The following is a 57,671-nucleotide window of genomic DNA, read 5'->3' on the forward strand; positions in this document are numbered from 1 at the left end:
GCCAGAAACCGGGTTTCTATGACAAATTTCGGTTAGTACCAAAAATTTAGGAAGAAACCCGGTTTCTCAAATTCCTTAATTCTTGGGCGAGCCAGAAACCGGGTTTCTATGACAAATTTCGGTTAGTACCAAAAATTTAGGAAGAAACCCGGTTTCTCAAATTCCTTGGGCGGCAAGACAATAGTAAAAAACCGGGTTTCTCAAATTCCTTTGGCAACCAGGAACCTAAATTTTTACGCTTTCGGCTCAACCCAAACCGTCATGCCTTCAACCCTCAAACCTTTGCCGCGAGTGCCGCAATATTGACCGTTAGAAGTAACAGGAGTATCGCCCAGATTTTGAATGTGAGCGGTGTAAGATACATCGTACTTATCGGCTTGCGGCCCAGTCAGCCGCGCGGCAAATCCTTCAATGCGCTTGGCTTTCCCCCGGAAACCGGCCAGTTCCCCTTCCGAGATCCAAGGAGTATCACCAACTCCTTCAACGTGAGCCATGTACTCCAAATTTAAACCGGGAACCGGAGGCTCTATTTTAATTTCAAAACCTTCGACGCGGCGGCCTTGAGCTTTGGTACCGGCGTATTCTTTACCGCTAAAAGTGCGATCGCCAATTCCTTGAATGTGCGCCAACACTTTTAAACCCACAGCCGCCACAACTTGAGAATTCGCAGATGGCGCGATCCAAACTTTGATGCCTTCTATTCTCAAAGCTTTGCCGCGAGTTCCGCAATAATCGCCGTTGGAAGACACATCGGTGTCGCCGATATTTTGGATGTGAGCGCTATAAAATACGTCATACTTATCAGCTTGCGGCCCGCTCAACCGCACGGCAAATCCTTCAATTCGTTTCGCTTGACCCCGAAAACCAGCCAATTCTCCTTCGCCTATCCAAGGAGTATCGCCAACACCTTCGACGTGAGCCATGTACTCGACTTTTAAGCCGGAAATTGGTGGCTCGATATTAATTTGAAATCCTTCGACGCGCAGCCCGCGCGCTTTAGTACCGGCGTATTCTCCAGCACCGAAAGTTCGATCGCCAATTCCTTGAATGTGCGCCAAAACTTTCAATCCCAAACCGCCCTCTACAGGCGCTGGTTGAATCTCGCGAGGTGCCCCAAAAACAATGTTCCCAGAGCCTGTTTTTGGGAGGGATTTAGGTACTTCCACGCTAGGAACGATAATCACTTCGTGCATGGGGGCCGTCGCGGCGGGGGATTCCAAAATTTGGATTTGCGGTGCAACTGTAACTTGTTTCGGCGCCACATTTCCCGACGGGATGATAATCACTTCGGGTAGAGGTTCGGCGCCCATTTTTGGTTCGGTTGCTGTTTTAAGTACGGATTGGATTTTTGCAGGTTCTGCTTTTACTATCTGGACAACGGTTAATTTGCCTCTGGAAATGGCGACGGCTATTTGTTTGCCAAAAGCGGCGCTGACTGTTTCTTCGAGGATTACCCACTCTTCGTCGTTTAATTTGTCTTGCTGTTCCACTAGGGCTAGCACTGCTGCAACGGGGTGTTTGCCACTTACTAGGGATTCTGCGTCGGAATGCAGTTGAGTTGCGGTTGATTCGGAAATGGCGCGCTGGAGTTCGCGGGCTTTGCCATGCACTGATTGTAAGGGGGCGAAGTCGCTTTGTTCGCGGTGGGCGATCGCCAATACTCGATCGAGCACTTTCAAAGCTGCGTCGCGAATTTCTGCTTTACCTTCAGAAGCAGCAGCAGTCTCGACTAAGTTTTGAATATCTTTGAGGGAAGTAATTTCCCCAGGGGCGAGGGCGGATTTGTTGACTTGGAGAGCTTGTTTTTGGACCTCTGCAAAGTTGCGGCTGTAGCTGGCAATTTCTTGCATTAAGCTGTTAGAGGGAGGAAGCCCGGAGTCTTGCAGTTGTCTGGCTGCTTGGGAGAGTCGATCGGCTAAATTACCATAAGTTTCCGATAGTTGGGCTATCTGTTGTAACAAATCTTTATGTGTTGCTTCCATAGGTCTTGCAGTAAATATTTAACTTGCTGATTATAGACGTTGAGCGTCTTCTGAAGGTAGAAGGCTTCTGAAGGAAGAAGGAAGAAGTCCTTAGTCCTTAGTCCTTAGTCCTTAGTCATCAGTGCTGTTGCCTCCGAGCTTTCCGTACAACGTCATCAGTCCGAGGGAAGAAGTCCTTAGTCCTTAGTCCTTAGTCCTTAGTCATCAGTCATCAGTGCTGTTGCCTCCGAGCTTTCCGTACAACGTCATCAGTCCGAGGGAAGAAGTCATTAGTCCTTAGTCCTTAGTCCTTAGTCATCAGTCATCAGTGCTGTTGCCTCCGAGCTTTCCGTACAACGTCATCAGTCCGAGGGAAGAAGTCATTAGTCCTTAGTCCTTAGTCCTTAGTCATCAGTCATCAGTGCTGTTGCCTCCGAGCTTTCCGTACAACGTCATCAGTCCGAGGGAAGAAGTCATTAGTCCTTAGTCCTTAGTCCTTAGTCATCAGTCATCAGTGCTGTTGCCTCCGAGCTTTCCGTACAACGTCATCAGTCCGAGGGAAGAGGTCCGAGGGAAGAGGGAATATTTTCCGATCTCCCACCCTCGGCATCTCCCACCCTCGGCATCTTCCACCCTCGGCATCTCCTCCTCGCCCGAGTGATCCTCGTCACATCCGTGCAAACACTGAGTCACACTCTGCGAGTCAGGCTGTCACAGGCCACCCCTAAAAATGTCACACAAACCGAGCAATAGCCGTCACTGCGGAGTCAGTTAAAACCGTCGATACTGAGGATATTCAAGTAATCAAACCCAAAAATATTATGGTACTTATTCGCGACCTCGCCCAACAAGCTCTGACCCTAGGTTATTTAACTCTAGAATCTGAAAATCAACTGCGGCAGATGTTAACTACCACCAACTATGACTTGGAAGACTTAAATGCTTTTATGACTTTGCAACTAGCAGCCATGTCCGGTTTGGTGAAACAAGAGTCTCGCCTTGTAAAAGAATTGGAAATTTTTGGCGAGACAGCCACGGAAATTCCCTATTAATAATTAGTAGGTTTTTAATTATTTCAAATTTAGTAAGGAAATTTAAATTATGGTTATTCGTGAAGTTGTAAATCAAGCTATTGCCACGGGATATCTGAGTTGGGAAGCCGAAAATCAAATGCAGGATATTTTTGCCTCGGCGAAGTGCGATTTGGAAGATTTAAATGCTTTTATGAGCTTGCAGTTAGCCGCGATGGCTGGTCGCGTAAGGCAAGAGTCTTTGGAATCGATAAATTCGCCGAATCTTTCGGAACAAAATTAATCATTTTGATTCGTTTCTGGGGCGATCTCAATATCTATTGGCGTTTAGGGAAACTTTAAATAATAATTCAATCTACCCGGATTATTGTCTAGTAATTCTAATATTATTGCTTGCTGTGAATTTAATCTGGATTAATTTATTAAACATTAATGATGTAAAACCTTGAGAGGTCGGGTGGGAACACCGCACCTTATCGTCATAAGTAGCACGTCTAATTTACCTCAATATTAATTATATAAAACCTTCGCGATCGACTATTTCCGACTCGGAGGCTCTAAATTTTTTATAACTCTCAGAACAAACAGCGACATAAAAGCACCAATTAATGCTAGTTGCCACAACCCACATCCTGCCGCACTTCCTAAAGCTGCTGATAACCAAATAGCGGCGGCAGACGTGAGCCCGTGAACTTTTGGTTTGCCGATTTCCTGCCGAGATTCGCGCAGGATTTCCCCGCCCCCCAAAAATCCTATCCCCGCAGCAATGCCTTGAATTACGCGCTCTACAGCATCTCGTCCGTTTTCATTTTTACCTATTGCCAGCGGTATTAAAACAAACATTGCAGCACCCATACTTACTAACATATGAGTCCTCAATCCCGCTGGTTTGTTTTTGAGTTGGCGCTCCCATCCAATCATTCCGCCCACGAACATGGCCAGACACAACCTCAACAGTATGCCCAGCCAATTATCGGGAGACCACAAGTTATCGATCGACAATGTTTTACTGCAAATAATTAATCGCGAGATTCCAATACTACCGCAGCACGATGTCCGATCGCAATCTCACTGCCAAATCTTGCTCCGGGCGAATCACGATCACGTCAACGCTGCGCCGCCCCAACAATACTCCGGCTAATGCACCGATTCCAGCACCGCCCAATACTTCTTCAGTGGCGATCGCCTTGTCGCCGGTAATGCCTGCTAGGGCTGCTGCTGCTGCTGCGCCCAATGCTGCACCTTGCGCGACTGAACCTGTTCCAGCACCTTTTTGAATTTTTTCGGTTCTGGTAATAATTCCCGAATAGCCATCAATCCGATAGCGTTGGCGGCGGCTGACAATTAACTCGCTCGCAACAAATTGACTACCCCTTTGATTGCCCCTTTTGACAGGTCGCAATTCCCCGACAATCTGGCTGCCTGCGGGGATTGATACTCTGCCTTGAGCCGTGCGGATATCTCGCGCTACTGTTAATGTTAAGGGTGAAGTTTCATCGGTGGTGACAACAATTTTGTTTTTTTCATAGCTAACTGGAATGACACTGCCCGCTGGAATTCGGATGCTATCAAATTGTGAAATTCGTTGTTGAGCTGAGGCGGGCGCTGCTACTACCAGCGGCGCGCTGGTTCCAAGTGTAATGCCCAGTGCGAGGATTGCTGCTGTTGCCGATCGCAATTTTTGAGAAGTAATCATATATTTTGTCTCCTTCTTTCGGTTTTGTTTTACTTAGGAACGCACTACTGCTAAATTTGTTTCTAGTTTTGCATTCATTTGATGTTTTCATTATGGCAGGCGAAAATTAGATAAGTTGGGAAGATAAGGTAGATAATCAAGAATTTTCACATTTTGCCAAATTGAGAAATCGACCGGACTGGGGCGATCGGGAAGATAAGGAAGATAAACAGTCTGCGATCGCAAAACCTCTACAGATAGGATGCGTCCTATAAATATTGCGTCAAGCCATTTTTTGCCTTAGTCATGAAGATGAAGTCCTAGCAGGAAGCACTCTCTCAACGATATTAATGGTTGAGTGAGTTTAAGGCTAACAACGCTGCACCGAAAGCTGGTTCGTATCGGGGCGAAATTAGCTGAGCTTTTGGCGCGATCGCACCTATGGCAGTTTCAAACCGACCCCGAAAATTTGCATCACCGCCCCACACACCTCCCACCGTCACAATTTCAAATTCTTCTGCGGGCTTAAATAGCGCTGAAATGGCTATTTTTGTTGAAAATGTTAATTTTGCCACAGCATTGTCAATAATGCCGTCAGCGACGCGATCGCCCTCTGCTGCGGCTCGATCGACAATCGGCGCTAAAGCCGCAATTTCTTTCACTCCCCAACCGCGCCGGTAAACAACTTCCACCAATTCTTCTAGGTTATTTAAGCCTAAATGCCCTTGAAATTTTTCCGCCAGCGCGGTAACGTCTCCTCGTCCGTCATAGAACTTCAAAGCAGCTTGCAAACCTCCAACAGCGATGTCATATCCGCTGCCTTCATCGCCTAAAATATATCCCCAACCGCCGACTCGTTTAGTTTCCCCTTGACGGTTTTGCCCGAAAACAATCGAACCAGTTCCTGCAATAACCGCGATACCAACTGGATGGCCAGTACCGCCAACCAGTGCGATCGCGCAATCGCTGCAAATTACGATATTTCGCGGCAAGAGCGATCGAGTTACGGGTAAAGTATTCGCCAACTCCAAATTTTGCACTACAAATTGCACTATTTCAATATCTTTGGCACGCCCCACGCCTGCTAGTCCCAGACAAATTGCTTCTATCTTCAGATTGATATTTGGATCGATGTTCGCGGAACAAACTGCTCGCTCGATCGCCAATTGAATCGATTCTTTTGCTTGCTCAATTCCCAGCGTTTGATAATTTGAAGGCCCTGCTTCCCCGCGTCCCAAAACAACGTTGTTTTCGTCCATTAAAACGCAAATAGTTTTAGTGCCGCCGCCGTCTATGCCGAATACGTAAGTCATGGCAAAATTTTTAATTTGTCTTGTATGTTGTCAACTAATATCTTGACGGATGGGACACAATGCGGATGTGCTGGCGTGCATCTAATTTGTACAGTAATTTTTATTTAAAGTATTGTGGTCTCGCCAGCCTAAAAATCTCGTGCAAGATGGGCGAAAGCTTATCGCCAAGCGAGCGGGGACGCTCCCCAGACGTTAAAATAATACTTTTTGCATTTTTTGAGATGCTCCCTACAATTCTTTCAAACAGACAGGGCAACGCTAATAATAATTAAACCAAATAAAGCCAACCAAATAAGATTGCGCTGACACCAATTTTTGATGGATTGCGGCAGGCCGCCGCTGATGTAACGGCTCGTCTGCGGCACTAGCGGCTCGGCTTTGTCGTGATAAAGCGTGCATTCTTTTGCCAAGGGACGCTGCGGGTAGTTGCAGGTGTCGTCTTCGTGGTAAATACAGGTTGTACACAGAAATTCTGCCGATGGCGATCGATAAAGGGGGATACCCGGATGACCGAAAGCTTTGAGAGGGATTTTGCACTGCGGACAGGCGATGGCTCGCGCGTCTACAGGTTTGTGACAGCGGGGGCAATCAGGCATTGAGGACTCGGTGATAGGGTAATGTTGTCGGTAAGCTCATTAGCGGGTTTTCCGAACGCCATCAGGCGGCTGAATGCTCCAAAATAGAAAGGTAGGTCAGCGCTGATGTAACTTAAATTGTACAGATGGTTTCGCAGCGACAGCAGGCGACCTGAGCCGATCGGCTATTTTGTGCCAAACAGTAGGAAAAATCTATGGATAACAATAGCAACTTACTCAAACAACTGGTGATGCTGGGCATTGGTACTACCTCCTTGGTGGCGGAGAAATTGCAGGAAGTCAGCGAGCAATGGGTTAAAGATGGCAAAATCAACCCCGAGCAAGCCAAAACTTTTGTCGATGACATGACAGAGCACCTGAAGTCGGAGCAGGGAAGTTGGGATGCTCAGTTCCAGCGCCAACTGCGGAATATTCTGCAAGATATGGGCGTTCCCCGACAGTCGGAAATGGATGAGTTGCGCGGCAGGCTCGATCGTCTCGAACGTCAGATGCGCGATTTAGAAAACCGTAACTGGCGCTGAGCGCGATCCTTTTCTGCAAGTTTCGCCCTCGCGGGCGATCGCGCGCTTGCTGCTATCTTGTGATAAAATTGTCACCCGAACGCAGAAGGCTCAATCAGGCACTTATGTAGAAAGCAGAAGCTAGAATTAAAAACATTCTGACTTCAAAGTTTCTTTTGCGTTTAAAATTAACTGGCATCCGCCATTTTTGGCGGAAAAGTTCAGATAAAATTTTGTAGTTCTTGTTGTACAAGATGTCTTAGATATCTGAGATATCGCGGTTACAAAAAGTATCAGGAGGATTAATTTTGCAAGGAATTCTGGTCAGCTTGGGGGTAATGCTGGTTTGCTTTGTGTTTTTGATAGTTGCTCAAATGAGCGGTTATGTGCCCAAAGCAGTTGCCTCCGAAGTGAATAATCCTTTAACCGATGCTGCGCTTGAGATCCTCTCAGCGAAGTCTTTTACTGAAGATAGCTTGCTCGTAGCTGATGCTAATTTACCGGAGGAACCAGCTACTATCGCTGGCAATAACATGACTGATAATACTGAGAAAACTGTCACCACAGCTTCAGGTTTGAAATATGTTGAATTGAAAGAAGGTGATGGGGCGACTCCAAAAACCGGGCAGACGGTTGTGGTACACTACACTGGAACTTTGGAGGATGGCACGAAGTTTGATAGTTCGCGCGATCGCAATTCTCCATTTCAGTTCAAAATTGGTGTAGGCCAAGTAATTAAGGGTTGGGATGAAGGTGTAGGTACAATGAAAGTTGGAGAACGCCGCAAGTTGATTATTCCCCCTGAATTAGGTTATGGTGCTCGCGGTGCGGGCGGGGTGATTCCTCCTAATGCTACGCTGATTTTTGATGTGGAATTATTAAAAATTGCTGGCTAGGTAGCTCAACCTAACTAAGTGTTAAACTTTTACGCTGTTTAGAAACCCGGTTTTTTTATTAAGAAACCGGGTTTCTGCGTAAGTCTTAGTTCATTTAAGTAAATCGACCTAATTAAACGTAAAATACGGATCGCGAAAAAGCTTGCTGTGTGTTCCTTCTTCCTTCTTCCTTCTTCCTGATGACGTTGGACGGAAAGCTCGGGGGACAGCACTAATGACTAATGACTAATGACTAATGACTAATGACTAATGACTTATGACTAATGACTAATGACTAATGACTTATGACTAATGACTTATGACTAATGACTAATGACTAATGACTAATGACTAATGACTTATGACTTATGACTTATGACTAATGACTAATGACTAATGACTTATGACTTATGACTTATGACTAATGACTAATGACTAATGACTTCTTGGCTTCTTAAGAGCGCTTTGGAGATGCTAGATTGCGGAATGAGGTAAATTGGGCATCGAATAAAAGTTTGATGATGCCTGTGGGGCCGTTTCGGTGTTTGGTGATGATGACTTCGGCAATTCCGCGATCGGGCGAATCGGGGTTGTAATATTCATCTCGGTAAAGCATAATGACTAAATCGGCGTCCTGCTCGATACTATTATGAGCGTACAATCCTTGTGTAGCAAAGTTTTTAACTTTATCTACCGTTAGATCGTAAACCATTTCTTCGCCGATGAAATCTATCTTTTTTATTTTATCCCAATAGATATCGCTAGCAGCAATTTTCAGAATTTCTTCAGATTCTAGAAGATTAGCTAACTGCATAGCTCGTTCTCTACTGATATCACATTGATAGGAACTGTCGCCACAATAGCGCACGCCCAAACCTGCTTTAATTTGTTTAGTTGTTAAACCCAAACGTTCTCTGGCAATATTAACTTGGGTTCGCCAAACTTGGTTGGGAATTAAATCTCGGTTGGTATTAGCCCGTCCAGAATTTTCTAGATATATTTTGAGGGCGAATAAACTTTCTTGTTTATAATTGCCAACCGCACCAATCCCATATACAAATTTTTCTAGACATTGCTTCCCGCCCACCCATACTTGATATTGAGTTCGTCCTTTGTTTCCTTGGGAAACGGATTTCAAAGATGCATTAATATTCAATTTTAATAATAACGATCGAACTCCCCGCGCTAGTCTTTCGCTACTAGATCCATAGTAAACACTGGGATAGTGGGAATTGTCTTTACTCGTGCGGATACAACCATCAGTTGCCCATAGGTGTCGAAGGAAAAGAGCGATCGATTCTTGCGGTTGGGTAAATACTAAACTGGGAATAAATTTTTCATGGGAACGTAAACCAAAGATTTCTAATTGTTCGAGCCATTTAGTAATCTGATTTTTAATATTGGGAGCTAGACGATAACTAGCGGGGAGATAAACTTGATACCAATCGCGTTCGCGTTTAATGCGGGGATTAATTTGATCGCCAAATACTTCTCTAGCCAAATGTGCAACTAATTCAGCTAAATCTAATTCTCGCGTCGTGTACTGAATGGTATGTCGGGGCAAAGTACAACCATCACCAATTAAATGTCCTAGTAAAGCTAATTCAGCATTACCCATCGTCTGCACTTCAGTACAAGGAATTGATCGAGGTGTAGCAATCCGATCGCCTATTTTTAATTCATCTAAACGCTTCCAACCATCTGATGTAAAGAACTTATGATTGCCGGTTGCTGTAATCGAATTTCCCAAGCAAGTTGTCATCTCCCAGACTGGCTTGACTCCCGTACAAAAAGCATTAGTCACAATCGCTTTTTCCTGTTTCAGGGTATCTGAATTTAATCCCCAAACAGCAAAGCCAGATTTGCCGACTAAATCGCGAATTGGGACTTCTAATCCACTATCCGCCAGCGTAACTAAACTATCACCTGTTAAGCAGCCACTTTCGCGTAAATCAGACATCATCGGCCGCTTATTTGTCCTTGCTTCTACACTGCGACTCAACTGAGACAAAGCAATAATCGGCACGTTGAGCTCGCGGGCTAAACCTTTGAGGCTTCTAGTAATTCGAGATAATTCTTGGACGCGGTTGTCGCTGCTACCTTCCATTAATTGCAGGTAATCTAGCAAAATCAATCCTAGAGCTCCGCCTTGTTCCGCTTGGAGGCGGCGGACTTTCGATCGAATCTCCATCACGGTAATATTGGGAGTATCGTCAATAAACAATGGCAGTTCTGATAAGTTGCCAATGGCTGTACTAATTGGTTCCCATTCGTTTTGACTGATTCTGCCCGATCGCAACCTGTTACTTTCTATTTTGGCTTCACTGGACAAGATACGCTGCACTAGCTGTTCTTTCGACATTTCTAAGCTAAAAACGGCAACCGGCAATTTTTGCTGTCCAGCAGCGATGTGGTGGGCGATGTTGGTACAGAAAGCCGTTTTGCCCATTGCTGGCCTAGCCGCAACGATGATTAAATCCGATCGCTGAAAGCCACCTGTCATGGCATCTAAATCATAAAAACCGCAGGGAATACCGGGAAGTGTCAGGCCTTCATTGCGATTTTCTAAGTCTTGAAATGTTTGGTTTAGGGTTTCGCCGATGGATACTAAATCCTGTTGCGGGCGGTCTTGAGTGATGCCAAAAACTTCTTGTTCGGCGCGGTCTAATACTGTTTCTAGCGGTGCTGCTGTCTCGTAACCTAATTGTACTATGTTGTTGCCAGCTTCGATCAATCGGCGGCGCTGATATTTGTCTTCAACTAGGGCTGCATATTGGTCGATGTTGACTGCTGAAACTGTGCGATCGACTAATTGTGCTAATTTAGTGAGTCCTCCGACTTGTTCTAACTGGTTGCGATCTGTCAACCAAGTTGTCACCGTCATTAAATCTGTCGGTTGGCCTTGCAAAAATAGCCCTAATGCCGATCGATAAATGACTTGATGAGCGGTGATGGCAAAAAACTCCGGTCGCAGAAGTTCGGCAATTCGAGAAATCGCTTCGGGGTCAATTAAAATCCCGCCTAAAATTGCTTCTTCTGCCTCTATATTTGTCGGCATCAAATCGCTCATTAGTCAATAGTCCTCAGTCATTAGTCATTAGTCATTAGTCATTAGTCATTAGTCATTAGTCATTGGTCATTGGTCATTGGTCATTGGTTGCGATTTATTAGTCTTCAGTTTTCAACCTGCAAGTTAGCATTCCTCAGTCTTTCGTTAGCTGTACTCAGTTCTTAGCTAATGACTAATGACTGATGACTGATGACTAATAACTAATGACTGATGACTGATGACTCTTAATTACATCGGGACAACTTGAATATTAACTTCGGCGGTAACTTCCGCGTGAAGTTTGATTTCAGCTTTGTATGTACCAGTGCCCCGAATTTCGGGTAGGGTGATGCCGCGCCGATCGACTTCTTGACTGGTAGAGTTGAAAATCAGTTCTGCTACTTCTTGGTTGGTGACAGTACCAAAAATCGCGTCTCCTTCGCCGACTTGCTTGGAGATGATGAAAGGCCCGGCTGCTTCCAAGGCGGTTTTGCGGACTTCAGCTTGCTGCTTGAGTTCTAACTGGCGCAGTCTTTCTTCTTCACGGCGGCGCTCTGCTTGCTTGAGAATGCCCGGAGTGGCTCTAAATCCCATTCCTTGGGGTACTAGGTAGTTGCGGGCGTAGCCTGGGGCTACTTCTACTACGTCGCCAGCTTTGCCGAGTTTGCTGACATCTTTGTTTAATACTAATTGGACGCGCTTGGCCATGATCGTTGCTTGTGGGGTTTTAATTGCAACTTTCTATAATAGCGAAGTTTGAAGGGCGATCGCAAGGGAGAAGAAAGAAGTCATTAGTCATTAGTCATTAGTCATTAGTCATGTTTTGCTGTCCCCCCCCGAGCTTTCCGTCCAACGTCATCAGGAAGAGGAATGAGATATCATTCATTTTTGGCGGGTTCATCCGTCTCAAGGGAAGGTTGTTAAGGCATTGGAGAGGACTCAAGTCCTCACTGCGAAGCTGATTGAGCAAGGACTGAAGTCCGAACGATCGAACCTGTTATGGATTTTTTAGCTTTTGGCTCATCAATCGCCCTACAGCGGCCAATAACTCACTCGGATCGATGGGCTTAGATAAATGTTGGTCAAATCCGGCTTGCAAAATTTGGCGCTCGTTCGCTTCTCCAGCATAGGCCGTTAGGGCGATCGCCACCAAATCTCGATACTCTGGCGCAAGCTGAGTGCGGATGTGACGGATCAGCATATATCCGTCCATCTGCGGCATTCCGATGTCGCTGACGAGCAAATCCGGTGCAGTTTGGGCGATCGACAGCAGCGCCTCAGCAGCAGAAGACAGCGCAATCACCTTTGCACCCCCTTGGCCGAGGACAAAGGCGACAAAATCCCGCGAGTCGAGCTCATCATCTACCACCAAAATTCTCAATCCCGAGAGCGGGAAAGATGAAATATCGCAACTACCAGACGAATTGACCGCTTCTAACCGCTGCGCTCTAGAATCATCATTTAATAGCGGTAATCTCACCGTAAACGTCGCTCCTTGACCTTCTCCAGCGCTTTCTACAAATACCGTCCCGCCGTGCAGTTCGATCAGTTGGCGGACGATCGCCAATCCCAATCCCAAACCCCCAAATTTGCGAGTAGTCGCGCCGTCTTCTTGTCGGAAATGCTCGAAAACATAGGGCAAGAAATCGGGAATAATACCTTTACCCGTGTCGGCGACTTGAATTTCCACTTCTTCGCGACCGACTTGCGCTAATCTAACTTCAACTCTACCGCCTTCTGGCGTAAATTTTACCGCATTCGATAACAAATTCCACACAACTTGCTGCAAGCGACTTGTATCGCCGAGAACGAGTCCGACATCGGGATTTAAGATTGTTTCGATTTGAATTTTTTTAGCTTCGGCTGCTAATTGCACCGTTTCCAAAGCAGACAAAATAATGATTTCCACATTCACCGGAGCCACAGTCAATCTGAGCTTCCCTTGCAGAATTCGAGATACATCTAGCAAGTCTTCGATTAATTGAGATTGCAGTCTGGCGTTGCGCTCGATTGTCTCCAACGCTTTGGCTGTTTGAGTCGCGCTCAGCTTCCCTGCTAGCAGCAGTTGCGACCAGCCTAAAATCGGATTTAGGGGCGATCGCAACTCGTGAGAAAGTACCGCCAGAAACTCGTCTTTAATCCGGTTAGCTCGCTCGGCTTCCGCGCGGGCAGTTTGTTCCAATTGCAGAACCATATCGCGCTCGATTTCTACTTTTTTGCCCTCTGTCATATCGATCGCAGAGCCAATAAAACCTTCAAATTGTCCGCTTTCAGTAAATCGGGGAGCCGCCGCATCCAGCGCCCAAGAATATCCGCCATCCGGGCGCCCCACGCGAAATTCCATGCGATAAGGTTCCTGGCGTTCGTTGGCCATCAAAAATGCGTTTTTGGCCTGTTCTCGGTCTTCTGGATGCAAAGCATTTATCCAACCAAATCCTAAACCTGTTTCTTGAGTTTGACCGGTGAATTCATACCAGCTTTCGCTGAGGAAAGTGCAGTAACCTGTGGAGTCTGTTACCCAGACCATAAAAGGAGTGTTGTTAGCCATATTGCGGAATCGTTCTTCGCTTTCTTGCAACGCTGCTTCTGATTGTTTGCGTTCTGTAATGTCGCGACAGACAATCACTCCACCTTGGATTGCGTTGCTAGTATCAACCACCGGATAACCGCTGATACTGATCCAGCGACTTTCGCCATCTTGGTGGCCGATAAATACTTCTACATCATTGACATATTCGCCTTTGATTGCTCTGACCAGGGGTAGTTCATCGTTGGGAAATAGGGTTTTTTTGTCTGGCAAAAATACTCCGTAGGTGCTCGACCATTCCTCCCAGGATTTTTCATTCGATAGCTCACCGAATATTCCCGCGGCTGCTCGGTTAAACAGCACAAACTCTCCTTGTTGGTTGGCAAGAATTAAACCGTCACCAATGCTGTCAATAATTACTTGCAATAACTTTGTTTGTTCTTGCAGCTCGACTTCTGCTAGCTTGCGATTTGTGATCTCGTTGGAGATGCCGATCAAGCCGATGACTTCTCCGGCTTCGTTGCGGTAGGGAGCTTTGGTTCCCAGAAATGTCCGAATGCCGTCGGGAGATTCTTCGACGACTGCGGTTTTGCCGGATTCCATGATACGCAGATCGTTTTCGGTGACTTCAGCTCCGAGTTCTGCTATTGGGTATAAATCGCGATCGCGCCAGCCAATTACTTCACCAGCAGTTTTTCCCAGCGCCTCTAGGGTAGCTGGATTGGCATAAATAATCCGTCCTTCTCGATCTTTGACAAAAATTGGTGTGGGCGCTGACTCGTTAATCACATTCAAAATCGCATTTTTTTGTCGCAGTTCTTCTTCTGTACGTTTGCGATCGGTAATATCGCTCCAATAAGCCGTCAATCCTCCGGCGGCTGGATAGGCGCTGACTTCTACATACACTTGAAGTGAAGGCGAAAATTCTTCAAACTTGACAGAAACTTGCTCGTTAACAACTCGATGAAATTCTTGATATACTCTCGAATTGGATTCTTTCTCGGCGGGGAACATCTCCCAGATCGATCGACCTAACAAGTCGTTTCTCGATCGCGCCAGCAATTTTTCCGCAGTGGCATTAACGTAGGTATAGCGCCATTGCGAATCGAAGGCGATAAAAGCATCGGTAATACTTTCGATAATATTGCTGACTTGCTGTTTGGCCTCGGCGATGGCGAGTTCAGCGTTTTTGCGATCGGTGATTACTTCCGAAAAAATTATGATCCCGCCAATCTCACCGCTGTTGGTGCGCCAAGGGTGAATTTCCCAGCGCACCCAGTCCATCGAGCCATCAGCGCGGGGAAACGGTTCTTCTGGGCAGATTTCGACTGCTCCCGCCAGACAGCGCTGGTGGATTTGTTTCCAACGATCGGGTAAATCTGGCAAGATATCGTAATGCGATCGGCCGATAATGTTTTGAGTACCGAGTCCGTAATTAGCCAGCCAGCGATCGCTCACCAGCATATAGCACATCTGGCGGTCAAACATCGCCACCCCCACAGGCGAATGTTTGACAAACAGCCGCAACTTGCTGTAGTGTTCGCGCAGAAGATTTTCCGCCTGTTTGCGATCGCTGATTTCTTTGAAAAGTATGCCGATTTTTCGGCTCTGCGGCTCAGGAGTGCGGAACGCCGAAACCTCAAACCAGCGGTTCATGGCTTCGGAGCCGTGTTCAAAGCGCAGCGGTTCCCCTGTCAGCGCGACTTTCCCGTACATCTCAAACCAATAATTTTCGAGGTCTGGGAGCAGCTCGCGCGCAGTTTTCCCCACAGCTTCTACGAGTCCAGTTTGTTTCTCGAAGGCAGGATTGACTTCCAAAAAGCGGTAGTCGATCGGCTTTTGGTTGTCGTCAAACAGCATTTCGATGACGCAAAAACCTTCGTCTAGGGACTCAAATAAAGTGCGGTAGCGTTCCTCAGAGTCGCGCAAAGCAGCAAGAGCTCGTTTGCGATCGCTAATATCCACAAACGTCGCCACACAGCCGCGAACTGCGCCCTCCTCGTCAAATAACGGCACCGCATTCACCAACCAATCTAATGTCACCCCGTCCGATCGCACCATTTGAATTTCCACATCCCGCACTTCGGCACCCGAAGCTGCTGCCCGCTGCATGATTCCCAGTTCTTCTGGTGGAAGTTCCTGTGGGTTGCTCAGTTGTCTAAAGGGCAGGAGTTCGGCTTGCTCTCCGGTTGCAGAAACATTGGCATCCGGCACTGTAAACATCGACTGAGCAAACCTGTTAGCGCGAATTGCTTTACAATGCGGGTCGTCGGCGATCGCAATCCCGACAGGTACAGCATCAAATATTGATTGCAGTTCATTAACTCTTCGCTCTAATTCTTGGTTGAGCCGTTGAATTTCTTTTTTGGAAGCTTTGCGATCGGTAATTTCTAGCACCGTTCCATTCACGCCCAGCAAGCGATCGTCCTGGGCCGAGAGCGGATAGAGACTCAACAGCCAAACCCGATCTTCTCCCGGCTGTGCTGCATTTTTCCCGCGAACTTCGATCTGCGCGATCGGAATTTTAGTTTCAATAACTTGTCTGTAAAGCGGCTCTAAATCATCTGCCATTTCTGGTAAGATTTCGCGCAATGTTTTACCGATGTGGGCGGCGGCGGTCATGCCGTTAATTTCTGCTAGGCGATCGTTAATGCGGACAAATCGCAAGTCGGTATCGATAAAGCAAAGTCCGATCGGCGCGCTAGCATAAATCGCCTCAATTTCTGCAAGTTGTTGCCGCGCAGTTTGGGCTTGTTTAATAAAAGCAGCCCGAGCCGCTTTCTGCTCGGTGACATCTTGAAAATAAACCGCAACTCCTGAGGCGATCGGATAAGCTCGTACTGCATACCAAGCATTGAGCGGCTCATAAAAAGATTCAAAACTAACCGTAACTTGCTCTCTGGCGCAGCGCAGGTATTCCTGCTCGAACAAACTGCCTGCAGAGCCTGGAAATTCTTCCCAAACGCTGTTACCAATCAGCTCTTGCGGGAGTCGATTTAGCCACTGCGCCGCTTGAGAATTGAGGTAGGTAAATCGCCAGTCTCGATCCAAAGCAAAGAACCCGTCGGAAATACTTTCGAGGGTGTCTGAAAGTTGTGGTGCAAGGGTGTCAGATACTAATTCCGGTTGAGGTTGAGCAATTTCGCTGAAGGTTGTAACTACTGCGTAGGGAGTCGTTCCATCTCCCTGAAATAAAGGTTGAGAATTGAGATTCAACCAAATCAATTCTCCCTGCGGTTGATAAAAGCCCATAATAACATTTGAGCTTGGCTGCCCGGTTGAAAGCGCCACCATCGGCGGGTGAATCTCGCCGGGAAAATCCGAGCCATCTTGACGCACAGTCTGCCACGGACAGTTGATCGAAGAGTTGCCCTGCATTTGTTGTGCTGTCATCCCCAACAGTTTTTCGGCGATCGGATTGCACCCCTGAATGCTGCCGTCTGCCAATTGCAAAACCATGCCTATATCTGTTGGTAAAGGCGCGCCCGGGTAAAGCGCGTTGTTAGAATGCGTTGAAACACAGGGGTCGATGTGCCGTTGAGGTTCAGTATTGCCTAGATTTTTCATCGATTTCTAACAACGGTTGGAGTTTTGGCTAAGCCAATCGCGATCGTTAAATAATTATACGGAAATCATTCCTAGGAAGTTTTACTTTAAACAGGGTTACAATTCAAACTTAAGAGGGATGTCGATCGCCCTGCTGGAATGTTGATATCGCCACAATTTATTGTATCGCACAGTCCCTGAGCTTAACCAGTTGCCGCTACAGAGCAAAGGCCAAAGGTAGTTTTCTGGCTGTTTCAAAGGAGGGGTAAGCCCGATCGGTTTTCCTGGTGGCTGCATATTATCAACGGCTGTGGCTCGTTACAAACATTTGATGTGATGCAGGTATGTAAGGCTGACTTTGCTATTGTCAAAATCGGTCTTTCATGGCGCGCAATTGAGCGAAGGTTTGGACGGGCTCGCGGGTGTTGGCGGCCCATTGGAGGTTGGGAAAATCCCAGCGCAAAAATGGGTTGGTCTTTTTCTCGATGCCGATCGAGGATGGTATGGTAGGTTGCGATCGGCTGCGTGCTTTTTTAACTTCGGCTAAGCGCTGCTGCAGATCGGGATTGTCGCCATCTACGCCGATCGCAAATTGCAAATTTTGCAGCGTGTATTCGTGGGCGCACCAAACTCTGGTACTGTCCGGCAAGTTTCGTAATTGTTCTAGAGAAGCTAGCATTTGAGCGGGAGTGCCTTCTTTCAGTCTGCCGCAGCCTCCAGCGAATAAAGTGTCCCCACAGAACAATTCACCCGTTTCGCCTTGGTTGCGCGCGGGGAAATAGTAGGCTATGTGAGCTTTTGTGTGGCCTGGTACGAAGAAGACTTCGGCGGTTCGGCCGGCAAATTCTACTCGATCGCCCGCTTGCAAAAACACTTGCTGTCCGGGAATTCTGCCTCTATCTTGTGCGCCGCCGTAAACTTTAATTTGCCGAAAGCGATCGATCAGTTGCTGGTTGCCGCCTATATGGTCGTTGTGGTGGTGCGTGTTGAAAATTGCTGTTAATTCGGCTCCGAGCCAGATCAGTTGCTGCAAGACCGGTTCTGCTCGGGCTGGATCGACGACTGCTGCTGTCTGGCGATCGGGGTCGTGCAGCAAGAAAATGTAATTGTCCGACAGTACCGGGATTCGATAGACCTGCATAGAAAATTACCTCTGGATAAAAATTATTATAGAATCAAATTTAGTGCGATCGCACTTCCGACGCAGGGTTATTTCAGAATTATCGACTCCCCGCATCTATCTTTGGGAGTAGAACCTAGATCTTGTGTCCGCTCGATTAACCGCAGGCGCGACGGGTTCTTCGTACCGAAGAGTCCGCAGAATTTTACGGAATGCGAGTCCGTACTGCGAACCATTTTTGTTATCGTAATCGAGCGGACATGATATGATACATTATTTCTGCTGTTCCACAAATCGATTTGCATCATTTCTGAGTTAAGAATTGCCAGCATCTTTAACTATTCTGACATAAAGGCGATCGAATAAATGCGAACATCTCCCAACAAATCGAACTTGACAATTTCTCAAATGGTCGATCGGATTGTAGCGTCTGGCAAAATCGCTCGCCGCGAACATTTAGTTTTGACTTCCACTATCCTATCTGATGATAAAATTTCTGAAGAAGACCGGCACCAAATCAATCGCATCTTTGATTATATTCAAATTGGCCGCCTTAAGTTTATCGATTAAATTTTTTAGTTGACAGTTGACAGTTGACAGTTGATAGTTGCAGTAGTTAATGCCGATCCCCCTAGCCCCCCTTAAAAAGGCTACGGTGTACACACATCTCTGTGTAGAACCAAAATCCTCGGATATCCCTTGCAGCATCCCCCTTAAAAAGGGGGAAGAGAATTCTCAAAATCCTTAAAAATGGGGAACCAGAAAATTATGAAAGTCCCCCTTCTTAAGGGGAAATTTAGGGAAATATCAAAAAAAAGCAGACTTAACCCAACCCTAAAACAATACAATAGACTATCCAACTACAAAAAACAAAGCAGAATAAAATGAGTACAAAAAAACCAACAATTTTGGTAACAGGTGGAGCTGGATATATTGGCTCTCACGCAGTATTAGCACTGAAAAAAGCTGGTTACGACGTGATAATTTTGGACAATTTAGCTTACGGACACCAAGATTTAGTAGACCGGGTTTTGCAAGTAAAATTGGTAGTGGGCGATACGAAGGATCGCCCTTTGCTCGACAACCTGTTCGCCACTCACGAAATTGCAGCAGTAATGCACTTTTCAGCCTATGCTTACGTGGGCGAATCTGTTACCGATCCAGCTAAATATTACCGCAACAACGTCATCGGCACAATTACACTTTTAGAAGCAATGATCGCTGCGGGAGTAAAAAAATTTGTGTTTTCTTCAACCTGCGCGACTTACGGCGTACCGCATAAAATTCCCATCGCAGAAGACCACCCACAAAATCCGATAAATCCCTACGGCGCTACTAAGTTAATGGTAGAACGAATTTTGTCCGATTTTGATGTTGCGTACAATTTTAAATCAGTTTGTTTCCGCTATTTTAACGCGGCTGGGGCAGATCCAAACGGGTTGTTAGGAGAAGATCACAATCCAGAAACCCACCTGATTCCGTTGGTGTTGTTTGCTGCTTTGGGTAAGCGGGATTCGATCGCAATTTTTGGCACAGATTACGATACTCCAGACGGTAGTTGCATTCGCGATTACATTCATGTTAACGATTTGGCATCGGCTCACATTTTAGGATTAGAATATTTGTTAAATGACGGCAAATCTGATTTCTTTAATTTGGGAAATGGTGGCGGATTTTCGGTAAAAGAAGTGATACAAACGGCTCGCGAAGTGACTGGAAAAGAGATTAAAGCGGTTGAGTGCGATCGCCGTCCGGGAGACCCAGCAGCCTTGGTTGGTAGCAGCGAAAAAGCTATCAAAATTTTGGGTTGGTGTCCAGAATATCCCGAAATTAAGGATATTTTAATTCACGCTTGGCAGTGGCATCAAAAACGACACTCCACTTAGTAAGCTGTTGCTCCTATAGATTGTGTATGGCAATTGAGGGGGAGAGGGTGAGAGAATTTGACAATTTTTGATTGTCATCAAAATCTACAATTTTTATTTGCACAACAGGTTATTTAGGGTGCTGAAAACCAGAGAAACTCTGGCGCGAGATACAAGGTAAACTGGAAAGAATCGAGGGCGACAGCTTCCACGGAGTTAAGAAAATGTTTTTTGGTAAGCCGGAAATGCTGCCGCCAGCTCGTTAATAAGAGGAAAAGGAAAGAGTAGGCTTGAGTTGCGTAAATATTGGATTGATGGGTTAACCGCAGATGTCAAGCGGATACACACAGATTGACGCAGATAATTCAATAATTGAAAGTGAATTAGTGCCAGATGTCTAGTGGATGATCCAAACCATATTTGATGATATGACTTACGTGTAGAAAACTCCCATCAGCGTGCTGGTGGAATTACCCAGCTTGAATTATATATATGAAGTTTGCCCGATCGCTCCGAAAAGCAATTCTGTTATTTCTGATCTCCTGTCTGCTATCCGTTGCAATTCCTGCCGCAGTTGCTCAGATTCAGTCACCGCCTGCTGTGCAGCTTGTCCGACAAGCTCGCACTCTGTGGGAAGAAAAACGTTTTTCCGAAGCTGTACCGCTCTTGCAGCAAGCGGCGGTACAGTTTGAGAAAACAGGCGAAAATCTCCCTCTCGCCACAGCCTTGAGCAATTTAGCTGCAACCTACGGGCAGTTAGCACTTTGGGAACAAGCAGAACAGGCCGTGAATTCGAGTTTGTCGGTGGTGCAAACCGAACCCAAAACTGCCGAACAGCAGCGGATTTTGGCTGAAACTCTCAACATTCAAGGACAGTTGCAACTCGAACGGGGACAGACTCAAAATGCGATCGATAACTTCGACTCAAGCGCTAAAATATTCGAGCAAATCGATCGCAAAAACCAACTTTTTCAAGTTCAAATCAATCAAAGTCGGGCTTGGGAAACTCTCGGACTTTACCCAAGAGCTTGCAAAATTTTGTTAACTTCCTTGATGTTGGAAAACCAAACTTGTGCAGTTTCGACTGCAGATTTGGCAACTTTAAAAAATCAGCCTGTTTCTGCCGAAAAAGTCCGGGCAGTTCATGCTTTAGGGCGGGTGATGCGGGTTTTGGGACAACTGGAAAACTCCCAAAATTTGCTATTAGAGGCACTGACAGCAGCCCAAAAATTAGGTATCAAACAAGATGAAGCGGCAATTTATCTCAATCTGGGAAATACGGCGCGGGCGAAAAGTAATAAACCGGGTTTGAGCACCCGACAGCAGGCTGACTTGGAAGCCTCGGCTCTAGAATATTACGATCGCTCGGCGGCAATTACAGTCGAAACGCCTCTACAAATTCAGGCGCAGTTGAACAAATTAAGTCTGTTGGTCGATCGCAAAAACTGGTCGGAAGCAGAGGTTTTGTGGCGTTCCGTCGAACCTCAAACCGCTCAATTGGGTTCAAATCGTGCGGGACTTTACGCTCAAATTAACCTAGCTCAAAGCTTGATGAAATTAGCTCAGTCGCCTGCAAAAACTTTGAGCTTAAGCGATGTTGACAAAATGCTAGAACGCTCAGCAGCACCGGCAAATAGTTTGGGCGACAAACGCATACAAGCTTACATTCTGGCAGCTAGGGGCAAACTTTCGGAATTGCAGCAGCAGCACCAGCAGGCGGAAAGTTTGACAAATCAGGCTTTGAGTTTGGCGCCAGTGTTTGAATCTCCCGATATTGCCTATCAATTATTGTGGCAACTCGGGCGGATTAGGAAAGCTCAGGGAAACACAGAAGGGGCGATCGCCCAATATACTCAAGCTGTAAATGTATTGTCTTCTCTGCGGGGCGATTTGGTGACAGTGAATCCCGAAGTACAATTTTCGTTTCGGGAAAGTGCCGAACCGGTTTATCGAGAATTAGTCGGACTGCTTTTGGCAGAGGAATCTCCGAGTCAAGCTAAATTGAAACTGGCGCGCCAAACGGTGGAATCTTTGCAGTTGGCAGAATTGGATAACTTTTTTCGGGATGCTTGCGCTGATGCTAAACCACAGTCGATCGAGCAAATCGATCCTGCTGCGGCGGTGATTTATCCAATTATTTTGAGCGATCGTTTGGAGGTAATTTTATCAATTCCCGGCAAACCCCTGCGCCGCTACACTACCAATAAGTCTCAAGCCGAGTTAGAAACAGCCTTCAGACTAGCCAAAAATACGATCCGGCCTGCTGCGTTTCCCCGCGACAGGTTGCCCGCCGTCCAACAGGTTTACGACTGGTTAATTCGCCCCGCAGAGGCTGATTTGACTGCCAGCGGAATTAAAACTCTGGTATTTGTGCTCGACGGTTATTTGCGAAATCTGCCGATGGCGGTGCTGCACGACGGCGAAAAGTTTTTGCTAGAAAAGTACAGTATTGCTTTGGCACCGGGACTGCAATTGCTGACACCCAAACCTCTGAGCCAAGTTAAGTTGAGAGTGCTCGCCGCTGCCCTCTCAGAAGCGCGTCAAGGCTTCTCGGCTTTGCCGGGGGTGAAACGAGAAATTCAACAAATTTCTGCTCAGATTCCCGCTACTGACCTGCTGAATGAAGATTTTGTTAGCGGGCGGTTGCGCGATAAAATTAAATCTTTGTCTTACCCGATCGTCCATTTGGCAACTCACGGTCAGTTTAGCTCGAATGCGGCGGATACTTTTATTGTGACTTGGGATGAGAAAGTGAATGTCAAGGAGTTCGATCGACTGCTGCGATCGCGCACTGGGGATAACCAACAGCCGATCGAGCTTTTAGTGTTGAGTGCTTGCGAAACAGCTTCGGGCGACAATCGCGCGGCTTTGGGTTTGGCCGGGGCGGCAATTCGATCGGGTGCCCGGAGCACAGTCGCCACGCTTTGGCAAGTCAACGACGAATCTACTGCTATCTTTATGACTGAGTTTTATCGGCAGCTTGCTGCTTCTAAAACCACCAAAGCTGAAGCCCTCCGCAACGCTCAATTAACCTTGTTGCAAAACCAAGAATATAAAAATCCCTACTACTGGGCTGCTTTCATACTCGTGGGGAATTGGCAATAATGTGAACTACCAGACGCTGACCACTTAAGTGGTACAGCGCTGGCTTCCTGATTCAACGGGGCGGGGCGTCCAACAAAACGGAAGTTTTGACGAGGAAAGGCTTACATCCCCTTCACAGGCAGAAGCGCTAGTCCCTAACGCCAGAATCCGCAAGGCTTCATTTCTAATGTTTTTCGCTGCATTTACATCACGGTCATGGTGCGTACCACAATGCTCGCAAGTCCATGCTCTAACATCAAGAGTGAGATTATCAACTCGATTTAGGCATACATGGCAAGTCTTAGAGCTAGGAAACCATCTATCGATTTCAACGTATTGTTTTCCTTCACTCTGGGACTTGTACTTGAGCATCGTGCAGAACATACCCCAGCCAACATCACTAATAGCTTTGGCTAAATTATGGTTCTTTACCATGCCTTTGATGTTGAGATTTTCTACTGCAATAACTTGGTTTTCGTTAACTATCTTGCGGGATAGCTTGTGCAGAAAATCTTCGCGGCACCGGGCAATTTTGGAGTGGACTTTTGCCACCGCCAGTTTCGCCTTTTTCCTGTTTTGACTGTTTTTCTTTTTGCGAGAAAGCTTTTGCTGCTTGCGTTTCAAGTTTCGTTGGCGCTTGACAAAATGCTTGGGATTGCCAAACTTAGAGCCATCACTGGTAATCGCAAAATGAGTTAACCCGACATCAATGCCAATAGCTTTATCTACTGGGACTAACTCAGGCTGTTCTTTTGCATCGTCAATCAAAACAGAAACAAAGTGTTTACCGTCCGGGTTGCGAGATACGGTAACAGTCTTAATGCTTCCCTCAAAGTCACGATGTCGCCGACAGAAAACTAAACCAATTTTAGGTAAATTGATATAGTCACCCTCAAATTTGACATTTTGAGGGTAACTGATCGACTGCCTACTATGCTTGGCTTTAAATTTGGGCAGCATAGCCCTCTTGTCAAAGAAGTTTTTGTAGGCAGTAGATAAATTCAATGCAACCACCTGCAAGCATTGAGAATATGGCTCTTTCAACCATTCGTATTCTTTCTTGAGTACAGGGAGCAAGCTTTGTATGTATGCTCTGGATAGTCCTTTTCCGGTATTCTTGTAAGTTTCTTGACATAAATTCAAAGCATAGTTCCAGAACCATCTCGCACAGCCAAAAGACTTTGCAAGCAAGACTTCTTGCTCATGTGTGGGATAAATTCTGTACTTGTAAGCTTTATACATTTATCAGGAATGCAGAATACCGATAAAATTATCATAGCGCACAAAAATGATTATTGATTCGCTGTCGCTCAATTTATTTTATGACTCTTTTTCATCCCGACGCTCACCTTCGGTAGAGCGCGGGACTTCCCATTCGCATTAGTTAAGATGGGAATCGGCCAAACAGGGCATCGGGCTTCCAGTCAACAGTCAACAGTCAACAGTCAACAGTCAACAGTCAACTGACAACAGTCAACTGACAACAGTCAACTGATACCGCTAGGGAATTGATTCCCTGGCGGTATAACTGCCGTGAGGGTTTGCAGGAGATGTGGATAATCACAAGGTTTAAACTCCTACCCGAAGTCCGTACAAACTCAAAGCTCGATCGAACTTTCATTCAAATTCGGCAGCACTAGGCATAACCAACCAATTTCAATATAAAAAATATACAACTACTTTCAGTGATATTACTTAGTCCCATATTTTTTTAAACTTTCTCAAATTAGCGATCGACTGCGCCAGAGGAAACTAGCATCGCCATTCAAGCTATACCGCTAAACTTTAAAATTTATTACTTTTGACACTTGACATGAATAAAGTGTTACACTATACAAACAAATTAAAAAACTTTATAGTCGCAAATTTGAGCGCTTACTACAATGAACACACAAGTATTTAAGCATTTCAATGAATTGCAGCAACATATCGATCCATTACCTCTAGAACAAAAAGAAAATTTTACCAGTAATATTAACAATTTATCCTGCTCTTTGCAGGAATTGTCAGTCGAAACTCAGCAAATTTTATCAACAAAAGAAAAGCAAACTAAATCAGAACAAATTAACCACTGTTTAGAACTTAAAGTATCTCAACAAGGTGCTCGAATCAGAAATTTAGAGCAGCAGTTAGACGAAAGTCAGGTGCAGTATAAAAAAGTGACTCAGGTGCTGACAAAAGCAGAAGTAAGATTGCACACTCTCCTCGCAAATTCTTCCGATTTAATCACAATTATTGAAGCTGACGGGCGGATAGGAGACGAAACTTCGGTGGCGCTAGAGCGGATTTTAGGCTACAAACCAGAACAAAAAATCGGTAAATTATATAATGATTTAATCCACCCAGATGATGCCCCTGCTTGGCAGGAATATTTTGCCAACTTGCTCAAACAACCGGGGATTGCACCGCCCATAGAATATCGCAAACGCCACGCTAACGGTGACTGGGTATATTTAGAAACCATTGCTAACAATTTACTACACGATTCCAGCATCAACGGCATAGTAATCAATTCTCGCGATATCACAGAGCGGAAGCTCTCAGCAGCAGCGTTAGAAAAATCGCAACAGCAAATCGTTAATATCTTAGAAAACATCACAGAGGGCTTTTATACGCTCAACCGCCATTGGCAGTTTACTTACATTAACCAGAAAGCAGAAGATTGCTGGTACAGAAAGCGTCAAGAGCTTTTAGGTAAAAATATTTGGGAGCAGTTTCCAGAAAGCGCAAAGACGATTTTTTTTAATGAACTTCATAATGCCGTCTCCCGTAATGTTGCTGTTAAATTTGAATGGTATTACGAGCAGCCAAATATCTGGTTGGAAATCGAAGCTTATCCGTCGGAAGAAGGTTTATCTGTGTTCTTTCAAAATATCACGGCTCGCAAAAACCAAGAAGATGCGCTGCAAAAAATCCACTCTCAGCTCCTACAGCAAACCAACCTGCTCAATAGTGTCCTCTCAAATACACCGGGCAGACTTTTGATGTTCGATCGCGCAGGGCGGTTAACTTATATCAATCGCGCCGGACTAGAGTTAACTCCGCTGTCAAAAACCTGCATTTTAGGCAAATCAGTAGCAGAAATTGGCTGGCCGCCAGAACTGATCGAACTCCACAATAATTGCTGGAAAAATGTACTAGCCACAGGAGAAAGTTTAACAATAGAAACAGAGTTTATTCATCCGCGCACCGGGCGCAGGAATTATTGCAGTTACATTTTTAGCCCGATCGCGAATGCGGAGGGTAGCATCGAAGCAGTTCTCGTGACAAATAGAGACATTACCGAACTTAAAACAGCCGAAGCAGCTTTGCGGGAATCAGAATCCCGGTATCGCATTCTCTCGGAAATTACCTCCGATTTTGCCTATTCTTTTAACCTATTGCCCGATCGAACATGGGCGTGCGAGTGGATGACTGAAGCTTTTACTCGGATTACAGGCTATAGTGCATCAGAAATCGCAAATTCCGGTTGGCCCGAATGCAACTGCATTCATCCCGAAGATCGAGAAATGCTGCAGGAACAAATGCAGTCTCGCTCCTGCAGCAGCAAGGAAGTCAGCGAATATCGAATTGTCACCAAATCCGGTGAAATCCGCTGGCTGTGGGATTGCCGGCAAGTTGTGTGGGATGAAGCCGAGAATCGCGCTGTAGGTGTTTACGGTGCTTGTCAGGACATCACCGAACACAAGTTAGTAGAGGCTAAATTGTGCGAAACCAATCAAGTTTTAGAAGGGTTAATTGAAGCTTTGCCCGTGGCGGTTTTTGCTGTCGATGCGTCGGCTGCGGTGACGCTGTGGAATCCGGCGGCGGAGCAAATTTTGGGCTGGGAAAAATCGGAGGTTTTGGGGAAGATTTTGCCGATCGTCCCCAGCGATGAAATTCTCGACTTTAGCGCTATGCTTCAGTCAGAATTGGCAGGAAAAGCGCCAGTTGCCAAGCAGTGCCAGCGGCAGCGCAAAGACGGTTCATTAATCGATGTCTGTGTCTCAAGTTTACCGCTGCGAAATCCCCAAGGCCTGATTACCGGGAGTTTGAGGATATTTTCTGCGATTTCCGCAGCCCTAGGAAAGCAGGAGAAAAAAGGGAATATCAAGGGCGAGGGCGATCTACTCGATCCCTTTTGGGCGCGTTACGTCAGCCTTCCTCACCTTAATGTTGCAAGGAGGCTCCCGCTATAACGAAGTTTAGCCGCGAGAGGAATTGCAACCAGTATAAACGTGCGACAGCACAACGGCAATAATTAAGCTATACTCATAGTAGTGAGTTTTTTGGTGAGATGGAACAAGTCCTGACTTTAGTTGTAAAGCTTCAAGCTAGTATCGAACAGCAACAATTGTTGTCCGATACAGCTTATGCTTTTGCGTCAGCTTGTAACTGGATTAATCAAAATGTTAATCATAACCTAACTAACAGAAACTCCATCCAAGCTGTCTGTTACAAAGATCTGAAAGAACAGTTTGGACTAACAGCTAACCATGTTGTTAGAGCTTGTGAAGCGAGTAGGAGCTAACCGATTAACGGCAAAACAGAAAGGGAAAAAGGTCAAGAGCTTTAAGCCCACTAGCTTTGATTGTGATGCTAGGACTTTTCGTTTCGTTGAGTCAAATTGGACGGTGAGCATTTCTACAACTCTCAAGCGGTTAACAGTTTCTTTGAGAGCTAGTAACTACCCTAAGGGCAAGCTAACAGGTCATAATCCTACTTCGGCTCAAGTTTGTTTGCACAAAGATGGTTGCTGGTACGTCCATATTCAGCTAAAATCGGAAACTCCGAAACCTCAAAAAACAACTAACGTAATTGGTGTCGATTTCGGAAGGCGTGATCTAGCTGTAACTAGCACAGGTAAATCGTGGTCAGGTAAGGAGATTCAAAAAACTAGAGATAAGTATAGCCGTGTTCGGGCTTCTTTGCAAAAAAAAGCATCTCAAGGCACAAGGTCATCTAGACGTAGAGCTAGACAGATTTTGAAACGGTTAGGAGGACGCGCGGGAAGATACCAAGCATGGCTAAATCATAACATCTCAACAGCCATTATTAATGATGCAAAACAGACTCAATCCTTTGTTTCAATCGAAGATTTAACAGGGATTCGCGAACAAACTAACTCTAAACCCAGAAACAAGACTGAAAGAAGAAGGTCTAATTCTTGGGCTTTTTATCAGTTAAGAACGTTTCTCGAATACAAAGGAATAAAGGAAGGGATTGAGGTAGTTGCCGTCAATCCAGCCTATACGAGCCAAAGTTGCCATTGTTGTTTGCATATCGGTGTCAGAACCGAGAAGAAATTTAAGTGCAGCAATAAAGTCTGTGGTTGGATTGGTGATGCAGACGAAAATGGCTCGAAGATGATTGCATTATTGGGGGCGAGTGTAAGCCGTCCTAGAGGTTCTGAGTTGTTGTCTTGTGCAATCGCTCAAGGGCTACCAAAAGCCCCCACTATAGCGTTAGCTTAGTGGCGGGTAGTTTACCTCACCAACCAATAAACAAGTTCGCAGCGAATAATATCACTAACATAGGTTAGTATAGCCTTTCTGTGCTCTCATATTATGAGGTACTATGCGGCATAGGGCATAGGGCATACCTCACTTTTTTGAGAAAGGCTATAGTGCAATACGGTTCACTTAACATATTTATGCCCCGGAGATCCCCCTCGCATCCCCCGGATAGTCGGGGAGTAGGGGTTGACTTTGAGGGGATTCTTGTTCCCCCCTTTTTAAGGGGTGTGCCAGGGAGATCGTCTTAAGTAAACCGTATTGGGCTATAGTGAGGACTTCATTCCTTCTTAAATCCAACTAACAGCTAGCAATAATATCACTCAAATAAGTTAGTAGTGAGGACTTCATTTCTTCTGAAATCCAATCGGTAAAAACTCAAATTCTCAATAACTAATATCAAATCCTCTCTTCATCAGAATAGTAAATTCGAGTTCACTGTTGACGGTTGACGGTTGACAGTAAACAGTCAACAGTCAACATCATTCCGGTGTCACCGGAAATGATATAACCCGTAGTTTTCAATCTTCAACTCGTCTGACAGCCATGCGTTGCAGCGGCAGGCTGAGGATGCTAGAAGCAGTCAACAAGTAAGAAAGAACAGTTGTCAGCTTCAAACTGAGCAATAACCAGCTATCCTCTGGTAAATGAAGTTTCAGCCCGAAGACAGAAATGCAGTACACTATCCAGTAAGTAAAGCTCATCTCAATCAGCATTTCTTCGCTCAAAGCACGATCGCCCGCCAGCTTCGACTCACGCTTATCGCCCAGCAACAGCAGACCTGCAATTGAAGCCATAAAAGAAATCATCACCACACAGTCACGCCAGTTAAGCTCAACCATTTTCAACTCCGCTGCGATCTGAATTTTTGAAATTAAAAATCAGTCTAAGGGATAAGTTTTCCCGCTTCCAGCAATAGTTACAAATTGAAACAGCAGCAGTTACAAATCGCAATGAAAATGCACCGCAACCGCCCGCAACCGTCTCGTTTAGTCGGCCGAAAAGAAAAATCCACCTTAAATATTGTTAAGTTGGGAATACCTCGCCTGCATTTTGCCGACCTCTACCACAAACTGCTAACTCTTTCTTGGCCGCAATTTTTCCTTCTGATTTGTCTGTCGTATTTAGTCATGAATGGTTTATTTGCCTTAGCTTACTTGGCAGGAGGAGATTGCATTGCTAATGCTCGGCATGGTTCTTTGAAAGATGCCTTTTATTTCAGCGTGCAAACAATGGCGACCATCGGCTACGGCGCAATGTTTCCCCGCACCGATTACGCTAATACTATAGTCGCGATCGAAGCGTTTTTTGGTTTGTGGGCCGTGGCGATGGTGACGGGACTAGCTTTTTCAAAATTTTCCCGGCCAAGCGCTAGAGTTATCTTCAGCCGCGTAGCAGTAATAGCTCCTTTCAACGGCGTTCCCACTCTGATGTATCGCGCGGGAAATCAGCGCTTCAATCAAATTTTAGAAGCCCAGCAGGGAGTTACTTTGATCCGCGACGAAGTAACATCGGAAGGAGAATATATGCGCCGTTTTTACGATTTGCAATTAATGCGGAATCAATCTCGTATTTTTTCCTTAACTTGGACGGTAATGCACGCAATTGATGAGAGCAGTCCTTTGTACCAACTTACTGCTAAAGACTTGATGGAGCAGGAAATAGAAATTGTAATTACGCTCACTGGAATTGACGAAACAGTTTCGCAAACTATTAACGCGCGACATTCTTTTGTAGCGTCGGAAATTATGTGGAATATGCGGTTTGTAGATATTATTTTGAGAGCGCCGGATGGTGGTCGGGTGGTTGATTATACTCGGTTTCACGATGTGAAACCTATTGAATGAGACAAAATTTACCCGCGAGTGCGTCGAAACCCTATTTTTGGCGAAATATAGCTTTCCCACCTTGAATTTCCATAAAAACCCGGTTTCTTTGGTATCGATCCAGGAGTGCTATGAAAATTTTGATTTAGTCACTGCTAGAATACTTGTATGCCAAAATAAGCTAATATTTATGAACTCAATAGCTGCGAATATGACACTGAAAGAATTGCAACCGCAACTCCTAGCGTTAAGTCCCGAGGAAAAGACTCAAGCTATACAATTACTCGCCCAAAGTTTAACCAACTTTTGGGCGGGCATTCAAAAGACTCCAGATGTCATGGGGGGAGAAGCCTGTATCCGAAAAACTCGGATTCCTGTTTGGCTGTTGGTAAGTTATCGCCGTCAAAGTGCCACCGATGCTCATATTTTAGAAGGTCATCCGGATTTGAGTGCTGCAGATTTGGTGAATGCTTTTAGTTATGCTGAGGCATATCCTGATGAGATTGAAAGAGCAATTCGAGAACAGGAAGAGGCATAAACTGTGGCGCGTCTTTATGCAGATGAACAATACCCGTTTCCTGTTGTAAAATTACTGCGAAATTTGGGCCATGATGTCCTGACAGTTCAAGAAGCGGGTAAGGCTAACCAAAAGATTCCGGATGAAGAAGTTTTAGATTCTGCTATTAGCAATAATCGTGCATTTTTGACATTAAATAGACCGGACTTTATACAAATGCACAGGTTGAGTTCTGACCATGCGGGCATAATTGTCTGCACAAACGACCAAAACTGGGAACGGCTGGCTGTACGCATTAATGAAGCTATTTCTAATCTGGAAACACTGAGAAGTCTACTGATTAGAGTTAATCGACCGTCGGAGTGAGCATAAGTGATAGAATACATCGAGTATGAAATGAACTTGCAAACTTGACAAATAAATCCACTCTCAATTTACCCAATTAAACATAAAATACCGCTCTCCTAAAAGCTTTCTGTGCATCTTTTATTCCATCTTCCTTCTTCCATCGGACTGATGACGTTGTACGGAAAACTCGGAGGCGACAGCACTGATGACTAATGACTGATGACTAATGACTGATGACTAATGACTGATGACTAATGACTTCTTCCTTCTTCTTACTATGCGAATAATTCATACTGCTGACTGGCATTTGGGGCGGCGTTTTCGAGGGATCGATCGCACTTCCGAAATTGCGATCGCCCTCGAACAGATTTTGAAACAAGCCAAAGAGCTCGATGTCGATGCCGTGCTCGTCGCCGGCGACATTTTTGACGTTCCCAACCCTCCAGCCTACGCTGAGCGCGTTGCCTATCACTTTTTCTGCGAGCTCCAAGCTGCCGGAATTCCCGCAATTGCGATCGCCGGCAATCACGATTCCGCATCCCGCATCGACAGCATCGCCCAATTGCTCTCCCTCGCCGGCGTTCGCGCCCTAGGCAAACCCAAGCGTTCCGCCGACGGCGGCAGCATTACTCTTAATACAAAAAGCGGTAAACTCTGCGTGGGAGCGATGCCTTTTGCTTCCGAACAAAGACTGTTAGATGCTAATGCTATCTGGTACTCCGGCGATGCCAAAGTCCGCCAAGACTACCGCGAAATTGTAGCAGATTTACTGCAAGATTTAACTACAGATTTTCGCGACAATACTGTAAATATGCTGATGGGACACATGAGCATTGACGGCGCTCGCTTGGCCAAATCCGAAGTCGCTTATTACACGCGAGAAAAATACTTGCTTTCATCGCAAACTCTGCCACCAGAAGCCCAGTATATCGCCCTCGGACACATCCACATCCACCAGCGCATTGCTAAGAATTCCCTCGCCTATTATTCCGGTTCTTTGATTCAGTTAGATTTCGGAGAAGCCGAACAGGAAAAAGGATTTTGTTTGATAGAAGTTGAGCCTGGAAGTCAGGCAAAGGTAGAATTTAAACCTGTGGCTTGCAACAAACCGTTAAAAGTGCTTCAATGTGATAATGACAATCTTGATGCTGTTTTAGAAGCTCATCAATATCATCCTGGTTTCTTAAAGGTAATTGTCGATCTAGACAGCCCGCAAATCGGATTAGCCGATCGCGTGCGGCAAATCTGTTCTCAAGCGTTGTTGATTGAACCGCGCTATCGAGATGCACCGCTAGAAGCCACGGAAATGACTAATATCGATCCCAACAATTTCGATCCGGCGGCCGAGTTCTGCAACTATTACCAAAACCGTTTGGGAACGACACCGCAACCCGCTGTATTGGAGGGATTTCAGGATTTGTACAAGAAGTTTAAGGAAACAGTTAATAATTAAATTAGTAATTGGTAATTGGTAATTCTTTGCCATTACTCCGATGCCGAATGGACTTGATAAGTGCCACAGCACTCGGAAAAACATCATTGTAAAAATTCCACAATCTAAAATCCACAATCTAAAATCTAAAATCGTTTATGCGTCCACTAGAACTTTTACTCGAAGGATTTACCAGCTTCCGCCGGGAACAGCGTTTAGATTTTTCTCAACTCGATTTGTTTGCAATTACTGGTGCTACGGGTGCGGGGAAATCTTCGCTGCTAGATGCGATGACTTACGCGCTTTTTGGTACGACAACTCGCAGCGGCAAACAAGTAGGCGATTTAGCAAGTCAAGGTAGTAAAAATTTAAAGGTACAGTTGCGTTTTACTGTGGGTTCTGCCCAGTATCGGGTGACGCGGACATGGCGTTTTCGTCCAAAAACTCCTGAAAACAAGGTGATTTTGGACTGCTGGCAAAACGGCCAGTGGGAAACTTTGGGAACGAGTATTGTTGCAGTGCAAAATACGATCGAACAAATTTTAGGAATGGATTTTGATACTTTTACACGAGCAATTATTCTGCCTCAAGGAAAGTTTGATGAGTTTATTAAAGGGGATGCTTCTAAGCGCCGGGAAATTTTGCGGCAGCTAGCGGGATTTGAGATTTTTGAGCAGATGCGGAAGGAAGCAAACGAACTCGCAAAGTTGCTGAAACAGGAACGGGAAATGGTGGAAAGGCAGTTAGCTGACTTGAGCGCGCCGACGGCGGATGAGGTGGCCGGAAAGCGATCGCAACTTGGGATTTTAGAGCAGCAGTTACCTGAGTTCGAGCGCGCCGTGATGACAGCTCAGAAAGCCTTAGACGAAGAGGAACAGCTATTTTTACAAATCGCTCGGTGGCAAGAATTACAACAAAAATTGGCTGAGTTAAATGCTAGTTCCGCCGAGATTGAAATTTTAGCACAGCGTTTGGAAAGGGCGCAAGCTGCCAATCATTTACAGGGAGATTGGGCTTTAGTGCGATCGGCTCGCAGTCAAAATGAAACTGCCGAAAAAGCCGCTAAATCAGCGCGGGAACAATTAATTAAAGCTCGCTGCGAGCTAGCAGCAGAGCAACAGCAACTTGACGAGGCTCAAGCCAAAGCAGAGGCACTAGCACCACAATTTAAGGCTCGTGAAAATGCTCTGTCTGCTGCGAAAGTATATGAAGAACAGCGCACTCAATTAGAAAAAGAAGTGGCAATCGCCCAAAAAAGACAACAGGAAAAACTCCGCTTTTTCCAAGCGGCAGAAAAAGAATTGCAAGCTACTAACATTAAAATTCAGAATGCGGGTTTTCGAGTTACTAGAGCAGCAGTATTGCTCGAACAGTCTTCGCCGGGAGGAAAGCGTTTAGAGCAGTTGCAGGAAGTTGCACCTTTATTGGTGGAACTTCAGCTTATTGCCAAACAGGGAAAAAGTCAGCAGGAAATGTTGGGTAAGTCTCTGGCAGAAAAAGAAAGCGCTCAACAGAATTATGTCGAAGTTGTCACTAATTTAACAGCGGCAGAAATCCGGCTCAAAGAGTGCAGCGATGAGTTAGAAGCGGCGGAAACTGCTAATGCGGAAGCGGCACGTTTAGAGACTGTTGCTGCTGTCAGAATGTCGCTGAATTCTGGCGATACTTGTCCGGTGTGCGGCGGGGTGCATCCTGAGAGCGATTTGCTCCCTCCTTTACCGATTTCTAAGATTGTAGATGTCGCTGGTTTGCGCCGGAAACTGGCGACAGCCAATCAGTTTTTTCAATCAGCTCAAATGGCCGTGGCTGAGGGAAAAAGTGCAGTTTCATCCTGCGAGCAAAAACAGTCGGAAATTGCTCAAATGTTAGAATTGACGGCGAAAAGAGTTGGCGAATTGCAGCACCAAATCTCGGAAATTCTGGAGGAGCGAGAATGGGAAGTGTCGCAGTTGCAGCAGGAGTTGGCAATTCTTAAAGAGAACGATCGCCAATACCGAGAAATTGAGCAGCAATTCCAAATCGCATCCTTGGAATATAATAATTACGAAGAAAAATTAAATTTTGCAGCGACGACAAAAGCTGCTAAACAGCAAGAATATCAAGAGGCAATCGCCGAATCTGACCGCCGACAGCAGCAGTTACAAAGTTGTGTAAACGCGCTCTATCAAATTACCGAATATCAACCTTATGTTAATTTAGCACAGGCTTTAGAAACAGACAAGCAAGAGTTAAAGGATCTGCTGAGAATTGCCGAAAAATCTTATCGACTTGCTCAAAATATTGCTATTCAAGCTGCAGAAAGAGAGCAACAAGCGGGAGAATTTTTTGCACGAACTCAGGCGGAAAAACAGCAGCTAAATTTGGATTGGTTGGCAAAATTAACAGCGGCTGATTTCACCGAAGAGACTTTTTTAGCAGCGGTGACATTAGTTAACGAACAATTGCAGTGGGAAAATGCGATTCGATCCGTGCGGGAGTCAAAAATTCAGCTAGAGACGCGGGCGAAAGATTTGAGCGAGGCGATCGCGGGTAGGACTACCGATGAAGATACTTTAGCACAAGTGCGAGCTGCAAAACAAACCACCCAAGAAAACCTCAAACAAGCCAACAACAACCGCACCGAGCTTTTAGCGTGGGTACAAGTAGCAGCGCAAACCCTCGAACAATCCGAAAGACTGTCGCAGCAAATCACAAATTTCGCAGAACAAGAGCAAACCTACCACACATTAGCGCAAAATCTGAAATCCAACGAATTTCAATCCTACATTTTAGAACATTTAGAAGCAGAATTAGTCGGCAGCGCCACCGTAATTTTGCAAGAATTAACCGACAATCGCTACCAGCTAAAAAACCAAGAAGGCGAATACTGGGTAACAGATAATTGGAACGGCGGCGAAGCGAGACGAGTCCGCACCCTTTCCGGCGGAGAAACCTTTGCAACTTCCCTATCAATGGCTTTAGCTTTATCAGAAAAATTATCTCAAGGAGCTCAATTGGGCAGCTTATTTCTTGATGAAGGATTCGGTACCTTAGACGCAGAAACTCTCGAAAGCGTTACTCAAATTTTAGAATCTTTGCGGCAGCGAGAAAGACTAATTGGAGTGATTACCCACGTTCGAGGCTTGGGCGAAAGATTGCCCGCCCAAGTGAAAGTATTTAAGTCACCCCAAGGTTCTAGAATAGAAGTTGAAAAAGTTTAATACAGGGCGGTTGAAACCAGGTTTACACAAGCAAAACCCGACGAAAGCGGGTTTAAGATTGGACGGTTAACAGTACGTTATTTTCTTCAGTCCGCGCAGGCGGACTTCCCTTTTGTAGACGCGGTTTCAACCGCCGTCTGCAAACAAATTTAATCCTAAAAACAAAGTTAAATTAATGAAAAATTACCCCACTCGAATGCAATCGGTACAATCGCCAATAATTCCCGTAGTAGGCGAACTAATCCAGCAAAATCCGGGAACAATATCTTTAGGACAAGGCGTAGTTTACTACAATCCGCCCCAAGAATCCTTTAACAAAATCCCCGAATTCCTCGCAAACCCCGACAATCACAAATACAAAGCCGTCGAAGGAATTCCCGAATTACAAGATGCAATCGCAGCCAAACTCAAGACAGATAACGGCATAGAAATTAACAACAAAAACTGCATTGTTGTCACCGCCGGCAGCAACATGGGATTTACCAACGCCATTCTCGCCATCACCTCGGCGGGAGACGAAATTATTATCCAATCACCTTATTATTTTAACCACGAAATGGCGGCAATCATGGCAAATTGCCGCCCAGTCATAGTAGAAACCGACGCTAGCTATCAACTCAATATCGATGCTATCAAAAAAGCAATTACTCACAAAACGCGAGCAATTGTCACCATTTCACCCAACAACCCAACCGGCGTAGTTTATGATTCTGAATCACTGCGCGAAGTAAACGAAATTTGCCGCCAGCACAACATTTATCACATCAGCGACGAAGCTTACGAATATTTTACCTATAACGGCGTTAAACACTGTTCTCCCGCAGCTTTTCCCCACAGTAACGAACATACAATTTCCCTGTTTAGCCTTTCTAAAGCCTACGGTTTTGCGAGTTGGCGCATCGGGTATATGGTAATCCCAGAACATTTGCTGGTTTCCGTGAGAAAGATTCAAGATACTATCTTAATTTGTCCGCCGGTAATTTCTCAATATGCAGCCTTGGGAGCCTTGCAAGTTGGTAGAGGTTACTGCGATAATTATGTAAGGGCGATCGCATCGGTGCGACAACTCGTATTAAACGAACTCAATACAATCCAATATCTGTGTACAATTTCCCCGGCCTGCGGAGCTTTCTACTTTTTCTTGAAAGTTGACACGGAACTCGATACAATGGAATTAGTAGAACAATTAATTCGCGAATATCGCGTAGCAGTGCTTCCCGGTACAACCTTCGGCATGGATAGCGGCTGCTATTTGCGCGTTGCTTACGGTGCTCTGGAAACTGAAACAGCGGCCGCAGGAATTAGCAGGTTGGTCAAAGGTTTAAAGGCAATTTTAAACAAGTAAAATAGGATGTCAAAAATGGTTACAGCTAATTTAATAACAGATAAAAGTATTGAAGTTTTACCCGCTGCTAAGCTTAAAAACTTGCGCGAGTTGATGGCAATTTACGACTTAGATTGCTATTTAATTCCAGCAGTTGACGAACACTTAAATTTATCAGTTCCAGCAGCCAAGCAGCGACGAGCTTGGATTTCCGGTTTTACTGGTTCGGCCGGCGATTTGTTGGTTGGTAAAGATGCTGCTTGGTTGTTTGTGGATTCCCGCTATTACGAACAAGCAGAATTGCAAGTGGATGCTGCACTGATTCAAATATCGAAACTCGGCTTAGAAGGAAATTTAAGTTTAATTGAAACCTTAGAAAAAATCGCGGTAGAATCTGCCCAAAAGTCAACTAAAATTAGATTTGGTTTTGACCCGTTTACGGTAGCGACAGAGCAATATCAAAACTGGGTCAGAAAATTTGCAACTGCTGGAATTGAACTCGTAGCGATATCGGAGAATTTAGCAGACAAAGTTCGACAAACTACAGAAGTTTTACCCGCCATTGACGAATCTCCGATATTTAGTTTACCAGTATCTCTGACGGGAGAAACCGCTGCTCAAAAGTTAGCGCGAGTCAGGGAAGCGATGCAAACTGCAAACATCGACGTGCTACCGATTAGCAACCTGAATCAAATAGCGTGGCTGTTCAATCTCCGAGGTTCGGATATTCCCCACATTCCGATTTTTATATCCTATGCGATTGTCACCGCAGATACTGCGTTTTTGTTTACCAATCCCGATCGCATTTCAGCAGAAATCAAGCAAGAATTGTCGCCTGCTGTAACTGTGCTTCCCTACGCAGACTATCCGTCAATCTTAGAATCGTGCGTCAATTTGCCGAAAAAAGTTCGGGTGCTATTAGACTCGAAACACAGCACTGCAGGCACGTATAAGTTAATTTTAGGTCAACAAACAACTGAAAATAAGATTGAAATAGTTTTCGCTGCGAATCCGGTAGAAGGGATGAAAGCTCGGAAAAATCCTGTGGAAATCGAGCAGATGAAATCAGCCAATTTTAAGGCAAGTCGAGCGAAAGTTCTGACTTTAATGTGGTTGACAGAGCAGCTAAAAAATGGTAAGGTTTTGACTGAGTTTGATGTTAAAGAAAGCATCGAAAGTTTTTATCAGCAAGAAACGGATTTTCAGACTTTAACGTTTAGAACGATCGCCGGTGCGGGTGCAAATAGCTCGATCGTACATTACGGAACCCCAAGCCCCGAAATCACCTTAAAACCGGGAGAATTGCTGCTGCTGGACTCAGGGGCGCAGTATTTAGCAGGAACAACCGACGATACGAGAACCATGATTGTCGGGGAACCGACGGCGCTGCAAATCGAACACTACACAACCGTCTTAATCGCGCATATCAACTGTGCGCTGCAGCAATTTCCCAAAGGTACAACCGGATCGCAATTAGATGCGATCGCCCGTGCGGTATTATGGCAACAACAGCTAGACTACGGACATGGCACCGGGCACGGAGTCGGCGCGTTTTTAGCCGGTCACGAAGGCCCCAACGGTATCAGCAAATTTGTCCAATATCCCCTAGAAGCGGGAATGGTAACAAGTATCGAACCGGGATATTACGAACCGGGATGGGGCGGAATTCGTCTCGAAAATCTCTATATTGTCAGGGAAATGCCCTCAAAAAACGGTTCGGTTTGGTACGGATTTGAACCGTTGACGTATATTCCCTTTGAAAGGAAATTGATAAATGGCGATCGGCTGTCAAAGACTCAACTACAATGGTTGAACAACTATCACGCCTCCGTAATCGAGAAACTCGCACCCGTACTTGATGCAGCAACAATCGCCTGGTTGAAAAAAGCCTGTGCTGTATTAGGTAAAGCCTCGTAATTTCTCGCAGATTTAACTTGTGCACCTATTTTCATCGAAACTTTTGTGGGCTGGGCTCGCGAGCCCGCCCAAAGGTACAAAATAGCACATATCAGATAGGGACACGGCACTGCCGTGTCCCTACTGTATTTAATCCGATATTTCATTCGATTTAAAACTGCTATAAAGCTGGTGACAAGACTCGAACTTGCGACAGGCTGATTACAAATCAGCTACTCTACCAACTGAGTTACACCAGCAGTGAAACTTAATATAGCAAACTTATAGTCATTAGCGCAACCCCCCCAGCCAACTTTTTTTTCAAATTCGCCCAAAACCCCTCCCCGTAAGGGCAGAACCGGAATTAGAGGAATTTAGCAGTCTGGCGCGCACCCAGACTCCAGAAACCGGGTTTCTTCCTAGATTTCTCGTCACTCAACCCAAATTTTCCCAGAAACCCGGTTTCTCGCCCCCGTAGGTAAATGTTGTGGAACTTATCGCCGCGACAGGGCGGACTCCCAGCCACAGCAGATCGTCTAAACTACTGACTAATGACTAATGACGGCAGGAGGGCGGGCACGCACCATCCACCGCCCCTACTGACTAATGACTAATGACTACTGACTAATGACTAATGACTAATGACTAATCGCAGCGCCAAATCTTAATTGTCTCATCCGCGCTGCCGCTGGCTAGCAAATTGCCCGAAGGTGCGATCGCCACCGAGTATACAGTACCCGAATGTCCCTTAAGAGTGCTCAATAGCTCCCCCGTATGCAAATTCCAAAGATTAATCGTATTATCATCGCAGCCGCTAGCCAAAGTCAAACCGTCCCGACTGATAGCAACCGAATCGCCCCTACTTACATAATTCTGCAAAATATGTAGCCCCTCATTCATCCCTAAATTCGCTACACCCTTTCCCCTCGCAGAATGAGAATTGAAAATCCGCAACAAACTGCCCGTATGCAAATTCCGGAGCTTAATTGTATAATCATTGCTGACGCTAGCGAGAATTTGACCGTCCGGCGCGATCGCCACAGAATTCACCCCCACATTCACCCCCGAAAGAGTCCGCAACAACTTACCGCTTTCCACATCCCAAACCTTGCTCGTCGCATCCGAACTACCGCTCGCCAATATCTTACCATCCGGGCTAAAAACCACCGCATTCACATTGTTAGAATGACCCCTCAAAGTCCGCAGCAACTCACCAGTCCGCAAATTCCAAAGCTTAATCGTATTATCTGCCCCGCCGCAGCTAGCAATTATCTGCCCCTTCGGGTTAATCGCCACCGAATTCACTTCCATAGAATGTCCCGGAAAAGTACACAGCAAATCGCCGTTGTACAAATTCCAAAACTTAATTGTTTCATCCGAACTGCCGCTGACCAACATTTTTCCGTCATAGCTAATAGCAACGGAATTTACGCGATCGGAATGTCCCGTCAAAGTGCCAATTAATTCCCCTTTTTCTAAATTCCAAATCTTAATAGTTTTATCCCAACTACCGCTAGCCAGAATTTTACTGTCAGGACTAATCGCCAGAGAATTCACAAACGATGAATGTCCCGGCAACGTATATACGCACCGCCATTTCAGATTTTTCAATTGGTGAGCTAATTCCTTCGCTCGTTTAGATGCCTCCTCAGTTTCCTCTCTGTGCTTGAGTTCCCGATCCTCCAAACGCTTCCTTTCTGCCCTAGCTTTCGCCTCTCGCAGCGCCAACCGCCGCATCTCTCCTTTATAGACTATTCGCTGCTGTTCCTGAATTTCTTTAAGAGTTTCAATATACGGTTGAGCCCAATCTTTAGAAAACCATTCTTGAGCAAATTCCGCCTCTAATTTGAATAGCTGAGGTTCGTGGGTAAAATCAATATTTAAATAATACAAATCCGCTAAAAAAGCCGCTAATAACTTATGAATTGTTACAATTATTTGCCGAATAATCCGCAGACTAACCTTTTCATCTTTGCCCTCGGCTTCCAACTGCTGATAAACCTCTTCCCAATTCCAAGGCTGCATCGCCACTAGAGAAACGCTCTGATTGATGATTCCCCAAAAACCAAGGTGAAAATTGACTTCATAATCGCTGATATCGCTGTACAATATAGCTGTCGGCACGGGAGACAAAACAGTCTGCAACCGCTCCACATCAATATCAGAAATCGCTTTTTTAAAATAGTCTCCGTAAAATTGAACCGGACAAGATTCTCCGTGCTGGGGGTAGTGCTGATTCAAAAAAGATCTCAACTTAGCCGGCAGCTCGATATTTAGATTGTGACGAAAAGAATCCGGGCAATCTTGGCTAATTTTTGCGGGAGCAACCAACAGCAGCAATCGGTGCTGTTGCTGCTGCAAAATTTGTTCGGTTTCCTGTCTGCTCAAATTAGAAAACCAGTTGTCTTTGTCCCAAATAGTTTGAATTTGGCTCAGCTTAACTCGAATTGCTTCTGATTGAAACTCCCGCATTAACTCGCGGCAAAGCCGGCTAATGGCCCGCTTATCTCTCAATTCTTGTGCCTTAACTCGATTGGCGCGTTCTTCCTTTACCCATTCTTCTTCTATGCTGGCGATCGCGATTAATTCTTGTTCGCGGCTGTGCTGTCGCTGCAAATATTTCACTTGTGCTTTAATCCAGCGGGGGTCTTTTTTGATTTGCTGGTTCAAAGCCGAAGAAGCAGCCGAAGGCTCAATTTCTGCATAGCGTTCGTTAACAGCGCTTGCTCCCAATCTTTCTCCCAATTCGCTAGCTACAGGCTTCAACAGTTCAATTATCGTGTCTGAGAGGGGGCGGGGTAAGGACATATCAGTCAAAACTTTTTTTAACTCAAGGGCGATCGGGCGAGTGAGGCATATTCGCCAAGGCTGGACTCTTACCGCGATCGCGCTTATTTGGGAGAGCAGCCAGCGCATCCGTAAGGCCTATCGTGCAGGCTTAGCACCTTGACTCAATCATGGTATTTATACGGTTTACATTTTACCGCGAATCTGAGTCAAAACCACCGAGCGTAAGACTTGAGGATAGTCGATCGACCCCGAATTCCCCCAATTCATTTTTTTTGTTGCTATTTTTACTTGCGCCTGTTTATAATCGTACTTCACAAACATAATTACGGTATTCCGACCCAAAAACCGTAGTTTTCCTAGAGGAACCAATATAATGAGCCAGCGGCAACACCTAACTCAACAATTTCACCGATCGCCACAGCCACCAGCAGCCAAAAATCGATCGTTGACTTCACTCAAAAGATTCCTGTCCCTATTTTTAGTAGGAATAACTTTAAGTCTGGCCGTTGTATCCTGCCAGCAGGGAACCCCCAGCAACCCCGCAGCCACTCCCGGCGGTGCTAACCCAGCAGCCAACAAAGGCAACATAGAACTAACCCTCGTTTCCTTCGCCGTCACCAAAGCCGCCCACGAAGCGATAATTCCCAAATTTGTAGAACAGTGGCAAAAAGAAAAAGGGCAAACCGTCAGCTTCAACCAAAGCTACGGCGGTTCCGGTTCCCAAACCCGAGCCGTAATTGACGGATTAGAAGCCGACATCGTACACCTAGCCCTCGCCCTCGACACCGCCAAAATCGAAAAAGCCGGACTCATTGCGCCCGGGTGGGAAAAAGAAGTGCCCAACGAAGGCATCGTCAGCAAATCCGTAGCAGCCATCGTCACCCGCGAAGGCAATCCCAAAAACATCAAAAATTGGGAAGACTTAGCCAAAGACGGAGTGAAATTGATTACCGCCGATCCCAAAACATCAGGCGTGGCTCGCTGGAATTTCCTAGCACTTTGGGGCTCAGTTGTCAAAACCGGAGGCGATGACACCAAAGCATTAGATTTTACGAGCAAAGTCTACAAAAACGTTCCCATCCTGACCAAAGATGCCCGCGAAGCCACCGACGTATTTTTCAAACAAGGCCAAGGTGACGCCTTAATTAACTACGAAAACGAGATTATTCTGGCATCTCAGAAAGGCGAAAAACCGACTTATACTATTCCCGACGTGAATGTGTCGATCGACAATCCGATCGCCATCGTGGATAAAAACGTGGACAAACACGGCACCCGCGAAGTCGCCGAAGCATTTGTCAAGTTTCTCTACACCCCAGAAGCTCAGCGAGAATTTGCTAAAGCAGGTTTTCGGCCCATAGATGCCACGGTAGCCAAAGAACCCGAATTTGCCCAAAAATATCCCCCCGTCAAAACCCTATTTACAGCTCAAGACTTAGGAGGTTGGGGAGAAATTCAGAAGCAATTCTTTGATGACGGAGCCACTTTTGACAAAATCCAAGGTTCAATTAAACGCTAAGCAAATCAGAATTTACTCGTTCCCAGGCAGAGCCTGGGAACGCATATCCAGAGGCTCTGCCTCCCTGTAAAGCTTTCCGATCTTCCTCACTTGCTGTTTCGTCAAAAAGCAAGGCAGAGCCTTGAGTTCGGCATTCCCAGGCTCTGCCTGAAAGCAAGTAAATAAGCGTTCATCTGCGGTTAAAAATTACCCTATGACAGTATCATCTCCAGCCACCAACCCTCAATCTGCGATCGCCAACATCAAAAGAGCGATCGGCAAAATCACCCTACCTTGGGGAATCACCCTAGGCTACCTCAGCCTCATGCTATTTTTGCCAGTCACAGCCATGCTGGTAAAAGCCAGCACAGCAAACCCCAGTGAATTTTGGAAAATTGCCACAAGCCCGATCGCCCTTTCCGCCTACAATGTCACCTTTTTTACCGCATTAATTGCCGCATTAATTAACGGAGTATTCGGCACATTAATTGCCTGGGTATTAGTCCGCTACGACTTTCCCTTAAAACGGATTGTCGATGCAGCAGTAGATTTACCCTTTGCATTGCCGACATCAGTCGCAGGTTTAACCCTCGCCACAGTTTACAGCGATAACGGCTGGATAGGCGGGCTGTTTGCACCGTTAGGAATCAAAATATCCTTCACTCGCTTAGGCGTAGGCGTAGCAATGATATTTATTTCCTTACCATTCATCGTGCGGACTGTACAGCCAGTTTTAAACGAAATGGAAAAAGACATCGAAGAAGCAGCTTGGTGCTTGGGTGCTTCTCAATTTCAAACCTTCTGGCGAGTAGTTTTACCGCCACTATTTCCCTCAATTTTAACCGGAGTTGCCCTCGGATTTTCGCGAGCGGTGGGCGAGTACGGTTCTACTGTAATAGTAGCTTCTAATATACCGTTTAAAGATTTAATCGCCCCGGTCTTAATTTTCCAGCGATTAGAGCAGTACGACTATGCAGGAGCCACGGTAATTGGCACTTTCATGTTAGGTATTTCCCTGACAATGTTATTCGCTATAAATCTCTTACAATCATGGAGAAGACGCTATGACGGCTAATCTAAATTTATCGAAAGAGTACAACTTTCCACCGAGTGGTTCAGCTAGAAAAAACGCAAAAACTTGGGTAAAACCAACGTTGATAGGAATTGCGATCGCCTATCTCGGTCTCATCTTATTTATTCCAGCTCTCAACGTTTTTTACCAAGCTTTCAAAAAGGGAGTAGATCCATTTTTGAGCAACTTAACCTCACCAGATTTTCTATCAGCCGCACAACTCACCCTGCTGATTACTCTGATTGTTGTACCTGTAAATACGGTATTCGGTTTGTGTGCAGCTTGGGTTATAGGCCGCAACAAATTTCCGGGACGCACACTCTTAATCAGCATTTTAGACGTACCATTTGCCGTATCTCCCGTAGTAGCAGGTTTAATGATTGTACTGCTTTACGGTCGCTTGGGATGGTTCGGCTCGTGGCTGGAGAGTGCCGGAATTAAGGTTATCTTTGCTTTCCCCGGAATGGTACTAGCAACTGCTTTTGTCACTTTACCTTTTGTCGCCCGCGAAGTAATTCCTGTTTTGGAAGAAGTGGGAACCGATCAAGAAGAAGCGGCGAAAACCTTAGGAGCAAATGATTGGCAAATTTTCTGGAATGTCACGCTACCGAACATTCGTTGGGGCTTGCTTTACGGAGTAATTTTGACCAATGCTAGAGCGATGGGAGAATTTGGAGCCGTCTCTGTGGTGTCGGGAAATATTGCTAAGAAAACCCAAACTTTGCCTTTATTTGTAGAGGATGCTTACAAGCAATATGCGACGCAATCGGCTTTTTCTGCGGCGGTAGTTCTCGGATTGTTAGCAGTTGTTACTCTCGTACTTCAGGAGGTTTTGGAAAAGAAAACTAGCATCAAGGAGGTTGAGTAATCAAATATAATGATGTGTTTTTGCGATTACAAACCAATCGCAACTATCTGTAAATGTAGGGTGCACACTACGCACCTTACCTCGGAAATAAACCTTAGGAGCCTCAAATGTTAAACCAGAACAATAGCGAATTTGAATTTGAATCGAGCGACAATTTTCACAAAACCAAAGAATCAGATATCCCCCACGCTGATTCACGAGACACCAGATTAACTCAAACCCGCATTCGCATTCGTGTTCCTAAAGAATATCATCAGGAACCTGTCATTTCTAACCTGATTTCGCAATACGGTTTGACGGTGAATTTTAATGCGGCTTTGTTGGGTGTCAAAACTTCGGATGACGGTTGGTTTGATTTGGAACTTAACGGTACAAGTCAACAGATTGAAAGTGCTCTGTTTTATCTCAACGATTTAGATGTGGAAATATGGAGCAATTCCAATCATCCCGATGAAGAAACTTGGTAAAGGTTTGTAGTGAGGACTTGAGTCCTCATAAAACTAGAACTGTGGGTTCTCACTACAAACCAATTTTATCGGCGTTGTTCGATCGCGCATCCATATCTTTCAGCCGAAAAAAATCATGGTAACATCACTTTACAGCTAATCACCGTGACTGATGAATCTTGACTAACAAACAAATATCGCCCTCAGTTAATTATTAGATTGACAATTTTTATCAAATTTGGTATATTCTCCATCTCTGGAAAATCCAAAAATAGCACGCCGCTCCTTTCAAAGATTTTTGTAACAGCCGGAACAATATCCCCCTTTAAAACTTCTAAACAATCAAACTAAGTCATTTTATGCTGGCAAAGCATAAAAGAAAGTTTTTGTCAATATCTATTTGATTGATACAAATTAAGGGCTATCCTGTTAGTTGGCGCAGTCCCCGTAGAGGCCGGCTTCGCTAACGATAAACACCGGCGCAGGAAAAAGCTCGATCGCTGGTGTGCGGGGTTTGTGATATGAATTTGATGTGTGCGTGTACCAGAGGAATTTAAGCGTGGAATTTTATAAAGAACCGAAACACCAGATAGTTTTTGCAGATTCACAAGTTACAGATTGGGCAAGTTTAACAGAAACTGTAAATCCAGATACAGAAGTTATTATTCTCAAGGGCGATCGGGACGGCATCGAGCAAATCGCCGAAACACTTAAACAGCGGCAAAACATTGCAGCCGTCCACATTTTGTCTCACGGCGCAGCAGCCAGCTTGCAACTGGGAACCACAGAACTCAATCTCAGCAATATTGAAAGCTACCGCAATTATTTAGAAACATGGTTTGCTTTACCAGCGGCCGAAGCAAACTCGAACTATTCAACTACAGCTAAACCCGAAATTCTGCTTTACGGTTGCAACGTTGCCGCCACAGAAGTCGGTGTGGCCTTCGTAGAAAGGCTGAGCCAGCTAACCGGGGCGGAAGTTGCGGCTTCAGATAATTTGACCGGTAGTGCCGCCCTCGGTGGAGACTGGGAACTCGAAGTCACTACGGGGAAGATCGAGACGGCATTGGCATTTTCCCAAGAAGCCAGAGAAGCTTATAGCGGGGTACTCGCGACCTATACTGCTAGCGACTTTACGACCCTCAAGAACGCTATCCTCTTTGCTAATGTCCTGCCGGATGCTGATGATATCAACATCACTGCTCCTATCACCTTTGCAGCGGGACAAGTTCTGCCTGTGCTGGCAACCCCGGTAAACTTTGTTGGCAGCACTACGGCTGCGATTACGATAGACGGTGGCAACAACCCAATTTTCTTTGTTGACAACGCCGCAGTTAATTTCTCTAACCTGACGATCGCCAATGGTCTATCCCAGGGAACTGCAGGCACCCTTGGCGGTGGCGGCGGTGCAGGATTGGGAGGTGCGCTCTTCATTAACAGCGGCACTGTAAACATTGATAATGTTACCTTCAGCAACAACCGAGCGATCGGCGGTGCTGGGGGTGCAGCCGGAAGTACCGGAAAGGGTGGCAACAGTGGCTTAGCTGCATTCTTCAACACTTCAGGCGGCAGCGGTATCGGAGGCGGCCCCGGTACTCCTACTAGCACCGGTGCCACTGCTGGTAGTCCTGGCTCTGGTGCCGTTGGCGGTGCTGGCGGCACAGGCGCTACCAGCACAACTACGGGCGGTCAAGGCGGCCAAGGCGGAGATGGTGGCGGTGGAGCAGCAGGTGGCAGTGGCGGTGCCGGAGGGCTTGGCTTTGGTGCCGGAGGCCCTGGCGGCCCCGGCGGTGCTGGTGGTGCTGGCGTTAACGGCGGCGGCGGCGGTGCTGGTGGTGCTGGCGGTAGTGCTGGCGATGCTGCTAGCCTGCGGGGTGCTGGCGGCAATGGCGGCGCTGGTGCCCTGGGCGGTGGCGGCGGCCCCGGTGGTGCGGCAGGTGCGATCGGCATCACAACCCCTGGCGGTAATGGCGGTGCTGGCGGTACTCTAGGGCCCACCACAGGTACTGTGGGTGGTGGCGGCAGTGGTGTAACACCAGGGACTGGTGGCAATGGCGGTAATGGTGAAGCACTTGCCGGCGGTGCTGGCGGTGGCGGCGCTGGTCTGGGAGGAGCGATTTTTGTCAACAGCGGTACTTTGAAGGTCAGCAACAGCACCTTTAGCAGCAGCAGAGCAACAGGTGGGGCTGCCGGCGGTGGAACTGCTACGGCTGGTTTGGGATTGGGCGGTGCAATTTTTGTTAACCAGCTTGCTGCAAGTGCAACTCTGACTAACACTACGATCACCAGCGACCCCGCAGTAGTCGTCGCCCCTCTGCTGAATGCCAGCAATGGCGGTGGCGGAATTTTCAACAACGCCGGAACTCTCACTCTCAACAACACCCTCATCGTTGGCAATACTTCAGTAGCAGGAAGTGAAGTTACTGGAATATCCACTAACACCACCAGCTTTATCGGCACCGGTGCTGCGGTACCTTGGCTCGACCCTGTATTGAAAAATAACGGCGGTTTGGCCCAGACTCACGCGCTGATCGGCGCTCCTATCGCAACCATTCCTGCAACCGTCCTTAATGCTGGTACTAATGCCCTTGCCGTCAACACGGCTGGGACAGCCCTCACCGCAGACCAACGGGGTACTGAGTTCGGTCAAGCCTATGCCCGCACGGTCAATGGCACTGTTGACGTCGGCGCTTACGAATACGGCCCCACCGTCATCGGTCAGAAATTTAACGACTCTAACGGTAATGGTGTTAAAGATGGGACTGATGCCACTGGCACAACTCCAGCACAAAGCTTTGTTGTTTATGTAGACAACAATAACAACAACGCGCCGGATGCTACTGAAAAGCAGGCTACCGTTGCGATCGGCGGTAACTACACCCTCCCCGACACCAAGACTAACAGCCCAATTAAAGAAGTAGCAGTAACAGGTTGGCAGCAAACTCTGCCCACTGCTGCGGCTCCTTACACCACAGGTATTGCTGACTCGACGGGCCAAGACTTCGGCAACTTCCAGTTGATGACCATCAGCGGTTTGAAATTTGACGATAAAAACGGCAACGGCACTCAAGATCCTGGAGATCTGGCAGCAACTACTGGCGTTACGATTAATTTACTCAACGCCGCCACTGGGGCAACGATCAGTACTACCACCACTGATGGGACTGGTAATTACAGTTTTCCAAACTTGCCACCTCTGCCTGCGGGTGCTGCCTACCGCGTCCGAGAAGTCGTGCCGACAGGCTTCACACAAACCTCAACCGATCCTGCCGACATCCCTCTCCAAAGCGGCGCAGCGATAACTAATGCTACCGTTCCGGGCCTCAACTTCGGTAACTTCCAAAACATCACCGTCAGCGGCACCAAATTCACCGACCTCACAGGCGACGGCTTCTCTGCCGACGATACCCCCCTCGACGGCACTACCATTCGCTTGTTGAAGGATACTAACAATAACAGCACTTTAGATACCGGCGATACCGAAGTCGCCAGTCAAGTTACCGGGACAGCGCCTGCGGCTGCTGGTACTTATAGCTTTACCAACGTTGGCATCGGTCGGTACTTTGTGAGAGAAGATGTACCGACCGGTTTCTCACAAACCGCCGGCCCGGCTTCTTATACAATTAACACCGTTAGCAACACCCCGATTACGGGTCAAAACTTCGGCAACTTCCAGTTCGGCAAAATCAGCGGGATCAAATTTAACGACCTCAACAAAAATGGCGTGCAAGATGCGCCTGCAGAAGAACCCCTAGGAGGCTGGACAATTTACTTGGATGCCAACGACAACGGCGTGCAAGACCAAGTACCAGCAGAAACTGGCATCAACGCCACCGTTACCGATGTCACCGGTAAGTACCAGTTCACCAACTTACCAGCCGGCACTTATACAGTGCGGGAAGTTGGACAAACCGGCTGGACGCAAACTGTGCCGCCCGCCGACGCAGCCACGCCTACCCTTTCCGGGGCATTTAAGATCGCAGTCACCAGCGGTACCGACTCCCAAAACAACAATTTCGGCAACTTCAAGCCGAACACGATTAGCGGGCTCAAATTCAACGATCTCAACAACAATGGCATCCAAGATTTGCCAGCAGAAACAGGACTGCCCAACTGGCAAATATTCCTCGATACTGACGGCAACGGCACTCTGGACACCGGGGAACCGAACACCCTCACCGATGCCACCGGCAATTACAAATTCCTCGATTTGTCAGCAGGAACCTACAAGGTGCGGGAAGTCTCCCAGCCTACTTGGACGCAAACTACCTCGAACCCGGCCGACATCACTGTCATCAGCGGTCAAGACATCGCTAATATCAACTTCGGCAATTTCCGATCGAGCACCATCAGCGGTCAAAAATTCAATGATGCCAACAACAACGGCGTTAAGGATGCCGGAGAACTGGGGCTGCAAAACTGGCAAATATTCCTCGACAGTATCAATCCCGATGGCATATTTGAACAGGGCGAACCCACTACCATCACTGATGCCCTGGGCAACTACACTCTCAAAGACATACCTGCAGGCACTTTCCAGGTAAGGGAAGTACCGCAAACCGGCTGGACGCAGACGACGCCTAACCCCGCCCCGATTACGGTGGCCGGTGGAGATGCGATCGCGGGCATTGACTTCGGCAACTTTCTGCCGGAACCGGGCACGATCCGAGGTCTGAAGTTCCGAGATAGCAACAACAATGGCATTCAGGAAGCCGGAGAACCGGGTTTACCCAATTTCCAAATTGAGTTAACCAAGGTCGTACCTCCAACCCCAGGAGTTCCTGCTGCGCCTGCTGTTACTACTACCACCGACAACAGCGGCAACTACTTGTTCGCGAACCTAACGCCGGGAACCTACAGCGTCCGGGAAGTCAACCAAACTGGTTTCACCCAAAGCACGCCCAACCCCGCCGACATCACGCTGACTTCGGGTGCTATTGTCAGTGGCATCAACTTCGGGAACTTCCCGACACCGACTCCGACTCCGACTCCGACGCCTGGATCTTTGCCAACGCCGATACCTGTACCGACACCGGCGCCTGCACCGACACCGGCGCCTGCACCGACACCAACGCCGACACCGGCACCGACACCGGCACCTGCGCCGACACCTGTACCGACACCAACGCCGACACCGGCACCGGTACCGACACCGACGCCTTCACCTGTACCGACAGATTTGGTTTGCCCTGCAGACTTCCCCAGAAACCCTATTTCTAATCAGTTCGGCAATTCTTCTGGGGGTAATGTCATCAACGGCCCTAACGGCGACGATACGATCGTCGGTACGGCCAACAGTGACTCGATCTTCGGATTGGGCGGCAACGATTTGATTTTTGGCCAACAGGGCGGCGACTACATCAATGGCAATACGGGCAACGATACTGTCTACGGTGGCATCGATAACGACACTCTCTTTGGCGGTAAAGGCTTTGACCTGATTTTTGGCGATCGCTCGAATGATACGATTTACGGCAATCGCGGCAACGACTCGCTCAGCGGCGACGAAGGCGATGACCTATTGTACGGTGGCAAAGCCGACGACGTAATGTTGGGAGGCGCTGGCGACGACGTGCTGTTTGGCGATGAGGGCAATGACACTCTCTGCGGCAACGACGGTAACAATACCTTAATTGGCGGCAACGGTGATGATTTGCTCTTTGGTGGCACCGGCGATGACTTGCTCTTTGGAGGTATTGGCAACGATACCCTCGTCGGCGGATCTGGCCGCAATGGTTTTATCTTGGCAGACGGCGCGGGAATTGATACTATTTTCAACTTCACCGCAGGAGTTGATTCACTTGTGTTGGTGGGAGGCTTGGACTTCAATCAACTGTCAATTACTGAAAATAATGGCTCAAGTGCGATCGGGCTTGCTAACAGCGACCAGATTTTAGCTGTAGTGGCGGGCGTACTTCCGACACAGCTATCGGCGAGCAGTTTTAGCTTGCTGGTTTAGTCTGCAGTCCCCAGCACGCAGGGGTTTCAACTTAAACAGGCTCAAAGACTGAAGTCTTTGAGCCTGCTTAAATCCACGCTTTGTGGACTTTGAGTTTGAGGTAGGAGTTGAAACCCCTGCTTTCCCTGCGGGTTTGAGGTTTAATATCCTGTGCGATCGATTAACCGCACGCAGGTTCGTAGTGCGGACTTCAGTCCGCATCTCAAAAGGACTTGAGTCCGCATCTCAAAAAAGCCGCGCACCTTACCCAGACAATCGGAAGTAGGGAAACGAAATTCCGTTCCCATTCTGCGGTCAAATTTGTTCCAGATACTCCAGCAAGTCAGCCATTTCTTGCGGACTCGGCTGAAACTGCGGCATTGGTGGAGTTCGCCCGCTGGTGACTTGGCGGATCAGCTCAAATTGGGATTTGCGCTCGGAAACTCGCTGCAAGTTAGGCCCGACTTGACTGTCTGCAACGGATATGTGACACCCGGCACAGTTCATTTGAAAGATGGCTGAACCCTGAAGCTGGTTTCCCGTCAGGGAAAGTACGCTTTTGACGTAGGGATCGGCGATTTGAAACTGACGAATTGTCAGACTCGCCAATATGATGGCAAGCAACACCGCGATCGCAAATATAGCAAGTCGCTCGATCGGGTTCTTAATTTCATTTTTGGCAAGTTGGTGATTCAAAGGAGTTCAATTTAAAAATAGTATCTACAAGAAAATTTACTTCTCATAACATAGCTTAATCCTTCCCAGCGGGGAGATCAAGCCTTGAGAAGGGTTGAAGGGCGTTTTTGCGAAAATTCATCTGTATAAGTGCTGGTAATATTAAAAACAGGTTGTTAAATCTTAACGTTAAGGAGCTCTCATGGTAGAACCGCTACTTTCAGGTATTGTTCTGGGTCTAATCTTTGTTACTCTGTCGGGGCTGTTTTTTGCTGCATATCAGCAGTACAAGCGCGGCGATCAGTTGGGTATCAACAAGTAAAAGGGGCCTATAGTGCCTCGGTGAAGCGAGGGGGAGAGGGGGAGATTGGGACATTGGGAGAGGGGGAGATTGGGAGACGGGGAAACGGGGAGAGGGGGAGATTGGGAGAGGGGGAGATTGGAAAAATCTTCCTGCTTCCCTCTTCCTTCTTCCCTCTTCCCTCTCCCGTCTTCCTTCTTCCCTCTCCCTCTCCCGTCTTCGCTCTCCCGTCTTCCTTCTTCCCTCTTCCCTCTTCCTGATGACGTTGTACGGAAAGCTCGGAGGCGACAACACTAATGACTGATGACTAATGACTGATGACTAATGACTAATGACTTCTTCCTTCATTAAAGATATCGATCGAGAATAGCAGCAGTTTCCCGGCCTGTCTTTTCCCAGCTAAATTGTTTTGCTCTGGCCAAACCGAGTTGCCGCAAGTGCGATCGAGCTTTGGCATCCGTTGCAAGCTCTTGCATAGCAGAGGCTATTTCCTGGAGGCTGTAGGGATTGACTAACAGTGCGCCGTCCCCCGCGACTTCTGGCATCGAAGATAGGTTAGAGGTGATAACAGGAGTGCCACAGGCCATTGCTTCGAGTACGGGGAGGCCGAATCCTTCCCAAAGACTGGGGAATAGCAGGGCGATCGCCCGATTGATGACTTTGGGCAAATCAGCCGCCGGGAGATAATCTAGAAATTTTACTTGATCGAACAATCCCAATTCTTGAACCTGCGCCTTCAGCAGCGGCGTATAGCGCGGATCTTCGGAACCTGTTATCCACAATTCGTACTCGGAATTCTTGGGTAAAGCTGCAAACGCTGATACAACTCGCTGCACGTTTTTATGGGGATTGTGGCGGCCCATATAAAGAAAATAATTGCTTGTTGGTAAGTCTAGAAACTTAAAAAAACTCGCATCATAGCCGGGAAAAATTCGCGAAATCAAAGAACTAGGAATCTTGCAAAAATTCATGAGATCGTTGGCCGTCGATTCGGAATCGCAGATGATATGTTCAGCCTGTCGCAGCACTTGCGGAATGTAGTAGCGGTGATAAGGTGTCAGCGGATCGAAGCGGCGGGGAAATCGCAGCGCTATTAGGTCGTGTACTGTAATTATATAGCGACAACCTGCAAATAAAGGAGCTTCGGGAATTGGAGAAAATAATAAGTTAGATTTTAGCTGTTTGTAAATTTTGGGTAGTTGGGTTTGTGTCCACAGCAATCGATTGATGTGTCCTCTGCTTCCTTGTTCGGGTGTGAGGTTGGCGGGAATTTCGTAGCAGTTATTGTTGGGAAAATTCTGGGCTGTAAGTAAGGTGGGATTGAGAGGATTTAGGTGGGGAAATAGGTTTTTGGCATAGATGGCTAAGCCTGTTGGTTGAGAAATTAGGAAGGAAAGATTAATTAGCAGGTTGGATTGGGGATTGGACATGGGATAATATTTAGATTGCGGTTTTGTGGTGGGATTTTTTTTTATTTAACCGCAGAGGGCGCAGAGGGCGCAGAGAGGGAGGTTTTAAAGGTATTTTTGTAAGATGTTGGCGGTTGCTTCTCCGGTTTTTTTCCAGCTAAATTGATTTGCTCGTGCTAAGCTAGCTTTTTTTAAGTTCGATCGCACTTTGGAATCTCTGGCGACTGTTTGCATGGCGTGGGCAATTTCTCCAACGCTGTAAGGATTGACTAATAATGCTGCATCTCCGGCGACTTCTGGCATTGATGACAGGTTGGAAGTGATGACTGGTGTACCGCAGGCCATTGCTTCCAAAATTGGCAAGCCGAATCCTTCCCAAAGTGTGGGAAATACGAGGGCGATCGCCTGATTCATTAGTACGGGCAATTGAGAATAGGCAACGTAACCGAGAAACTTTACTGAAGATTGTAAGCCTAATTCTTCAACTTGGGCGATCGACTGCGCTGTGTAGGCGTTGGGAGGCCCCGCCAGCCACAATTCGTAGTTGGCGCGATCGGCTAAACTCGCAAATGCAGCGATTAATCTTTCTAAGTTTTTGTAAGGATCGTGTCTGCCGGTATAAAGAAAATAATTTTTGGCGGGCAAGTCGAGATATCTAAAATTAATATTATCGCAAGCTAGGGGAATTGCGGTCATTTTCTGACGCGGGATTTGGTAAAAGTTAGCAACATCTGTCGCCGTTGCTTCAGAATCACAAATAATGTGTTCCGCTTGCCGCAAAACCTGCGGTATGTAGTAGCGAAAATAAGCCGTCAAACGAGAAAGTTTTTGGGGAAACCGCAAAGGAATTAAATCATGTACCGTAACAATGTAGCGGCATTTTGAATATAAAGGTGCTTCGGGAATTGGGGAAAAAATTAGGTTTGACTGCAATTTATTATAAATTTGGGGTAATTCAAATTGAGTCCACAGCAGCCTGTTAATTTGTCCTTTCGGGCCGCGATTCGGTGTCAGAGTTTCGGGGATTTGATAGCAACTATAATTATCAATTTGCTGGGAAGCGAGTAATGTTGGTTCTAGCTGTTGTAGTTGCGGGAAAAGATTGGCGGCATAGGTTCCGATTCCCGTAGGTTCGGGAGTTAAGAAAGACAAATTGATTAAAAGTTGATTGGACACGCTTTGAGTAAAAAATAATTTTAATGGGTAACGAATAATCCGTAGGGAAACGGCACTGCTGTGTCCTCGATCCGTAGGGAAACGGCACTGCCGCGTCCTCGATCCGTAGGGAAACGGCACTGCCGCGTCCTTAGCCGCATCCATATTTGTATGCTTAAGGTCGATCGAGCATTTGAGCAATATCAGCAGGATTTGGCAGCCGAATTGTAGCATATTCTTGGTGAATAATCTCAAAAAAACTATTGACTTTTTTCTCAAAACCTGCAAGTCTAAAGTTCTGACTGCGCTGCTGTGCACCAGCTTGAAGTTCAGCTAACAAATCGGGATTAACAATTAGTTGATGCGAATGCTGGCAAAGTTCCTCAACGGTATTGAACAAAAAGCCCGATCGCCCGTGTTCGACAATTTCCACTTGGCCACCACCAGCAAAGACGATCGGAGCACAACAGTTTTGCATTGCTTCCACAGTCGCCATCCCGAAATGTTCAAACCTTTGAGGATTCACTTCACCCAAACCGCAGCCGTGCCAAAAAATGCTCGCTTTAGCATAAAGCAATTTTACCTCCTCAAAAGAAGCATTAACTTTGAGTTCGATCGCCCTTGAATCTTGCCTCAATAAATTTTGAACCGTCTTTAAATAAGGATTTTTGGGAATGCTGCTACCAGCTAAAATCAGCCGCCATCCTTGAAGTCGATCGGGATAATCTGCTAGCAAACTGCGGAAAGCTTTAATTAGTTCAATTTGCTTTTTTGTTCCCCCAGCTTCAAACTGTCCCACAGCTAAAATGACCTTTTCTTTCGCCACTTTCACCGTTGCCATTTCCACGGGCGGATAAAGTAAAAAAGTTGGCTGCAAGTTCCAGCGTTTTTCCAGCCACTTGACAGTAAATTGACTGTTGGCAATAATAAAAGTGTAGTCATCCACAGCAAAGTGACGGTTGCGAAAAACATTGGGAAAATGGCAAAAAAATATTGATATCGGCGATAGCGGTTTCACTTTTTCTAGTTGGTTAGCATTGATAAAAATATCGTAATTTTTGCTTTCTCTGGAAATTTCATCAAAGGGATTTTCCATGTCCTCCACGATGATGCTGGAATCGATACACTGCATTCCGCGTTTGTCGTAAAACTGCAACGGAATAATTTTAATTTTGCATCGAGAAAGATTCAGCCCGTACCACGATTCTAAGTCGGAAACAGCAACGGGTTTGTTGGCGATGAAGGTAATATCAAATTCATTTTGCAGCAAGGAGGCGATGGTAGCGACGTATTTTTGGCCGCCGCCGATAAAATGAAGTCCGTGATCGTAAATGGCGATCGACATTTTGCGATCGCCCCGAACCACCTGTAATCGAGGTAAAATGCGATCGACCTTGCTGCGGCTGTAAATCACCGCCAACTTTTCCAACAACTGCGGGAGTACATTTGCGATGATTTCCGGTTTCTGATAATCTAGCAGTTTTTTAATCGCCACAAACAAACTCTCGAACAGCAAATTGTACTGTTTGTTAGAAAAAAAATCTGAAGTATGAATCGCCTTAACTAATTGCAAAGGTTCGTGTTTCGCCAAATACAAAAACCGATTGCGGTTGCAGAAATACTCAGTCAGCTTGCTACCTTTACTAGAACCTCGATACTCGTGATGGGCGATAGCTGCGGGAACATAAAGCATTTTCCAACCCCGTTTAGAGCAGCGTTTCGCAAACTCTACATCCTCAAAATACATCACAAAATCTTCATCAATCGACCCCACATCTTCTAGACATTCCCTGCGAAAAAGCACCGCCGCCCAACAAAGTCCCTCGACTTTTTCTTCTTTATCGTACTGTCCCGAATCTTTCTCGCCAAAACCGATATCTTGCCAATAAAACTCAGGTAATTGCTGAATTCCCGCGCTGTTAATTCGCCCGTCTTTAAACAATAATTTACCGCTAGCAGCGCCGACTTTATCGTCAGTTTCTAGCCGTTTTACTAATATTTCCAACCAGTGACTGTCAAGGGTTGCATCATTATTTAAAAAGGCGATATATTCCCCTTTTGCTTCGCCGATTCCGAGGTTGAGAGCTTTGGCGAAGTTGTTCGCGGAATTAACAAATATCCGAACTTTAGGAAACAGTTCGCGCAAAGCATTAACCGAATCGTCTTTAGAACAATTGTCAATTACAAGTAAATCGAGTTGCTGTTCGGGATACGCAAGTTTTTGTAGAGATTTTAAGCAATCTTTCGTGTGGCGAAGACCGTTATAGTTGACTATAATTAACGAGCATATTGGCAGTGTGGTCATTTTTGATGCTTTATTTTTGTCGATCGCGCAATTGAGC

The 57,671-nt window shown here is 46.3% G+C and carries 39 protein-coding genes and 1 tRNA gene (1 of these 40 running past the window's edge); 22 read left to right on the plus strand and 18 right to left on the minus strand.

What is annotated here, in order from left to right; all coding sequences use genetic code 11:
- Positions 1 to 233: 233 nt before the first annotated feature.
- Entirely contained in the window at positions 234 to 1,982 is a 1,749-nt protein-coding gene (locus QUA97_RS02240) for a hypothetical protein (RefSeq protein WP_333192679.1), read from the minus strand.
- Between the two features lie 800 nt (positions 1,983 to 2,782).
- Here QUA97_RS02240 and QUA97_RS02245 point away from each other — a divergent pair.
- Positions 2,783 to 3,013, plus strand: coding sequence for a hypothetical protein (locus QUA97_RS02245; RefSeq protein WP_194070831.1), 231 nt, complete (start codon positions 2,783 to 2,785; stop codon positions 3,011 to 3,013).
- Between the two features lie 46 nt (positions 3,014 to 3,059).
- A complete protein-coding gene (locus QUA97_RS02250) occupies positions 3,060 to 3,275 on the plus strand; it encodes a hypothetical protein (protein WP_194070835.1) in 216 nt (71 codons plus the stop codon).
- Positions 3,276 to 3,529: 254 nt separating this feature from the next.
- Here the strand turns inward: QUA97_RS02250 and QUA97_RS02255 are convergent, their stop codons facing one another.
- From QUA97_RS02255 to QUA97_RS02270, 4 genes are all read right to left on the minus strand, one after another.
- On the minus strand, positions 3,530 to 3,994 hold the full coding sequence (locus QUA97_RS02255) for an MgtC/SapB family protein (RefSeq protein WP_194070830.1): 465 nt from the start codon (positions 3,992 to 3,994) through the stop codon (positions 3,530 to 3,532).
- A 37-nt stretch (positions 3,995 to 4,031) separates the two neighbouring features.
- Positions 4,032 to 4,688 (minus strand): hypothetical protein, encoded by a 657-nt coding sequence (locus QUA97_RS02260; RefSeq protein ID WP_194070829.1) that lies wholly within the window; start codon positions 4,686 to 4,688, stop codon positions 4,032 to 4,034.
- Between the two features lie 326 nt (positions 4,689 to 5,014).
- Entirely contained in the window at positions 5,015 to 5,980 is a 966-nt protein-coding gene (locus QUA97_RS02265; protein WP_333192686.1) for an N-acetylglucosamine kinase, read from the minus strand.
- 239 nt (positions 5,981 to 6,219) lie between these two features.
- Positions 6,220 to 6,576 carry a zinc ribbon domain-containing protein gene (locus QUA97_RS02270; RefSeq protein WP_194070827.1) on the minus strand — a complete coding sequence of 119 codons (357 nt, stop codon included), beginning with the start codon at positions 6,574 to 6,576 and terminating at the stop codon, positions 6,220 to 6,222.
- Between the two features lie 194 nt (positions 6,577 to 6,770).
- Here QUA97_RS02270 and QUA97_RS02275 point away from each other — a divergent pair, with 194 nt between their 5' ends.
- Complete coding sequence (locus QUA97_RS02275; protein WP_194009889.1) at positions 6,771 to 7,097, plus strand: phasin family protein; 327 nt, start codon at positions 6,771 to 6,773, stop codon at positions 7,095 to 7,097.
- 287 nt (positions 7,098 to 7,384) lie between these two features.
- A complete protein-coding gene (locus QUA97_RS02280; RefSeq protein ID WP_194070826.1) occupies positions 7,385 to 7,972 on the plus strand; it encodes an FKBP-type peptidyl-prolyl cis-trans isomerase in 588 nt (195 codons plus the stop codon).
- Between the two features lie 433 nt (positions 7,973 to 8,405).
- Here the strand turns inward: QUA97_RS02280 and QUA97_RS02285 are convergent, their stop codons facing one another.
- The 4 genes from QUA97_RS02285 to gloB all read right to left on the minus strand — a co-directional run bounded on the left by QUA97_RS02285 (position 8,406) and on the right by gloB (position 18,214).
- Positions 8,406 to 11,021 (minus strand): replicative DNA helicase, encoded by a 2,616-nt coding sequence (locus tag QUA97_RS02285; protein ID WP_194068082.1) that lies wholly within the window; start codon positions 11,019 to 11,021, stop codon positions 8,406 to 8,408.
- A gap of 228 nt (positions 11,022 to 11,249) precedes the next feature.
- Positions 11,250 to 11,708 carry a 50S ribosomal protein L9 gene (gene rplI, locus QUA97_RS02290; RefSeq protein WP_194009876.1) on the minus strand — a complete coding sequence of 153 codons (459 nt, stop codon included), beginning with the start codon at positions 11,706 to 11,708 and terminating at the stop codon, positions 11,250 to 11,252.
- 289 nt (positions 11,709 to 11,997) lie between these two features.
- Positions 11,998 to 17,094 (minus strand): PAS domain-containing protein, encoded by a 5,097-nt coding sequence (locus QUA97_RS02295; protein ID WP_333192694.1) that lies wholly within the window; start codon positions 17,092 to 17,094, stop codon positions 11,998 to 12,000.
- A 346-nt stretch (positions 17,095 to 17,440) separates the two neighbouring features.
- Positions 17,441 to 18,214, minus strand: coding sequence for a hydroxyacylglutathione hydrolase (gene gloB / locus QUA97_RS02300; protein WP_333192697.1), 774 nt, complete (start codon positions 18,212 to 18,214; stop codon positions 17,441 to 17,443).
- 345 nt (positions 18,215 to 18,559) lie between these two features.
- Here gloB and QUA97_RS02305 point away from each other — a divergent pair, with 345 nt between their 5' ends.
- From QUA97_RS02305 to QUA97_RS02315, 3 genes are all read left to right on the plus strand, one after another.
- Positions 18,560 to 18,763, plus strand: a complete 204-nt coding sequence (locus tag QUA97_RS02305) for a hypothetical protein (protein WP_194009879.1) — start codon at positions 18,560 to 18,562, stop codon at positions 18,761 to 18,763.
- A gap of 314 nt (positions 18,764 to 19,077) precedes the next feature.
- Complete coding sequence (gene galE, locus QUA97_RS02310; RefSeq protein ID WP_333192701.1) at positions 19,078 to 20,079, plus strand: UDP-glucose 4-epimerase GalE; 1,002 nt, start codon at positions 19,078 to 19,080, stop codon at positions 20,077 to 20,079.
- A 471-nt stretch (positions 20,080 to 20,550) separates the two neighbouring features.
- Complete coding sequence (locus QUA97_RS02315) at positions 20,551 to 23,163, plus strand: CHAT domain-containing protein (protein WP_333192703.1); 2,613 nt, start codon at positions 20,551 to 20,553, stop codon at positions 23,161 to 23,163.
- A gap of 24 nt (positions 23,164 to 23,187) precedes the next feature.
- On the opposite strand, the gene tnpB is transcribed toward QUA97_RS02315, so the two are convergent.
- Positions 23,188 to 24,384 (minus strand): IS200/IS605 family element RNA-guided endonuclease TnpB, encoded by a 1,197-nt coding sequence (tnpB, locus tag QUA97_RS02320; protein ID WP_333192705.1) that lies wholly within the window; start codon positions 24,382 to 24,384, stop codon positions 23,188 to 23,190.
- A 641-nt stretch (positions 24,385 to 25,025) separates the two neighbouring features.
- Between tnpB and QUA97_RS02325 the strand changes: the two genes are divergently transcribed.
- Positions 25,026 to 27,320, plus strand: coding sequence for a PAS domain-containing protein (locus QUA97_RS02325; RefSeq protein ID WP_333192708.1), 2,295 nt, complete (start codon positions 25,026 to 25,028; stop codon positions 27,318 to 27,320).
- A gap of 297 nt (positions 27,321 to 27,617) precedes the next feature.
- The gene (locus QUA97_RS02330) at positions 27,618 to 28,595 is read left to right on the plus strand and encodes an RNA-guided endonuclease InsQ/TnpB family protein (protein ID WP_333192709.1); all 978 of its coding nucleotides are present in this window, start codon (positions 27,618 to 27,620) and stop codon (positions 28,593 to 28,595) included.
- A gap of 560 nt (positions 28,596 to 29,155) precedes the next feature.
- Here the strand turns inward: QUA97_RS02330 and QUA97_RS02335 are convergent.
- Entirely contained in the window at positions 29,156 to 29,476 is a 321-nt protein-coding gene (locus tag QUA97_RS02335; RefSeq protein ID WP_194068089.1) for a hypothetical protein, read from the minus strand.
- Between the two features lie 84 nt (positions 29,477 to 29,560).
- Between QUA97_RS02335 and QUA97_RS02340 the strand changes: the two genes are divergently transcribed.
- The 7 genes from QUA97_RS02340 (at position 29,561) to QUA97_RS02370 (ending at position 39,198) form a co-directional block, all read left to right on the plus strand.
- A complete protein-coding gene (locus QUA97_RS02340) occupies positions 29,561 to 30,481 on the plus strand; it encodes an ion channel (RefSeq protein ID WP_333192712.1) in 921 nt (306 codons plus the stop codon).
- A gap of 190 nt (positions 30,482 to 30,671) precedes the next feature.
- The gene (locus tag QUA97_RS02345) at positions 30,672 to 30,998 is read left to right on the plus strand and encodes a DUF433 domain-containing protein (protein WP_194068102.1); all 327 of its coding nucleotides are present in this window, start codon (positions 30,672 to 30,674) and stop codon (positions 30,996 to 30,998) included.
- Positions 30,999 to 31,001: 3 nt separating this feature from the next.
- Positions 31,002 to 31,343: a DUF5615 family PIN-like protein gene (locus tag QUA97_RS02350; protein ID WP_194068090.1), complete on the plus strand. Its 342-nt coding sequence runs from the start codon at positions 31,002 to 31,004 to the stop codon at positions 31,341 to 31,343.
- A 229-nt stretch (positions 31,344 to 31,572) separates the two neighbouring features.
- Entirely contained in the window at positions 31,573 to 32,778 is a 1,206-nt protein-coding gene (locus QUA97_RS02355; RefSeq protein ID WP_333192715.1) for a metallophosphoesterase family protein, read from the plus strand.
- Between the two features lie 137 nt (positions 32,779 to 32,915).
- Positions 32,916 to 35,957, plus strand: coding sequence for an SMC family ATPase (locus QUA97_RS02360; protein WP_333192717.1), 3,042 nt, complete (start codon positions 32,916 to 32,918; stop codon positions 35,955 to 35,957).
- Positions 35,958 to 36,132: 175 nt separating this feature from the next.
- The gene (locus QUA97_RS02365; RefSeq protein ID WP_333192719.1) at positions 36,133 to 37,302 is read left to right on the plus strand and encodes a pyridoxal phosphate-dependent aminotransferase; all 1,170 of its coding nucleotides are present in this window, start codon (positions 36,133 to 36,135) and stop codon (positions 37,300 to 37,302) included.
- 15 nt (positions 37,303 to 37,317) lie between these two features.
- The gene (locus QUA97_RS02370; RefSeq protein WP_333192721.1) at positions 37,318 to 39,198 is read left to right on the plus strand and encodes an aminopeptidase P family protein; all 1,881 of its coding nucleotides are present in this window, start codon (positions 37,318 to 37,320) and stop codon (positions 39,196 to 39,198) included.
- A 166-nt stretch (positions 39,199 to 39,364) separates the two neighbouring features.
- Here the strand turns inward: QUA97_RS02370 and QUA97_RS02375 are convergent.
- A tRNA-Thr gene (locus QUA97_RS02375) sits at positions 39,365 to 39,437 on the minus strand.
- A gap of 385 nt (positions 39,438 to 39,822) precedes the next feature.
- Entirely contained in the window at positions 39,823 to 42,093 is a 2,271-nt protein-coding gene (locus QUA97_RS02380; protein WP_228050066.1) for a serine/threonine protein kinase, read from the minus strand.
- A 247-nt stretch (positions 42,094 to 42,340) separates the two neighbouring features.
- Here QUA97_RS02380 and QUA97_RS02385 point away from each other — a divergent pair, with 247 nt between their 5' ends.
- The 5 genes from QUA97_RS02385 (at position 42,341) to QUA97_RS02405 (ending at position 51,810) form a co-directional block, all read left to right on the plus strand.
- Positions 42,341 to 43,486, plus strand: a complete 1,146-nt coding sequence (locus tag QUA97_RS02385; protein WP_194068095.1) for a sulfate ABC transporter substrate-binding protein — start codon at positions 42,341 to 42,343, stop codon at positions 43,484 to 43,486.
- Positions 43,487 to 43,679: 193 nt separating this feature from the next.
- Positions 43,680 to 44,540 carry a sulfate ABC transporter permease subunit CysT gene (gene cysT, locus QUA97_RS02390; RefSeq protein ID WP_194068096.1) on the plus strand — a complete coding sequence of 287 codons (861 nt, stop codon included), beginning with the start codon at positions 43,680 to 43,682 and terminating at the stop codon, positions 44,538 to 44,540.
- Positions 44,530 to 45,405 carry a sulfate ABC transporter permease subunit CysW gene (gene cysW / locus QUA97_RS02395; RefSeq protein WP_194068097.1) on the plus strand — a complete coding sequence of 292 codons (876 nt, stop codon included), beginning with the start codon at positions 44,530 to 44,532 and terminating at the stop codon, positions 45,403 to 45,405. The genes cysT and cysW overlap by 11 nt, the downstream gene beginning before the upstream one ends.
- Positions 45,406 to 45,512: 107 nt before the next feature.
- The gene (locus tag QUA97_RS02400) at positions 45,513 to 45,872 is read left to right on the plus strand and encodes an NIL domain-containing protein (RefSeq protein ID WP_194068098.1); all 360 of its coding nucleotides are present in this window, start codon (positions 45,513 to 45,515) and stop codon (positions 45,870 to 45,872) included.
- Between the two features lie 538 nt (positions 45,873 to 46,410).
- Complete coding sequence (locus QUA97_RS02405) at positions 46,411 to 51,810, plus strand: SdrD B-like domain-containing protein (RefSeq protein ID WP_333192727.1); 5,400 nt, start codon at positions 46,411 to 46,413, stop codon at positions 51,808 to 51,810.
- 294 nt (positions 51,811 to 52,104) lie between these two features.
- Here the strand turns inward: QUA97_RS02405 and QUA97_RS02410 are convergent, their stop codons facing one another.
- Positions 52,105 to 52,485 (minus strand): c-type cytochrome, encoded by a 381-nt coding sequence (locus QUA97_RS02410; RefSeq protein ID WP_194068100.1) that lies wholly within the window; start codon positions 52,483 to 52,485, stop codon positions 52,105 to 52,107.
- 181 nt (positions 52,486 to 52,666) lie between these two features.
- Between QUA97_RS02410 and petG the strand changes: the two genes are divergently transcribed.
- Entirely contained in the window at positions 52,667 to 52,786 is a 120-nt protein-coding gene (gene petG, locus QUA97_RS02415; RefSeq protein ID WP_015174208.1) for a cytochrome b6-f complex subunit V, read from the plus strand.
- Between the two features lie 326 nt (positions 52,787 to 53,112).
- On the opposite strand, the gene QUA97_RS02420 is transcribed toward petG, so the two are convergent.
- From QUA97_RS02420 to QUA97_RS02435, 4 genes are all read right to left on the minus strand, one after another.
- Positions 53,113 to 54,195 (minus strand): glycosyltransferase family 4 protein, encoded by a 1,083-nt coding sequence (locus tag QUA97_RS02420; RefSeq protein ID WP_333192730.1) that lies wholly within the window; start codon positions 54,193 to 54,195, stop codon positions 53,113 to 53,115.
- Positions 54,196 to 54,279: 84 nt separating this feature from the next.
- Complete coding sequence (locus QUA97_RS02425) at positions 54,280 to 55,350, minus strand: glycosyltransferase family 4 protein (RefSeq protein ID WP_333192758.1); 1,071 nt, start codon at positions 55,348 to 55,350, stop codon at positions 54,280 to 54,282.
- A 154-nt stretch (positions 55,351 to 55,504) separates the two neighbouring features.
- Positions 55,505 to 57,634 carry a glycosyltransferase gene (locus QUA97_RS02430; RefSeq protein WP_194067494.1) on the minus strand — a complete coding sequence of 710 codons (2,130 nt, stop codon included), beginning with the start codon at positions 57,632 to 57,634 and terminating at the stop codon, positions 55,505 to 55,507.
- A gap of 10 nt (positions 57,635 to 57,644) precedes the next feature.
- Positions 57,645 to 57,671 carry the final stretch of a hypothetical protein gene (locus tag QUA97_RS02435; protein ID WP_333192734.1) on the minus strand. The gene runs 507 nt beyond the window's last position, so the window shows 27 of its 534 coding nt (coding positions 508-534); its start codon lies off the right edge, out of view; the stop codon is at positions 57,645 to 57,647.

This window comes from Microcoleus sp. CZ3-B2 (assembly GCF_036705055.1).
Classification (GTDB): domain Bacteria; phylum Cyanobacteriota; class Cyanobacteriia; order Cyanobacteriales; family Microcoleaceae; genus Microcoleus.

Bases quoted from the DNA above. Each gene is read 5' to 3' on its own strand.
- QUA97_RS02240 (WP_333192679.1), bottom strand. From the start codon at position 1,982: ATGGAAGCAACACATAAAGATTTGTTACAACAGATAGCCCAACTATCG.
- QUA97_RS02245 (WP_194070831.1), top strand. From the start codon at position 2,783: ATGGTACTTATTCGCGACCTCGCCCAACAAGCTCTGACCCTAGGTTAT.
- QUA97_RS02260 (WP_194070829.1), bottom strand. From the start codon at position 4,688: ATGATTACTTCTCAAAAATTGCGATCGGCAACAGCAGCAATCCTCGCA.
- QUA97_RS02265 (WP_333192686.1), bottom strand. From the start codon at position 5,980: ATGACTTACGTATTCGGCATAGACGGCGGCGGCACTAAAACTATTTGC.
- QUA97_RS02270 (WP_194070827.1), bottom strand. From the start codon at position 6,576: ATGCCTGATTGCCCCCGCTGTCACAAACCTGTAGACGCGCGAGCCATC.
- QUA97_RS02275 (WP_194009889.1), top strand. From the start codon at position 6,771: ATGGATAACAATAGCAACTTACTCAAACAACTGGTGATGCTGGGCATT.
- QUA97_RS02285 (WP_194068082.1), bottom strand. From the start codon at position 11,021: ATGAGCGATTTGATGCCGACAAATATAGAGGCAGAAGAAGCAATTTTA.
- rplI (WP_194009876.1), bottom strand. From the start codon at position 11,708: ATGGCCAAGCGCGTCCAATTAGTATTAAACAAAGATGTCAGCAAACTC.
- QUA97_RS02295 (WP_333192694.1), bottom strand. From the start codon at position 17,094: ATGAAAAATCTAGGCAATACTGAACCTCAACGGCACATCGACCCCTGT.
- gloB (WP_333192697.1), bottom strand. From the start codon at position 18,214: ATGCAGGTCTATCGAATCCCGGTACTGTCGGACAATTACATTTTCTTG.
- QUA97_RS02305 (WP_194009879.1), top strand. From the start codon at position 18,560: ATGCGAACATCTCCCAACAAATCGAACTTGACAATTTCTCAAATGGTC.
- galE (WP_333192701.1), top strand. From the start codon at position 19,078: ATGAGTACAAAAAAACCAACAATTTTGGTAACAGGTGGAGCTGGATAT.
- QUA97_RS02315 (WP_333192703.1), top strand. From the start codon at position 20,551: ATGAAGTTTGCCCGATCGCTCCGAAAAGCAATTCTGTTATTTCTGATC.
- tnpB (WP_333192705.1), bottom strand. From the start codon at position 24,384: ATGTATAAAGCTTACAAGTACAGAATTTATCCCACACATGAGCAAGAA.
- QUA97_RS02325 (WP_333192708.1), top strand. From the start codon at position 25,026: ATGAACACACAAGTATTTAAGCATTTCAATGAATTGCAGCAACATATC.
- QUA97_RS02330 (WP_333192709.1), top strand. From the start codon at position 27,618: ATGTTGTTAGAGCTTGTGAAGCGAGTAGGAGCTAACCGATTAACGGCA.
- QUA97_RS02335 (WP_194068089.1), bottom strand. From the start codon at position 29,476: ATGGTTGAGCTTAACTGGCGTGACTGTGTGGTGATGATTTCTTTTATG.
- QUA97_RS02345 (WP_194068102.1), top strand. From the start codon at position 30,672: ATGACACTGAAAGAATTGCAACCGCAACTCCTAGCGTTAAGTCCCGAG.
- QUA97_RS02355 (WP_333192715.1), top strand. From the start codon at position 31,573: ATGACTAATGACTTCTTCCTTCTTCTTACTATGCGAATAATTCATACT.
- QUA97_RS02360 (WP_333192717.1), top strand. From the start codon at position 32,916: ATGCGTCCACTAGAACTTTTACTCGAAGGATTTACCAGCTTCCGCCGG.
- QUA97_RS02365 (WP_333192719.1), top strand. From the start codon at position 36,133: ATGAAAAATTACCCCACTCGAATGCAATCGGTACAATCGCCAATAATT.
- QUA97_RS02370 (WP_333192721.1), top strand. From the start codon at position 37,318: ATGGTTACAGCTAATTTAATAACAGATAAAAGTATTGAAGTTTTACCC.
- QUA97_RS02380 (WP_228050066.1), bottom strand. From the start codon at position 42,093: ATGCGCTGGCTGCTCTCCCAAATAAGCGCGATCGCGGTAAGAGTCCAG.
- QUA97_RS02385 (WP_194068095.1), top strand. From the start codon at position 42,341: ATGAGCCAGCGGCAACACCTAACTCAACAATTTCACCGATCGCCACAG.
- cysT (WP_194068096.1), top strand. From the start codon at position 43,680: ATGACAGTATCATCTCCAGCCACCAACCCTCAATCTGCGATCGCCAAC.
- cysW (WP_194068097.1), top strand. From the start codon at position 44,530: ATGACGGCTAATCTAAATTTATCGAAAGAGTACAACTTTCCACCGAGT.
- QUA97_RS02400 (WP_194068098.1), top strand. From the start codon at position 45,513: ATGTTAAACCAGAACAATAGCGAATTTGAATTTGAATCGAGCGACAAT.
- petG (WP_015174208.1), top strand. From the start codon at position 52,667: ATGGTAGAACCGCTACTTTCAGGTATTGTTCTGGGTCTAATCTTTGTT.
- QUA97_RS02420 (WP_333192730.1), bottom strand. From the start codon at position 54,195: ATGTCCAATCCCCAATCCAACCTGCTAATTAATCTTTCCTTCCTAATT.
- QUA97_RS02430 (WP_194067494.1), bottom strand. From the start codon at position 57,634: ATGACCACACTGCCAATATGCTCGTTAATTATAGTCAACTATAACGGT.